Source organism: Saccharopolyspora shandongensis, assembly GCF_900106995.1.
GTDB classification, from domain to species: Bacteria; Actinomycetota; Actinomycetes; order Mycobacteriales; family Pseudonocardiaceae; genus Saccharopolyspora; species Saccharopolyspora shandongensis.
Genome location: NZ_FNOK01000039.1, coordinates 1 through 57,502 on the forward strand (window position 1 = coordinate 1; position 57,502 = coordinate 57,502).

Here is a 57,502-nt window from a genome sequence, read left to right on the forward strand (position 1 = left end):
GCCGACGCCACCCGCATCCCCACTAGTGAGGGCGTGTTCTGGCTGGCGGCCGTCCGCGATGCCTTCTCCAACCGCATCGTGGGCTGGCGCTGCTCCGACCGGTGTGACACCGACCTGGTCCTCGGCGCGCTGGAATACGCCATCTTCTCCCGCGATGTTCGTGACGGCCAGCTGATCCACCACAGCGACCGCGGCTCGACCTACACCGCTATCCGCTTCACCAATCGGTGGGCGGACAACGGGATTCTTCCCTCGATGGGCTCCGTCGGCGACTCCTACGACAACGCCCTGATGGAGAATTTCTTCTCCACGCTGAAGATCGAACTGGTGTATCGGAACTCGTGGCGAACCCGTGACGAAGCGGAGAACGCGATCTTCAACTACATCGACGGCTGGTACAACACCCAGCGCATCCAGAAAGACCTGGGCCGGCTCTCTCCGGACGAGTACGAGACCGCCTGGCACGCCAGCCAGGAAGCCGAGCCAGCGGCAGCTACGATCCCAACGTCCCCAACTGGAGTCAGCTAACCAACCCTCCGAGTTCTCGGGGGAACCTCAGGTGGTGCGGGGGACGGTGATCAGTAGGTTCGGGCCGTCGTGGACGTGGATGTGCTGGTCGTCGATGGTGGCGGTGATGAGTTTGCGGGCGTGGTTGCGGCCGATCTGGATGCGTTGGCGGCCGATCATGACACTGCGGCTGCTGGACGCGATCCGTTCGACCGTGACCGGTCCGGTCGGCGGGGGTGTGGGTGGGGTTCCGCCGGGCTGAGCGCCGCGCAGGTAGGCCACCGCCCTGGTGGTCAACGGGGTGGGCATCGAGCGCAGCAGGGTCCGTTCGGTGGCGTCGAGCACCGTCATGGTGGTGGTCTCGAACCGCAGCACGACCTGTCGGTCGGCCAGCGGGAAGCCGACGCTGACCGCCTTGTTTGCCAGGCCGACGCAGCCGGCCGCGTTCACGGTCCGTTCGACCTCGATGACGGTGCTGGTCGGCTGTTGGGCGGTGGGAGCCTCGTCGACCTGGCGGGCTTTGCCGTTGTGCACCAGGGCGTGCAGGTCGGAGGCGGCCAGTTTCGAGCCCACGGTCTTGATCAGGACACCGGCCAGCAGCACCCGCAGGTGGGTGGTGGAGATCCGCAGGGTGACCGGTGTCCCGGCCCGGTCGGGACCGAGCCAGAGCTGTTGGCCCCGCACCGACATGTTGCCCGAGGCAGGCACGACGGTGTCCATCTCGATGGTGATCGGCGCGGCGGCCGGGGAAGGCCCCATTTCCTTCAAGCGCAACAGGTTCGCCGGCATGGTGGCGATCGCCGGGGCTGGCTCCGTCTCGACGACTGGGTCAGGCGTCTGGCCGTTGATGACGTCGAGTTCGGCGGGCAGCACCAGCGGCAGGACCGCGGCTTGTTGTTCTGGTCCGCTGTCGGTGCTGGTGAACCGGTCGATCGGGGAGGCCATGCTCAGGGCTTGATGCGGGCGGTCGATGTTGTAGTCGGTGACCCAGGTGTCGATCACTGCTTGGGCGTGGATGATCGAGTCGAACGGGTCGTGGTGGTCGAGTAGTTCCCGCCGCAGGCTGCCATGGAATCGTTCGATTTTGCCGGTGGTGGTGGGTGAGCGGACCTGGGTCAGCCGGTGGGTGATGCCGTTTTCCCGGCAGATCCGGTCGAACAGCACCTCTCCTGCGCGTGGCCCGCCGAACTTGCCGGTGAACTGTTTTCCGTTGTCGGTCAACACTTCCCCGGGAACGCCGTAGCGTTTCAGGGCGTGAGCGAACGCGGTGGACACCGCGCGGCCGGTGGCCCGGGCGACCACGTCACAACAGACGATGAACCGGGAGTGGTCGTCGATCCCGGTCACCACCTTGGCTTCGGTGCCATCAGCCAGGAACACGCCGCCGACGATGTCCATCTGCCACAGCTGCATCGGCGTGGACCGCTCCCAGCGCCGGTAGTCGCCGCGTTTGCGTTTCCGGGTGGTGTGTTCCAGCAGGCCCGCCCGGATCAGCACCCGGTAGACCGTGGACCGGGAGGGCACCGGGGTGACCTCCCGGCGCTTCAGCTCGTGCACCAGTCGCCTCGGTCCCCAACCGGGATGAGCGCGTCGCAGCTCGCAGATCAACGCCTCGATCTGCCCGTCGACCTGACGTGGACAGCACCGGGGCCGGTGGGAACGGTCGGCCAGCCCCGCCAGCCCGCCCTCCCGATAGCGCTTCACCCAGGTGTGCACCGACTGCCGCGAGACCCGGTAACGGGTCGCGACCTCCGTAACCGGAATGCCCGCCAGAACTTCCATCACGGCGTGATACCGCTGCTCGACCACACTCAGCTCCACCAGCATCAGGCCCAGGCCCTCCACCCCGAACGGCGACGTCCGGGTGATCAAACCTGTGACCAGCGGTGTCAAGCATCAGGTGGAGCCAGCGTGTCAAGCATCAGTCGAACCACGACAACGACTTAACGCGATGTGTTGCCGAATTTTTCTCTACTAGATTCAAGGGGCGCCGCCAAGGCGGCGCCCGCCGGGGACCCGCGCGGGCTTGCGCCTGCGGCCTGGCGGCCGACCGCGCCCGCGCACCCCGGCGACCACCATTGAACGGACACCCTGAGAGCTTCTTTTGAAAGATCCGATTAGAAATGTGGGCAGAATCTGCTTCGATAAATAACACTAATCTCCGCCTTAGAGACACAGGCGGTGAGTCGCCGCAAGAAGGCAGCTAGAATTTTCCAGACACGCAGGCGGACACAAAAGTTTCCTCGATGAGCTGTGCCCATGCTTCGGTCTTATGCGCATCAGGGCCGCCCCGGTCGCTAGGAGCATCGTTGTTGAGGGCCAAGTTGGCATTTTTGCAGCTCTCGACCGTGATCTCTTTTCCTTGCCCCCGCAGAAGGCTATTTGTCTCGATGCCACGCAAAGAAGTTTCGCGAAGATACTCCATTCGTTCATCGTAGCTAGCCGCACAGGATGTAATCGAGCCAATGCACAAAAATGCAGTCGCGGCAACAAGGATCCTAGGGCTCATTAATTTCTTTCTTTTTCTCGTTAATTCCAGCGTAGGGGCTTCCGCATGCGCCATGACGCTACTCCCCTTCGGAGTGCCGCTTAGAGGGTTGATCCAAGTTCTGTTCGCGATTTTTCTGCTCGACGCGTAGGCGATGAACCTCTTCGGAAAAGAGAACGAGAGCGCGGCCGTCTTCCTTCTCCTTTGCGTATTTTCCGATCCCTAGGCTATAGGCGTGCCACTCTTGCTCTATAGCGTTGGCGGTTTGCTGCGCATAGAAGCTTCGATCTTTGTATTTGAAGTAGGCGGCCACTCCAGATGCTGCACCGACAATGAAATTGATAACAAGAGCTACTGTTCGAAAAGCTTCCAGGGCGAAAGATAGGCTAGTCAACCCGGTGGCGCCAAGGGATCCAACGATGGTTGTTACCTGCATTATGTGGTTTAGTCTGCGATTCTGAGTTGCCTGCTGGCGAAGCTCATCGACGTAGAACATTACCTCTTCTTTGTGGGCCGCGCGCCTCTCCGCGTGATCTACCTTCTTTACATCCGGATGGCTAAATCTTTCTTGTCGAAGCAGGGCGCACTCAAGTTCTAGACTTGCTGGGGGTACGCGCTCATTATTCTTCCATTTGCAGAAACCTGATTCGTTCGGAGTGATCAACACGCCTGGTTTGTAACGAGTCCAAACCCCATACCCGCCGAGCGTTGCGCCAACAATAATTAATAAGAAGCTTAGGCTAAGACGATCACCGGGAGGGAGTACATACCAGGCCACCGCTGCTGCGCCAAGTGGAACGGGGGCAATAATCAAGGCCAGCACGCCAATTCGTGCGCGCCTTTTTGCTCGCCTTAGCAGATCCGAAGCTACGGTGATCTTCTGATCTAGCTTCAGCAGAGCCTCTTCTTTTGGCCTCGTCGGCTCTTCTTTTGGACTCGTCACAAGTTGATCTTATATAACGTAATCGGCATGTTCGTCTGCCTTACGTCGAAATGTCGCCCGAATGGAGCAGTGCCGCCAAGCGGGTGATCCGCAGGTCGATCCGCAGATAATTGCGGAAACTGAGCCAAAATTTTGTCGAACTGACAACCTGAACTAAATGATTTCAAAGATAACCCGTGGGGCTTTAATCTTTGACATCAGTGGAAGGAGAGGGAAGACCAAGGGGCGCCGCCAAGGCGGCGCCCGCCGGGGACCCGCGCGGGCTTGTGCCTGCGGCCTGGCGGCCGACCGCGCCCGCGCACCCCGGCGACCACCATTGAACGGACGCCAGGGGTTAGGCGTCTTTGTTGATCTCAAGCTCTACCGATGCACGGCGGAAACGCAGACGGAACGTCACCGAACGCAGCTTCTCCACCTCACGACACGCTTTCAAGATGCGGACTAGCGCCCAGGGCGCTCCCACAACCAATACGCCGACCGTAAGAGCAATCGCGAGCAACACGTCGCCGAACAAGGCACACCCCAACACCGTTACGCCGGTTCCGCGCTACCGGACGATGCAGGTTGCCGTATTCGGTTAGTTGCAGACACATCGCGTGGCCAGGCTACTTCCCCTTGCGCGGCCCCGGTTGTTAGCGGTCAACCGGGGAAAGGGCTTCGGCGCTACCAAGTCGCAACCACGCTGTCCGGGGCCATGCCTCACGCCGATTCAGCCGCCCCGCCTCACTCGGTACGGGCAGCATAGCCAACGCGCACAGGAGCACTCTGACCGCCTTGCAAACCTCCAGTACTTAACTGGGGCGCTCGCCGCCCCCAGACCCCCGGCAGGTCTCCAGGAAGAGTGGAGCTGCAACGCTGCGGTCCGCTTGGTGCGTGCCCTCTTCTCATCGACCTCCACAAGGGCTATCAGGCAGCGTCAAGGGGCCGACTCCGCCAACCTCGCTCAAGCCGAAATGTGCCCCTTGACGCTGCCTGATCGGGCTCCGCCAGGTCGATGGGAAGAGAGCACAGCCCCTCCCTTGTAGGTGGGGCCACCTACCTCCGACAAGCCCAATCAGACCGCTTGACCAGCAAAGCCACTGCATAACAGTGGTGCAACAAAAGCCCAGTTTCTATGGCGACACAAAATGCGCACGGTCACTGGCCAGCGGAAACGTCGATCCCGGCGATTTCCAGGAACGCCTCGGCAGCCGGGGACAGCGGCCCCGGGCGGTGCACGAATCCGACGCTGCGCCAGGTTTCCGGCGCGGTGGAGCGCAGCACCACGCCTTCGAGTTCCGTTTCGGCGAGGTGGCGGGGGAGGAACGTGGCGCCCGCGCCGTGCGACACCAGGTCCCAGACCGCTTGCCGGTTCGCGCATTCGACCGCGACCGTCTGCACCGCCGGATCCAGGACGTCGTCGACGATGGTGCGGGTGGTGCTGTCGGTGAACTCCAGGACAAGCGGGATGCCCGCGACCGCCTCCAGCGGCACCGGGTCGGGCAGCCGGTCGGCCAGCTCGGGCGGCAGCACCAGCACGATCTCCTGCGTGCACAGCTCTTGGGACCGCAGCGACGAGTTCTGCGGCGGCAGCTTGGTGAGGCCGAGCTCGGCGTTGCCGCGCCGCACCTCGTCCGCGACGCGGGCCGATCCGCCGGGGTCGATGACGTTGAGCAGCACCCCGGGATAGCGCCGCTGGAACTCGCCCGCCAGCTCCGGCAGCGGGTGCGCGGCCAGCGTCGCCAGGGCCGCGATGTCCAGCTGCCCGCTGCCCATCGCGCGCACGTCGTGCACCGCGCTGCGCGCCCGGTCGACGTCCCGCAGGATGCGGCGGGCCGGTTCGACGAACGCCTCACCGTCGGGGCTGAGCACCAGCTGGCGGCCGGTGCGGTGGAACAGCTGCACCCCGAGCTGCCGCTCCAGGCTCCGGATCGCCTGCGACAACGACGGCTGCGCGATGTAGAGGGCCTGGGCCGCCTTGGTGACGCTGCCGTGGTCGATGACCGCCACGAAGTACTCGACCAGCCGCAGATCCATCACCGCACGATAGGCGGTTCCATGGGCGTTTTGCGTGGCGGTGCGGGTGGCACCACAGAAGCCTTCTCGGTCCGGGATCCCGGCTGTGCGGCTGCTATTGGTCGTGGCTATGGGTCCGTGCGGCGCTCGATCTGCGTCAGACCGGACGGTCGGTCTGGACTGCCGGTGGCGGGCAGGCGAAACTGGAGGCCGCTCTTTGCCTAACCGGAGGAGACAGCGTGGGTGACAGCGTCCTGACCGAGATCGCCGATGGCGTCGCCGTGATCACGATCGACCGGCCCGAGGCCCGCAACGCGGTCGACCGCACCGTGGCCGAGGGGCTGGCCGCCGCGATCGACGAGCTCGAAGAGCGGTCGGACGCCGTGATCGGCATCCTCACCGGCGCGGGCGGCACCTTCTGCGCGGGCATGGACCTCAAGGCGTTCACCCGCGGTGAGCGGCCGTCGATCCCCGGTCGCGGCTTCGGCGGGGTCACCGAACGCCCGCCGTCGAAGCCGCTGATCGCCGCCGTCGAGGGCTGGGCCCTGGCCGGCGGCTGCGAGCTGGCGCTCAGCTGCGACCTGATCGTCGCCTCCCGCGAGGCGAAGTTCGGCCTGCCCGAGGTCAAGCGCGGCCTGGTAGCGGCCGCGGGCGGCCTGCTGCGGCTGCCGAAGGCGCTGCCGTACCAGCTGGCCATGCAGGTCGCGCTGACCGGCGACCCGCTGACCGCCGAGGTCGCCCACGCCCACGGCCTGGTCAACGAGCTCACCGAGCCCGGCGGCGCGCTGGACGGGGCGAAGGCGCTGGCCGCCCGGGTGGCCGCCAACGGGCCGCTGGCCGTCCGCGCTACCAAGCAGATCGTGGCCGGGGCGGTCCGCTGGACCGACGCGGAGGCGTTCGCGAACCAGGCCGAGATCAGCGCTCCGGTGTTCAAGTCCGCGGACGCCCAGGAAGGCGCGCTGGCGTTCGCCGAGAAGCGCGCACCGGTCTGGCGAGGTGAGTGAGCGCCTTGTCGCACGATCCCGAAACCGACCTGCGGGAGCGCCGCCGCGCGGTGCGCGAACTCGGCGCCGCGCTGCGCGAGCTGACCGACGCCGCGGTGTCGACGGAGGTGGACACCGAGACGCTGGTCGAGACCGCGGAGCAGATCCGCGCCCTGGTGCCTGCGCTGGCCGCCGCGCGCCGGGAACGCGGCCAACCGGCCACTGTGGACGACGGTCGGCGGCCCCGCCGGATGTACAGCCCGGCCGCCGGGCCGGGCAATCCGATCGCGCCGCCGATGCAGGTGGAGATCGTCGACGGCGTCGCGATCGGCACCTGCGAACTCGGCCTGGCCTACGAGGGGCCGCCCAGCTACGTGCACGGCGGCATCAGCGCGCTGCTGCTGGACCAGATCCTCGGGCACGCGCACGCCGCGAACGGCAAGCCCGGCATGACCGTGAAGCTGGCGCTCCGCTACCGGCGTCCGGTGCCGCTGAAGGCGCCGCTGCGCATCGTCGGCCGCGTGATCCGGCTCGACGGGCGGTGGACAAGCTCGATCGCCACGATCAGCACCGCCGACGATCCCGACACCGTGCTGGTGGAAGCCGAAGGCGCCTTCGTGGTGCCCAACGCCGAGCAGAACAAGCGGCTGTTCGGGGAACTGGAGCGCATCGTGTGACCGTCGCATGAGGTTCGAGGAGAAGCCGCATGTATCCAGGAATCCACGCCGCCGCGAACCCCGACAAGCCGGCGCTGATCATGGCCGGCTCGGGGGAGCGGCTGACCTACGGTGAACTCGACGATCGATCTCTGCGGCTGGCGAACCTGCTGCGCGCCGCCGGGCTGACCAAGGGCGACGTGGTCGCGCTGCTCACCGACAACTCGGTCCACGCCTACGAGGTCTACTGGGCGGCCGTGCGTTCCGGGCTGTACGTGTGCGCGGTCAACAACCACCTGCAATCCGACGAGATCGCATACATCGTCAACGATTCCGGCGCCAGCGCGCTGGTGGTCTCGGCTGCGTTGGGCGAGCTCGCGGAGGACGTCGCGGACCGGGTTCCCGGGGTGCGCGTGCGGATGGCCTACGGCGGCTCGGTGCCCGGCTACGAGGACTACGAGAAGGCCCTTGCCGCCGCGTCCGACGAGGTGCCCGCTGTGCAGCCGCGCGGCGCGGACCTGCTGTACTCGTCCGGAACCACCGGGCGCCCCAAGGGGATCAAGCCGAACCTGCCGGACCGGCAGGTGGACGAGCCCGGCGACACGCTCGTCGAACTCCTGCGCGGCGTCTACGGATTCGACGAGAACGCCGTGTACCTCTCACCCGCGCCGGTGTACCACGCGGCGCCGCTGCGGTACTGCGCGTCGGTGCAGGCGCTCGGCGGAACGGTGGTGATGATGGAGCGCTTCGACGCCGAAGGCGCCCTGCAGGCCATCGAGCGCTACGGCATCACGCACAGCCAGTGGGTGCCGACCATGTTCGTCCGGATGCTCAAGCTCGATCCGGAGGTCCGGCGGCGCTACGACCTCTCCACGCACCGCGTCGCGGTGCACGCCGCCGCGCCGTGCCCGGTCGACGTCAAGCGGCAGATGATCGACTGGTGGGGTCCGATCCTGATCGAGTACTACGCCTCCACCGAGGGCATCGGCATGACGATGATCGATTCCGCGCGGTGGCTGGAAAAACCCGGCTCGGTGGGCGTCGCGGTGCTCGGCGAGGTCCGGATCTGCGACGACGACGGCCGGCTGCTGCCGCCCGGCGAGGTCGGCGGCATCTACTTCCAGCGGGACGAGATCACCTTCGAATACCTGGGAGACCGGGAGAAGACCCGGTCGGTGAAGCACGCCGAGCACGAGAACTGGGCCACCATGGGCGATCTCGGCTACCTCGACGAGGACGGCTACCTGTTCCTCACCGACCGCAAGGCGTTCATGATCATCTCCGGCGGGGTGAACATCTACCCGCAGGAGGTGGAGAACGTGCTCGCGCTGCACCCGGCCATCCTCGACGTCGCGGTGTTCGGGGTGCCCGACGACGAGATGGGCGAGTCGGTCAAGGCGGTGGTGCAGCCGGCTCCGGGCGCCGAGCCAGGGCCGGAGCTGGAGCGGGAGATCCTCGCCTACGCCCGGGAGCGGGTGGCGCACTACAAGGCGCCGCGCAGTGTCGACTTCCTCGACGAGCTCCCGCGGACGCCGACGGGGAAGCTGGTCAAGGGAAAGCTCAAGGCGCGCTACGCGCGTCCGTGACGCAACGACGAAAGGGATTGTCGTGGAACGACGTTGGGGCATCACGATCCCGCTCCAGGGGCTGCCGCTGGCCGACCAGCGGGAGCTGATCGCCGAACTCCCGGACCTGGGCTACACCGACGTGTGGTCGGCGGAGGCCAACGGCGCCGACGCGTTCACCCCGCTGGCGCTGGCCAGCGCGTGGGCGCCGGAGCTGCGGCTGGGCACCGCGATCGTCCCGGTCTACACCCGCGGCCCGGCGACGCTGGCGATGAGCGCGGCAACGCTGGCGGCGGCCGCGCCAGGCCGGTTCGCACTGGGCATCGGCACGTCGTCGAACGTGATCGTGCAGCGCTGGAACGGCATTCCGTTCGAGGAGCCCTACAAGCGGGTGCGCGACACGCTGCGGTTCCTGCGCAAGGCGCTGCGCGGCGAGAAGGTCACCGAGAACTACGACACGTTCCAGGTGCAGGGCTTCACCGCCGGCGTCGTGGCCGATCCGCCACCGCCGCTGCTGGTCGCCGCGTTGCGGCCGGGCATGCTGCGGCTGGCGGGCCGGGAGGCGGACGGGGCGATCATCAACTGGCTGTCCGTCGACGACGTGCGCACCGTGGTCCCGCACGTGCACGAGGGCGGGCCGGACAAGGAGATCGTGGCGCGGATCTTCGTCATGCCCGACACGGACGCGGAAACGGCGCGCGGCGTGGCCCGGCGCCAGATCGCGGCGTACATGAACGTGCCGGTCTACCGGGCGTTCCACGAGTGGCTGGGGCGCGAGGAGCTCAAGCCGATGTGGCAGGCGTGGGAGTCGGGCGACCGGAAGGCGGCGCTGACGGCGATCCCGGACACCGTGGTCGACGACCTGGTGGTCCACGGCCCGGCGGCGCACTGCCGGGAGCGGATCCAGCAGTACATGGCCAACGGAGTCACCACCCCGGCGATCGCCCTGATGACGCAAGGAGATCCTGCCGCGGCCGTCCGGGCTCTCGGCCTGAAGTAGTCGCGATTTCGGGCGGAATCGAAAGGCCCGCTCCCGGCGCGCCAGCGTGCCGGGAGCGGGGCGGTCCGAGGAGTTCGCCAAAGACCATCGAGGCACGAACATTGACGTTTGCCCTGTTCAGGTGTGTACTGAAGGTGCGGTTGAGCGATTGGAAGGATCAGGAAACCGTAGGGGCGATGTCACGACAGCCCCGAGAGGAACGCATGGTCCAACGGCAAGGACGTTCGTAGTCCTGAGCCCCATGGTGAGGGGATCAGTGGAGTTCAGAAGTGCGAAAGACGCTCGTTTGACTCGAGCAGCGTTTCGTTGAGGGTCTCCGCAGGTGCGGGGGCCCTCAATCTGTGCGGGGTCCGTCATGCGGCGCTCGCCCGCGTTCCTCCTGGCATGCGCAGGCAGAAGCAGGCGCCTCCGGCGTCGTTGGGCTCGTACCAGGCGTCACCGCCGATCGCCCTGGTGAGCTCGCAGACGATCCACAGGCCGAGCCCGGTGCCTTCCGGGCGCGCGCCTCGCGGCTGAAGCGTTCGAACAAGCGGGGGACGAACGTGCTCGGAACACCCGGCCCGCGGTCGCAGACCCGAACCTCGACCCACCCGGCCCGCTCGGTGACCCGCACCTCGACCGGTGGGCGTCCGTGGGTGAAGGCGTTCTCCAGGTAGCTGGTGAGCATCTCGGAAAGATCCTGGCGGTCGACGACGACCACCAGTTCGGGGGCGCACGACAGGCTCACCTCCTTCTGGTGGTCCACGGCCCGGCGGCGCACTGCCGGGAGCGGATCCAGCAGTACATGGCCAACGGAGTCACCACCCCGGCGATCGCCCTGATGACGCAGGGCGACCCCGCCGCAGCGATCCGCTCCCTGGTCCTGAAGTAGCTTTTCCGCTGCTCAAGCCCGTGCGTACGTTCGGGATGCGTAGTGTCCCGAACGTACGCACGGGCGTGTTCCGTCCTGCCGTGGCTCGTGGGGAGGACCGAGATGAACGTCGGCGGACATGGGTGACCCCAACTCACGGTCGGAGCCGGAACTCGTAGCCACGACGTGCGATCTTGCCTGGTCAGGAGTACGCAGAGCTCCTTGGGGCGCTAACCGGAGCGCGCTTGCGCGCCCGTGTTCGCCCCTCGATCGGATCGAAGATCGTTGGAGGTTCACGAATGACACGACAGATGAGCGCCGAAATGCAGCAATGCATCGAAACGTGCAACAAGTGCCACGACATGTGCGAGCAGATGCTGTCCCGCTGCATGGAAATCCACAGCGAGCCGGCCATGCAGATGAGCATGATGATGATGTCCTGCGCGGACATGTGTCGCATGTGCGCGGACATGATGATGCGCTGTTCGAGCATGGCGAAAGTCAGTTCGGACATGGTGCAGATGTGCGTGCGGATGTGCGGGATGTGCGCGGACATGTGCGAGATGAGCGCCGAGGCGTGCAGGCGGATGGAAAGTCGGGAGATGTCCGAGTTGGCGGACATGATGACGCGGTGTGCCGGCATGTGCCGTCAGATGACGCCGCAAGCCATGCAGCCCGCGTGATCGAAGCCGGGCCACGTCGGCTGCCACGCGTCCGACCGGGCGGTGGACGTGGCCCGGTGATCGCGCGCCGGGTGCGCATGGCGCAGCGAGAAGCCGACCCGAATCGGATGGCGGAATTGAGCTTGCGCTTTGAGGAAATCGACTGGCGGGAGACGCCGATCGGCGTGATCAGCCTGCGGCGCCGACGGGATCCGCTGCTCGAAGTGGACGTCTACGAGGTCAAGCTCGACGACGAGTACCTGATGTCGAGCCTGTTCACGGTCGCCGAGGTCGAGCTCGCGAGGCTGGGTCTGGCCGGGCTGCCGGACACTGGTCTCGACGTCGTGGTCGGTGGGCTCGGGCTCGGCTACACAGCGCGGGCCGCGCTGGAGGATACGCGTGTGCGCTCGCTGACCGTTGTCGAAGGACTGGGCGAGGTGATCGAGTGGCACCGGCGCCGACTGCTGCCGTTGGGCGAGTCGCTGTCCGGCGACTCGCGAAATCGTTTCGTGCACGGTGATTTCTTCGCCATGGCCCGTGCGGCCGCGGGGTTCGACCCGGATGTGCCCGGTCGGCGGTTCCACGCGATCCTCGTCGATATCGACCACTCGCCCCGTCACGTCCTGGACCCCGGCCACGTCTCGTTCTACACCACCGAAGGGCTGCAGCGACTCGCCCGACACCTTCAACCGGGCGGGGTGTTCGCACTGTGGTCCGATGATCCGCCGGACGAGGATTTCGCCTCAACACTCGCCGCGGTCTTCGCGACCGCCGAAGCTCACGTAGTGGACTTCGACAATCCATATGGGGGCGGGAAATCTGCCAACACCGTCTACGTTGCTCGCCTCAGGCAGGGGAATGCCATGCGCGGCGCGTAATCAGCGGGCGGCGCGACGCATCCAGCGACGCCCCGCCGAGCAGCGCGTCGCCGTCGGCGATGCGTACGTGCCGCCCGGCGTCATCGACCCGCACGTGCTGACGATGCTGTGCGCGCCGCAAGGCTCGCACCGCCGTGGCAGCGCAGCGGACACCGGTGCCGTGAGCTTGCCGCGGGGATCGGGTCGTGGGTCTTCCGGGCAGCGCTGGCCGGAAGACCCACGGGTGTCAGCTCAGGGCGCTGGCGGCCTTGCTCAGGCCTTCGTCGAGGTGGGCCGAGTCGTTGAAGCGGCGGACGATCCAGAGGTCCCCGGTGACCACGATCTGCGAGATCGAGCCGTTGTTCGCGCCCAGGAACGCCATCGGGCGGGAGCCCGCCGCCATGGCCATCACCTGGCCGATGATGCCGCCGTGGGTGAACACCGCGATGCGCTGGTCCGGGTGCGCGGCGGCGAGGCGTTCGACCGCCTCGCGCACCCGGGTGGTCAGGTCCTCGGTGGATTCCGCGCCAGGGATGACGTCCCAGCGCTGCTCGGCGTGCATCTTCTGGATCACCGGGTCGTTCTCCGCGACCTTCTGCCGGAACAGCCCGCCTTCCCAGTCGCCCAGGTGCACTTCGCGCAGGCCGGGCTCGACCCGCGGCGCCAGGCCGAGGCGGGCGGCCAGCGGCGCCGCCGTCTGGGCCGTTCGCCGCAGCGTGGTCACGTAGATCGCGTCGAGGTCCTCATCCGCCAGGCGGCGCGCGACCTGCTCGGCGTGCTCCCGGCCAGCCGGCGCCAGCTCCGGGTCGCCCTGGCCGTCGACCAGCGGGAACGACCGGCCCGGTCGCGCCGGTTCGGACTCGCCGTGCCGGATCAGCAGGACATCGGTGGATCCGGCCGGTGCCGAGAACCGCGACTGCCGGTACTCCACTTCGGACATGCTCACTCGCTTCCTCCGCCGCGCAACAGGAAATCGGCCGGGTCGGGCCGCTTCGTGCGCTTCCAGTACTCCATCAGGGAGAACGGCCAGTTCTGCGCCACCCGGCCGTGCTCGTTCTTGTACCAGCTGTGCACTGTGGACTTGCCCCAGCTCATCAGCAGGTTCGCGCGGTCGACGTCGGCGTTGAACCCGTCGTGCACCTCCGCGCGGCATTCGAGCGCGGCCGAGCCGCGCTCCAGCAGCAGGCGCAGGCAGCCGACGATGTAGTTCACCGCGCACTCGGAGAAGAAGATGATGCTGCCGTTGACCACGATGTTGGTGTTCGGCCCGTAGATCATGAAGAAGTTCGGGAACCCCGGCACCGTGATCCCCAGGTAGGCGCGGGCGTCGCCGCCCCACCGGCGGTGCAGGTCGACGCCGTCGCGGCCGGTGACCCGCATCGGCGTCAGGAAGTTCGACGCCTGGAAGCCGGTGGCCAGGATCAGTACGTCGGCGTCGTGCTGCCGCCCGTCGGTGGTGCGCACGCCCGTCGCGGTCACCTCCTGGATCGGCTCGGTCACCAGGTGCACGTCCTCCTGCCGCAGCGTCGCCGGCCAGGTGCCGTTGTCGCGCAGCATCCGCTTCGCCGCGGGCGGGTACTGCGGGGTGATCTTGCGGACCAGCTCGGGATCGTCGGGCAGGCTCATCTCGAGGTAGGCGACCAGGAGCTGCCGGAGTTCCTCGTTGCGCGCGGACACCGAGCGCGGATCGCCGGCCCAGTCCGGATCGACCGCGACGGCCGGGAGGACACCCTCCGCGGAGCGGCAGAACAGCCAGAACCGGTACCACCTGGCGTAGTGCGGCACGTTGCGCAGCAGCCACCGCAGGCCCGACGGCACCGGGTCGTGGTAGTCCGGGGTGGGCACCAGCCACGGCGGGGTGCGCTGGAAGAGGTGCACCTCGGCGGCCTGCTCGGCGATGATCGGCACGAACTGCACGGCGCTGGCGCCGGTGCCGATCACCGCGACGCGCTTGCCGGTCAGGTCCACGTCGTGGTCCCAGCGGGCGGAGTGGAAGCTGGGCCCGGCGAAGTCGGCCAGGCCGCTGATCTTGGGGTAGCTGGGCCGGTTGAGCTGGCCGACGGCGCTGATCACCGCCTGCGCCCGCAGCCGCCGCGAGCCTCCGGCGTCGCGGACCTCCAGCTCCCAGCAGTGCTCGGCCTCGACGTACTCCGCCGCCACGACCTCGGTGCCGAACCGGATGTGCCGCTTGAGGTCCTGCTCGTCGGCGAAGTCCCGGAAGTAGTCCAGCAGCGCCCGCTGGGTCGAGAAGTGCCCCGGCCAGTCGTGGTTGCCGGTGAAGGAGAAGCTGTAGAGGTGGTTGGTGACGTCGACCCGGCAACCCGGGTAGGTGTTCTCCAGCCAGGTGCCGCCGACGTCGGCGTTCTTCTCGAGGATCTCGAACGGCACCCCGGCCTGCCGCAGCCGGTGCGCGGCGGCCAGCCCGGACATCCCCGCGCCGATGATCACCACGTGCAGCGGCGCGTCGGCGGCGAGCTCGGCCTTCGTCCAGTCGGGCCGGCCCGGGTCGCCGTCGTGGGCCAGTTCCTCCACCAGCAGCGGCAAGTAGTCGTCCAGGGCGCCGCTGGTGGTGAACTCGATGAGCCGGCGAACCTGGCCGTCGGCGAACTTCGGAGCCGTCGGGCAGCCCCGGTCGCGCCAGTCGGCCAGCGTGCGCAGCGCGAGCTCGCGGGCGGCGGCCAGCTGCTCGTCGCCGAGCGCGCCCTGCGGGCTGAACCGGTCGGTCGGATCGGGGCGCAGGTCGTCGCGCAGCAGCGACAGGTCGCCGGTCAGCTGGGCGAGCGCGGGCAGCAGCGCCGGGATCTCGGCCTCGTCGATCGCCGCGCGCAGGAAATCGTCATCGTCGTTGATGGCCATCGTTCTCCTTCCCCGCCGGGGTCGGATCCGGGCGCGCGCCGAGGCGCCCGAGCCTCGACTTTTCCATTGTGCCGCGTGGTTTTCAAGCGCCGATCGATGCTTGGGAGGTGATGCCACCGGATGCTAACTTAACGAACGATACACGGCTGGCGGATCGCGCCGCCGCACGCGAAACGATGGGAACGTGTGAGCACAATGGACGGTGACACGGTTCTGCTGGCCCAGGACGGCCCCGTGCTGACGGTGACGATCGACCGGCCGCGCCGGAAGAACGCGATCGACGGGCCGACCTGGTCGGCGTTGCGGAAGGCGCTCGAACACGCGGCGGCCGAAGACAGCGTGCGAGCCGTGGTGCTCACCGGTGCGGGCGGCGACTTCTGCGCCGGCGCGGACCTCAGCGGCGACCGGGGCTCGCAGCACCCGCTGCACCGGATGCACGGCATCAACGACATCGCGCTGGCGCTGTACGAACTGCCCAAGCCGGTGGTGGCGAAGGTGCGCGGCGTCGCCGTCGGCGCGGGCTGGAACCTGGCGCTGGGCTGCGACCTGGTGGTGTCCACGCCGGATGCGCGGTTCTCGCAGATCTTCGCCAAGCGCGGCCTGTCGCTGGACTTCGGCGGGTCCTGGCTGCTGCCGCGGATCGTCGGGATGCAGCAGGCGAAGCGGCTCGCGCTGCTCGGCGAGATCATCGGCGCGAAGGAAGCCCTGGAACTCGGGCTGGTCACCTGGATCAAGGAGGACCACGAGCTCGACGAGTTCGTCGCCGACATCGCCGGGCGGCTGGCGCAGGGCCCGCCGATCGCGATGGCGCAGAGCAAGGACATGCTGCACGCCGGCTCGCACCAGAGCTTCCGGGAGGCGCTGGAGAACGAGGCCCGCGCCCAGACCATCAACTTCGCCACCGCGGACGGCCCGGCCGCGCGGGAGGCGTTCGTGAACAAGACGGAAGCGGTGTTCACCGGCGAGTGGATGGTGCGATGAGCTACCAGCAGATCGCCTACGAGGTCGCCGACGGCATCGCGACCATCACGCTGAACCGGCCGGACAAGCTCAACGCCTTCACGCACACCATGCGCGCCGAGCTGATCGACGCCTTCGACGCCACCGACGCCGACGACTCGGTGCGCGCGGTGATCGTCACCGGCGCGGGCCGCGGCTTCTGCGCGGGCGCGGACCTCAGCTCCGGCGCGGACACCTTCAACGCCGATGCCGACTCCGAACGCGCGAAGACCCGCCGGGAGGCGGGGGAGATCGGCGGTGTGCCGCGCGACGGCGGCGGCACGGTGGCGCTGCGCATCGCGGCGTCGCGCAAGCCGGTGATCGCGGCGTTCAACGGCCCGGCGGTCGGGGTGGGCGTGACCATGACGCTGCCGATGGACATCCGGCTGGCCGCCGAGTCGGCGAGGTTCGGCCTGGTCTTCGCCCGCCGCGGCATCCTGCCGGAGGCGGCCTCCACGTGGTTCCTGCCGCGCGTCGTCGGCATCTCGCAGGCGATGGAGTGGGTGGCCACCGGCCGGGTTTTCGGCGCCGGGGAGGCGCTGGCGGGTCGCCTGGTCTCCCGCGTGGTCCCCGACGACGAGCTGCTCCCGACGGCGCGGGCGATCGCCCGCGAGATCGCCGACAACACCTCGGGCGTGTCGGTCGCGGTGGCTCGCCAGCTGCTATGGGGCATGCTCAGCGCGGATTCGCCGTGGGAGGCGCACCGCCTGGATTCCAAGGGCATCAACCACCTCGGCGCGGCCGCCGACGCGGCCGAGGGCGTCGCGTCGTTCCTGGCCAAGCGCCCGGCCGAGTTCCCGCTCAAGGTCAGCCAGGACTACCCGGACTTCATCCCGCCCTGGCCCAGGCGCCCCGACGGCATCTGACCCCCCGCCGCAGTTTCAATTGAAACTGCCCCTCCCAGCGGTCCCGGACACCGGACCACAGTTTCAATTGAAACTGTGGTCCGGTCTCCCAGTGCTCAGGCACAGTTTCAATTGAAACTGCGGACCACCGCGACCGGCACGTCGGGGGTCAGGTGGTGGGATCGGCGAAGTTCGGGGCGCGCTTCTCGAGGTTCGACTTGACCGCTTCGACCTGGTTGGGGCTGCCGATCAGGGCCTTGATCGCGGTCTGCTCCGCCTCGAAGCCCTCGGCGAGGGTCACGCGGCCCGCCATGTCGAGGAGTTGTTTGGAGTAGCGGATCGCCTCCGGGCTCTTGGTGGCGATCTCGGCCGCCAGGGTGAGGGCCGCGGCCAGCGGGTCGGCTTCGACGCGGGTGCACAGGCCCAGGGCGGCGGCTTCCTCGCCGCTGATGACGCGGCCGGTGTAGGTCAGCTCCTTGGCGACGTCGCGGCCCACGAGCTCCGGGAGCAGCTGGGTGCCGGTCATGTCCGGCGCGATGCCCCACTTGATCTCCATCACCGACAGCTTCGCGTCCGGCGCCACGAGCCGGATGTCCGCGCCCAGCGTCACCTGCAGGCCGCCGCCGAAGGCGACGCCGTGCACCGCCGCGATCACCGGCACCGGCAGCGTCGCCCACACGTGCGCCGCCTGCTGACCGCGCGCCTTCGCCGGGCCGATCGGCTCGGTGGTGACGGACTTGCGGTCGGGAAGCCGGCCGCTGCCGTCGGCCATCTGCTGGAAGTTGGCGAAGTCCAGGCCGGCGCAGAAGGACCGGCCCTCGCCGGAGAGCACCACCGCCCGCACGCCGTCGTCCTCGCGCAGCCGCAGCCCGGTCGCGACGAGGGCGTCGAACATGGCCTGGTCGAGCGCGTTGAGCTTGTCCGGTCGGTTCAGCCGCACGTCCGCCACGCCGTCGGTGATGGTGCAGCTGACCCGTTGCTCGGCCGTTGTCGTCACGAACCCTCCTGAGAGCACTGGAACCGGTGCGGGCACTACGCCTTGCGCACCAGGGATTTCCGCACGCTATGGGGCGGTCGAGCGGGACGTCAAGAACGCCCTCGTTCGTCCTCTTGTGCTACCTGCCGCGCCGTGTCTAGGGTCACTGAACGAACGTTAAAGTGATGATTTCAGAACGGGCTCGCGGGGCGGATTGCGGCCCTGCGGGATTCTGGCTCGTGCACGTCCGCGGCATCGGGGCCGTCCTCACCGGGCGACGCCGTGCGAACCGGCGGTGGTGCGGGGTGATCCCCCGCCGCATGCGGTCGGCGCCGCATTCCGTTGGGACACGTGAGGAGGACGCATGGATTTCGCTCTCCCGGCCGAGCTGGTCAGTCGTCTCACCGAGCTCGACGCGTTCATCGACTCCGAGATCCGCCCGCTGCAGGAGCAGGACGACAACGAGCGGTTCTTCGACCACCGCCGGGAATTCGCCCGCACCGACTTCGAGGCGGGCGGCACGCCGCGCCGCGACTGGGAGGAACTGCTCGGCGAGATGTTTCGCCGCGCCGACCGGGCGGGCTGGCTGCGCTACGGGCTGCCCGCGGCGGTGGGCGGTTCGGACGGCACCAACTTCGACATGGCCGTGATCCGCGAGCATCTCGCCGCGAAGGGCCTCGGCCTGCACAACGACCTGCAGAACGAGTCGTCGGTGGTGGGCAACTTCCCGGTCGTGCACATGCTGCTGGCGTTCGGAACCCCGGAGCAGCGCGAGGAATTCCTCCAACCCCTGCTGGCGCGCCGCAAGCGGCTCGCGTTCGGCCTCACCGAACCCGACCACGGCAGCGACGCCACCTGGCTGGAGACCACGGCGGTCCGCTCGGGCGGCGACTGGATCATCAACGGCGCCAAGCGGTTCAACTCCGGGATGCACTCCGCGACCCACGACATCGTCTTCGCGCGCACCTCCGGCGAGCCCGGCCAGGCCGCCGGCATCACCGCGTTCATCGTGCCCACCGACGCGCCGGGCTTCTCCGTCGACTTCCACTGGTGGACCTTCAACATGCCCACCGACCACGCCGAGGTGACCCTGCGCGACGTGCGGGTGCCGGATTCGGCGGTGTTCGGCGAGGTCGGCGGCGGGCTCGCGCTGGCGCAGCACTTCGTGCACGAGAACCGGATCAGGCAGGCGGCCTCGGGCATCGGCGCGGCCCAGTACTGCATCGACCGCAGCGTCGAGTACGCCCGGAAGCGCGTCACCTTCGGGCAGCCGCTGGCCAGCCGGCAGGCCGTCCAGTGGCCGCTGGTGGAGCTGCAGACCGACGCCGAGCTGCTGCGCGGGCTGGTGCGCAAGACCGCCTGGGAGCTGGACCGCAGGCCGCACTTCGAGATCAGCGATCGGGTGTCGATGTGCAACTTCCGCGCCAACCGGCTGGTGTGCGAGGCGGCGGACCAGGCGATGCAGGTGCACGGCGGGCTCGGCTACACCCGGCACACCCCGTTCGAGCACATCTACCGCCACCACCGCCGCTACCGGATCACCGAAGGTTCCGAAGAGGTGCAGAAGCGGAAGGTCGCCGGTTACCTGTTCGGCTTCGCCGGGCCGGGGCGGCGCCGGTGAGCGCGGCGGAGCCGCTGGACGGGCTCGCGCGTCGCCTGCCCGCGGTGCTCGGCCGCCCGGTCGAGGTGACCGGGCTGGCGCAGGCCAGCGGCGGGGCGAGCCGCGAGACGTGGTTCGTCGAGCTCGACGGGGGAGCGCGGCGGCTGGTGCTGCGCCGCGACCCGGTCGGCGCGGCGCGCCCGGAGGGCATGGCGCGCGAGGCGGTGGTGCTGGAAGCGGCGCGGGCCGCGGGCGTTCCGGTGCCGCTGCTGGTGGACCACAGCACCGACGCCTCGATCCTCGGCTCGCCGTACGTGCTCACCGAGCACGTCGACGGCGAGTCGATTCCCCGGCGCCTGCTGCGCGAGCCGGAATTCGCCGCAGCGCGCGGGAAGCTGGCCCGCGAACTCGGCCGGGCCGCGGCGCTGATCCACCGCGTTCCCGCGCCGGACCTGCCGTCCGCCGACCCGCTCGACCAGCTCGTGGCGACCTACGAGGAGCTCGGCGAACCGCTGCCCGCGGTGGAGATCGCGTTCCGCTGGCTGCGCGCGAACCGGCCGGCCGGCACCGGAAATACGTTGGTGCACGGCGATTTCCGCAACGGGAACCTGATCGTCGGCCCGGACGGGCTGCGGGCGGTGCTGGACTGGGAGCTGGTGCACCTCGGCGATCCGATGGAGGACCTGGGCTGGCTGTGCGTCAACGCCTGGCGGTTCGGCTCGCCGCTGCCGGTCGGCGGTTTCGGCACCAGGGAAGAACTCTTCGACGGCTACGCGGAGGTCGCCGGGCGGCGGCCGGATCCGGATGCGGTGCGCTGGTGGGAGATCTTCGGCACCGCGCGGTGGGGCGTGATCTGCCGCTCGCAGGCGCAGCGGCACCTCAGCGGCGAGCGGCCGTCGATGGAGCTGGCCGCGATCGGCCGGCGCGTCTGCGAGCAGGAGCACGACCTGCTGGCCGAGCTCGGCGTGCCCCGCCCGGCCGGTCCCGGGCAGGAACGCCGGGCGCCGGTGTCGGATCTGCACGGGCGGCCTTCGGCGGCGGAACTCGTCGCGGCGGTGGCGGACTTCCTGCGCGACGAGGTCGTGCCGGGCAGCACCGGCCGGATGCGGTTCCAGTCCCGGGTCGCCGCGAACACATTGTCCATTGTGGAACACGAGCTGGCGTTGGGGGAGCGGCAGGAACAGCGGCACCGGCGTCGGCTCGCGGACCTGGGGCTCGCCGACCGGGCGGCGCTGGCCGGCGCGATCCGCGACGGCGAACTCGATCCCTGGCAACCGGAAACGGCCGCCGCCGTGTGGGAGCAGGTGCTCGACCGGCTCGCGGTGGCCAATCCGCGGCACCCGAGAGGAATCTCATGACCGAGCTGACGACGATCGCGTCGGGCCTGCAGTTCCCGGAAGGGCCGGTGGCCCTCGCCGACGGCTCCGTGCTGCTGGTGGAGATCAAGCGCGGCACGCTGTCGCGGGTCGCGCCGGACGGCACGGTGTCGGTGGTCGCCGACTGCGGCGGCGGGCCCAACGGGGCGGCGATCGGTCCGGACGGCGCGGTGTACGTCTGCAACAACGGCGGGTTCGAGTGGCACGACATCGGCGGCCGCGACGTTCCCGGCATGCAGCCCGACGACTACATCGGCGGCCGCATCCAGCGGGTCACCATGGACGGCGAGGTCACCGACCTCTACACCGCCGTCGACGGGAACGGCCTGCGCGGCCCCAACGACATGGTCTTCGACGCCCAGGGCGGCTTCTACTTCACTGACCTCGGCAAGCGCCGCCCGCGTGAGACCGACCGCGGCGGGCTTTACTACGCCACCGCCGACGGCAGCCGCATCGAGGAGATCGCCTACCCGCTGGCCGACGCCAACGGGGTCGGGCTGTCACCGGACGGTTCGCGGGTCTACGTGGCGGAAACGTCGACCGGCCGAGTCTGGTACTGGGACGTCGAGGGTCCGGGGAAGCTGGGCCGGGACGGCAAGGGACCGGCGGGCGCCAAGCTGCTGCACGGCTTCGAGGGCTACCAGCTGCTGGACTCGCTCGCGGTGGACTCCGAGGGCAACGTGTGCGTGGCGACGCTGGTGACCGGCGTGATCAGCGTGCTGTCGCCGGACGGCGAGCTCAAGGGCGTGGTCAAGCCGCCGAAGCACGACTTCCACGTCACCAACATCTGCTTCGGCGGCCCGGACCTGCGCACCGCCTACATCACCTCGTCCGGCTGGGGAATCCTCTACGCCACCGAGTGGCACTGCCCAGGACTGAGGCTCAACCACGGGGCTTGATAGATCACAGTGGACACTCGAGGAGGGAACGTGCCGGAGGACCAGCGACGGCGGTTGCTCGCGGAGCTCACCGGTCCGGGCGGTGAGTTCGAGATCGTGCCGCAGGACGTCGGCGGCGTCCCGATGCGGGTGTACGCCAAGGGGCCGACGACGCTGCGCGACGTGGCGCTGTTCAGCCAGGGCTACGGCGCGCGCGACTTCCTCGTCTACGACGGCTACCGGTGCACCTACGCGGAGCACTACCGGCTGGTGGCGGGCTTGGCGCGCAGCCTGCGCGAGGAGTACGGCCTGGTGTCCGGTGACCGCGTGGCGATCGCGATGCGCAATTACCCGGAATGGGTGCCGATCTTCTGGGCGATCCAGGCGGCCGGGCTCGTCGCGGTGCCTCTCAACGCCTGGTGGACCGACGCGGAGCTGCGCTTCGGCCTGACCGACTGCGGCGCGAAGCTGGTGTTCGCCGACTCGCAGCGAACCGCCCTGCTGGACCGCGATATCCCGGTCGTCGAGGTGCGCGGCGGTGATCCGGCGCCGGGCGTGCGGTCGTGGGCGGAGCTGCTGGCATCGCTGCCCGCGGACGCGGACCTGCCGGACGTGGCGATCGGGCCCGACGACGACGCCACGATCCTCTACACCTCCGGCACCACCGGCCGTCCCAAGGGCGCGATCGGCACGCACCGCAACCACTGCACGAACCTGCTGAACACGGTGGTGAACCGGCGCCTCCAGGCGGCGCTGGCCAACGGCGGCGAATTCCCGCCGCTGGGCGAGGGACCGCAGCCCGGCGTGCTGCTGACCTTCCCGATGTTCCACATCGCCGGCCTCACCACGCTGTACTTCGGCACGCTGGCCGGGGCGAAGCTGGCCACCATGTACCGGTGGGACCGGGAGGCCGCGGCGCGGCTGATCAAGACCGAGGGGCTGACCAGCGCGGCGGGCGTGCCGACCGTGATGCGGGACCTGGTCGAGCAGGGCGACGCGGTGGCCGGGCTGGACGGCGTGAACATGGGCGGCGCGCCGATCCCGCCCGACCTCGTGCAGCGCATCGGCGCGTTCGGCACCGGCGTGGCGCCCTCCAACGGCTACGGCCTGACCGAGACGACCTCGGCGGTGGTCAGCAACGCGGGCGCGGACTACCTCGCGCGCTCCAACAGCGTCGGCCGCTGCATGCCGGGCGCGGACCTGCGCGTCGTGGACCCGGCCACCGCCGAGGACGCGGCGCCCGGCGAGATCGGCGAACTGTGGTTCCGCGGGCCGAACATCGTGCGCGGCTACTGGAACAACCCGCAGGCCACCGCGGAATCCTTCACCGACGGCTGGTTCCACACCGGCGACCTCGGCTACGTCGAGGACGACTGGGTGTACGTGGTGGACCGGCTCAAGGACGTGGTGATCCGCGGCGGCGAGAACGTGTACTGCGCGGAGGTCGAAGCGGCGCTCTACGAGCACCCGGAGGTGGCCGACGTCGCGGTCATCGGCCTGCCGCACCCGACGCTCGGCGAGGAGGTCGCGGCTGTGGTGAACCTGCATTCCCCGGTTTCAGAGGAGGAACTCCGGGCACATGTCGCGGCGCGGCTGGCGGCTTTCAAGGTCCCGGCGCACGTCGTGGTGCGCGCGGAGGCGCTGCCGCGGACACCGACCGGCAAGGTCCTCAAACGCCAACTGCGCGAGCAGATCGCCGTGAAGGACTGATTCGAAGCGGCTGTCACTGGAACGCCTAGGTAGTGCGAGGTTGACGTGGAACTGCGTGGCATCGAGCTGGAGAAGACCGAGCGCTGGCTGGCCGAGAACGTGCCGGGACTGCGCCCGCCGGTGACGTTCTCGCTGGTCTCCGGCGGGCGGTCGAACCTGACCTACCGCGTCGTCGACGCCGACGGCGCGGTGCGCGCCCTGCGCCGCCCGCCCACCGGCGGCGTGCTCACGACGGCGCACGACATGAGCCGTGAGTGGCGGTTCATCTCCGCCCTGCACGGCACCGACGTGCCGGTTCCCGATCCGCTCGCGTACTGCGCAGACGCGTCGGTGACCGGAGCCGAGTTCTACGTGATGGGTTTCGTCGACGGCCACGTGCTCGCCGGTCCGGATTCGGCGGCGTCGTTCTCGGCGGAAGCGCGCCGGCGCGCGGGCCTGGCGACTGTCGAGTGCATGGCGGCCTTGCACGGCGTCGACCCGGACTCGGTCGGGCTGGGCGACATCGCGCGTCGCGACGGCTACCTGGAGCGGCAGCTGCGCCGCTGGCAGCGGCAGGTGCACCAGTCCGGTGCGCCGGACCTGCCGCTGCTGGACGCGGTGCACGACGCGTTGCTGGCGAAGGTACCGAGGCAGGAGACCGGCATCGTGCACGGCGACTTCCGGCCGGGCAACCTGTCGTTCTCGCCGGACGGCGAGGTGCTGGCCGTCTTCGACTGGGAGCTGGCCACCCTCGGCGAACCGCTCGCCGACCTCGGCTGGCTGCTGGCGACCTGGGTGGAGCCGGGCGACGAACTGCCTCCCGCGACCGCCCTCGGACCTACGGCCGAACCGGGCTTCCCCACCCGCGCGGAGCTGGTCGACCGCTACGTCGCGCTCGCCGGCCGTGACGTCTCGGACTTGCCGTACTACGTGGCGTTCCAGCGGTGGCGGTCGTGCTGCATCAGCGCCGGCGTGCGCGCCCGCTACCTGGCGGGTGTGATGGGCGACGACGGTTACGTCGCCGAATCCCGCGCGAAGAACGAACTGCGCCAGGCCGAAGCGGCCTGGCAAGCGGTGCAAGAGCTCTCGTGAGCGTTCATGCCGGTTCTCACCGGAACGAACGCTCACGACCGCAGAAGGGGAGGAACTCATGACCCGGGCGATCCGCATCGCCGGCTTCTCCGGCTACCTCGGTGACCGGCGCAGCGCCTTGGCGGAGGCCGTGGCAGGCGACCCGTGCGACGTGCTGATCGGCGACTACCTCGCCGAGTTCACGCTGGCCATGCTGGCGGCCCGGCACCGCAGCGACCCGTCGAAGGGCTTCGTCGAGTACTTCCTCGACCAGCTGCGCCCGCATCTGGCGACGCTGGCCGAACGCGGCACGCGGGTCGTGGTCAACGCCGGCGGCTTCAACCCGGCCGGCCTGGCCGACGCGGTGCGGGCGCAGATCGCCGAGGCGGGCGTGCGGCTGCGCGTCGCGCACGTCGAAGGCGACAACGTGCTGTCCGCATTGGACGATCTGCAGGCCGCTGGGCACCCGTTGCAGAGCCTCGACAGCGGCGCGCCGCTGTCGGACTGGGGAGTCCGGCCGATCGCGGCCAACGCCTACCTGGGCGGCTGGGGCATCGCCGCCGCGCTGCGCGAAGGCGCCGACATCGTGGTCTGCGGCCGCGTCACCGACGCCTCGCTGACCGTCGGCCCGGCCGCCTGGTGGCACGGCTGGCGCAACACCGACTGGGACGAACTCGCGGCGGCCGTGGTGGCCGGGCACATCATCGAGTGCGGCCCGCAGGCGGTCGGCGGCAACTTCTCCGGGTTCACCCAGGTGCCCGGCATGGTCGCGCCGGGATTCCCGGTCGCCGAGATCGCCGCCGACGGCACCGCGATCATCACCAAGCACGCCGGCGACGGCGGAATGGTCACAGTGGACACCGTGACCGCGCAGCTGGTGTACGAGATCCAGGGCCCGCGCTACCTGAACCCGGACGTCACCGCGTACCTGGACACCGTGCGGCTGCGGCAGATCGGCCCGGACCGGGTGGAGCTCTCCGGCACCACCGGCTCGCCGCCGCCGCCCACGACCAAGGTCGCGGTGTTCGCCCCGATCGGCCACCAGCTCGTCTCGACGCTCTACGCCACCGGGCTGGAGATCGACGAGAAAGTCGCGCTGATCCGCGCCCAGGCGGAGGCGCTGCTCGACGGAGCGGAAGCGGAGCTCGACGTGAGCGCACTCGGCACTGCGGCGGAGGATCCGGAACGGCAGTGGGACGCCACGGTCCAGGTGCGCATCATGGCCACCGCCGCGGAACGGGCGCCGCTGGAGCAGCTGGCGGAAGGACTCGGCGGCCTGTTCCTCTCGAGCATCCCCGGCTTCTACACCGACAGCGCCGCCCGCCAGTCCGGGACGCCCAAGCCGCGCATCGACTACTGGCCGTCGCTGCTGGCGATGGACGCCGTGCCACATGAGACGGTGCTCGACGACGGCAGCCGCATCACGATCGCTCCGCCGCCGGCCGCCGAACAACCGGCTCAGCCCGCGCATCCCGAGCCCGAGCCGAGCCCGGCGGGCGAAACGCGCCGCGTCCCGCTCGGCCGGATCGCGCACGCGCGCAGCGGCGACAAGGGCGGCAACAGCAACGTGGGCCTGTGGGTCGACGACCCGAAGGCCTGGCCGTGGCTGCGCGGCCTGCTGAGCACGGAAGAGCTGCGGAGGCTGATGCCGGAGGCGAAGGACCTGGAGATCGTCCGGCACGAGTTCCCCAACCTCCGCGCGGTGCACTTCGTCCTGCGTGGACTGCTGGGCACCGGCGGTTCCAGCAACCTGCGGGTCGACCCGATCGGCAAGGCGGTCGGCGAATTCCTCCGGGCCCGCCACGTAGAAGTCCCGGTGGACCTGCTGGACGGGCGGTGACGGGAGCACCGCGAACGCCCCCGATGGCCTGACAGCCGCAGAGCCTGTCCGCAACCCAGGTGTGGAGTGAACGGCCTGTTCGTCTCGGTAGGTGAGGTGAACAGGCCGTTCGCTCGGTCCATTTGGCGTTGGTGCGCGCGGCTAGGCGGAGCCCTCCGGGGCGAGCGGGTGCGCGAGCTCGTCGGCGGGCAGCCTGCCGAGGACGATCGCCGCCACGGCCGCGATCGCCGGCACCGTTCCGGCGATCAGGAAGGTCGCCTGCGCCCCGATCAGCTCCGCGACCGGGCCCGCCGCCGCCATCGAGACGGGCAGGAACGCGATCGACACGAAGAAGTCGAGGCTGGTGATCCGGCCCAGCAGGTGCGGTGGAACCCGGCGCTGGAGCAGCGTTCCCCACAGGACCATCGGGCTGGAGAACATCGCACCGACGGTGAACGCGGCCGCGACGACGATCCAGAGCTCGCCCGCGAACGCGATGGCCACGAGCGGCAGGCAGCTCACGCCCCACAACCCGATCAGCACCGTCAGGTAGCGGCGGGGCATCCGCAGCGAGCCCATGATCAGCGAGCCGACGGCGCCGCCGATTCCCCACGCGGCCAGCACCAACGCGTGCTGCTCGGCCCCGCCGCCCAGCCGGTCCTTGATGAGGAACGGCAGCACCACCTGCAGCGGGCCCATCACCATCATCACCATGAGCGAGCCGAACAGCAGCGACGCGAGCAGCCACCGCGTGGCCACCATGTAGCGGAATCCCTCGGCGATGTCGGCGACGACGCTGCGCGCATCGCCCCGCCTGCGCACCGGCGTGCGCGGAACCGCCAGGAACGCGCAGAAGGCGGCGAAGGCCGTCGCCGCGGCCACGGCCATCGCCGCGCCGGGGGAGGCGGCGGCGATGATGACGCTGCCGACCGCGGGCCCGGCGGCCTGCTGGATGGTCGGCCGCAGCATTCCCTCGAACCCGTTGACCGCCATGAGTTCGTCTTCGGCCAGCAAGGCGGGCAACCACGCGGAATACGCGGGGAAGTAGAACGCCGTGGCGGTGCCGCCCAGGAACGCGACCACGACGAGGTGCCACAACCGGAGCTGGTCGGTCAGCGCCAGCACGGCCGCGGTGGTCAGGACGAGCGTGTGGGCGCCCTGGACGGCGATCAGGATCGTCTTCTGCGCCACCCGGTCGGCGACCGCGCCGCCGAGCAGCAGCGGCAGCAGCGCACCGAGCGACGCCGCTGCCGCGACGTAGGACAGTTCGCTGGCGCCGCCGCCGATCCGCACCACTTCCCAGACCTGCGCGACCACCCACAGCCCGCTCGTGCACAGCGCGAAGAACAGGGCGGCGGCGAGCCGGCGGTAGGAGGAACGGCGGAAGGGCAACAGCACGCGGGGAAATCCGGACGGGGCGGGCGACGGAGGCGCCAGGGCGTCGTTTTTCGTCATGGCCGCTCACGACTCCAGGAGCCGGCGGATAGGTTCTCGATCACGCGATCGACGCTAGAACCTCGACATTGCTGGAGGTCAACATCGCGCCCCGGAAATCGGTCCGGTGGCGGGCCGAGGGCGATTTCGCGCGAAATCGACGGCGTGATCGACGGCCCAGCGCCCGAAGGTGCCGGACGGCCGCCCGGTCAGGCGCTCCACGTGGTCGGTGATGAGCCCCGACTCCGGCCGGTGCACCGACGCGGCGACTAGCGCCTCCACCAGGTGCTCGGGACGACCGTCCGCGAGCATTCGGGATCGCGCGAGATCCGGGGGAACCGCCTCGAAGCGCAGGCGGCGTCCCAGTGCGGCACCGAGCAAGGCGACCTGGTCGGCACGGCCGAGGATCTCGGGGCCGGTCAGCAAGAACGGGGCGTGCTCCTCGTGGTCGCCGCCGAGCAGCACGGCCGCGGCCGCATCGGCCACGTCGCGCTCGTCCACGACGGCTGTCCGCGCGATGTCCGGGCCGGACACCACGTCGCCCGCCTCCAACTGCGCCGCCCAGCCCCGGGCGTTGGAGGCCAACGTGTCGCTGCGCAATGCCACCCACCGCAGGCCCGAATCGCCGAGCAGGGCTTCCACGTCCGCGTGCACCTGGACGATGGGATCGCTCTGGCGGGCGGCTTCGTCGTCGATGGCCGTCGAAGACACGTACACGACGCGAGGCGCCGCCGCGGCGAGTTCGGCGACCAGATCGTGGGCGTGGGCCACATCGAGCAGCGGCCACATGAGGAGCACGGCGTCCACACCCGCGACCGCGGAGCGGACGACGGCGGGGTCGGTGACGTCGCCGCGCACCGACTCGACTCCCGAAAGCGGGCGACGCGAAAGGCAGCGAACCCGCACACCGCGGGCTAGCAACCGGTCGACGACTTCCCGGCCGAGGTTGCCGGTGGCGCCGGTGACCAGGACCGATGAGGTCCGCTCGCCGACCGCGGGGAGAATGGTTCCAGACATGCCGCGGACACTAGGGGTTCAGGTCGACATGAAGGCAAGGTGCGCGTGGTGAGGACGATCGGAGAAGCGGCCGCGGAGCTCGGCATCGAGGCCCACGTGCTGCGGCACTGGGAACAGGCCGGCGCGCTCACCGTGCCCCGTGACGGCAACGGCTACCGCACCTTCGACGACGCCGCCCTGGAACGGGCGCGCACCGTGCTGAAGCTACGGCGCGTGGGACTCTCATTGCCGGAGGTCACCGCCGCCATGACGCCGAAGAAGTCGGCGGCGCAAGCGGTCGTCCGGGAGAAGATCGCCGCGCTCGAAAGCGAAGTCCGCCGCACGCAGCAGGCCATCACATACCTCCGGCACACCGCGGACTGCCGGCACCGGTACCTGGACGACTGCCAGGACTGCGCGGCTTTCGCCCGCGAGCTCTGAGCCGTCAGGCGCCGACGATGCGCAGCGCGATCGCAACGTAGCGGTCGGCGAGTTCGGCCGGTCCCACATCGCTTTCCGGGTCGTACCACTGCGGGATCGCGTTGCAGGCGGCCTGGATCGCGCGGCGGGCCTCGGCGGGGTGCTCGCAGCGGAATTCCCCGCGCCGCACGCCGTCGTCGATGATGTCCTGGAACAGCCGCGTCGCCGACTCGCGCAGCGCCCCGAGCCGACGCGCGTGCTCATCCTCCAGGTTGCGGATATCCCGCACCGCGATGGTGCTTTCCACCCGCCGCCGCACCCGGTAGTCCACGGTGGCGCGCACGATCGCGCTCAGCCGCTCGGCCGGGTCGTCGCCGCAGTCGCGCAGGGCCGCGTCGCAGGCCTGCACGTAGTCGTTGACGCTGTCCTCCAGCAGCCCGGCGAACAGCTCCTGCTTGCTGGAATGCCAGTAGTACAGCGCAGACAGGCTCAGCCCGGCCCGCTTGGCGATGTCCCGGATGGACGCGCCGTGGTACCCGCGTTCCGCGAAGATCTCGCGCGCCGCGACGGAAAGCGCGTCGCCGCCCTGGCCGCGCGGGATGGCGGAGCCGTTGTGGGCAGAGGATTCGGATGCCGCCGTCACACCATCAGAATACGGGCTGCGGCCCGGCATCGGACATGGTGCGGGGTCGGGCAGTCCGGCTTGCCCCTTCGGGCCGGTGCGCACCCGGGCCGACGCGGTTCTGGTCGTGCACGTGGCCCTGCCATCGCGCCTTTCCCTGCCCGAGGAATTCGCCCTGCTCGCGCACCGCGACAACGGCACGGTGCACGACTCCAGCCAAGTCGTGGCCGGTTGCGCCGAGCCGAACGTGGCGCTCGGCTCGGCGCGGTGCCGATGAGCTCCCAGGGCGGGTGACGGCGGTTCAGGCGGTGAGGTGCTCCCAGAGGCCGGTTTCGCCCGCCGCGAGCGCCGCCCGCCCCAGCTCGGCCGACCAGCGGCGCTCGCTGCCGTATTCGTCGCGCCACGCCCACAACTTCCGCGTGACGTGGTGCAGCGAGTGCTCGCGGGTCACGCCCATCGCCCCGTGCAGTTGGTGCGCGGCACGGGCGATGCTGGTGGCCGTCCGCGCTGCGGTGATCTTCGCGGTCGCCGAGGCGGCGAAGGCACGTTCCGCGGAGTCCTCCTGGTGGATCCGCGCCGCCCGCGCCACCGCGGCTTCGGCGGCGACCAGGTGGGTGCTCATCTCGGCCAGCCCGTTGGCCACCGCCTTGAGCGCGACGAGCGGACGGCCGAACTGCTCCCGCTGCGTCACGTGCTCGCGGGTGCGTGCGTACGCGCCGCGCGCGGCGCCGAGCAGCGCGGCCGCGTTGAGCACAGCGGCGCGGGCGAGCACGGCGTCGTGCGCGGGAGCGTCGGGCAGGGGAGTCGTGGCGCCCGGAACCCGGATCGTGTCGCGCGGTTCACCGGCGAGGTTCTGCCCGTGCTCGACGTCGCTGTTCGGCTCGACCAGGTAGGCGGATTCCCGCTCCGGGCACACCACGACGTGGTCGGCGTGCCTGGCCCACGGGACGTTCTCGAGGCCGGTGGCCGCGACGACCAGCCCCGCCGGGAGCTGCTCGCCGAGAATCCACTGGGCCAAGGAGGTTTCCAGCAGCGGCACGCTCACGCCGCTCGCCGCCGTCGCGGCGATCAGCTCCGCCAGGTCGCCCAGCGTCCCGCCGGCTCCGCCGCGCTCCTCGGGAATGCCGACCTGCGGCCAGCCCAGTTCGACCAGCGTCGGCCACAGCGGGTGCAACGCACCCTCCGGCGCCTCCGGCGACACCCCGGACAGCACGTCCGCGGCGACCTCGGTGATCAGCGAGTTGCTCAACGTCGGGCCTCCTGCTTGGCGAGGATGGACAGCAGCACCTCCGAGGAGCCGCCGCGGATGCTGAAACCGGGCGAGGCGAGGATGGCCTCGCCCAGCGTGCTCTCGGGCGAGACGATCCCGGAATCCATTGCGTGGCGGGCGCATTCGAGCACGTCGCGCTCGAACGCGGTGCCGAGGTACTTCAACGTCGCGGCGGCCCGCACGGGAGCCTCGCCCGCGTCGACCGCTGCGGCGACCTGCGCGCACAACGCTCGCAGCGTCGCCAGCCGGGCCACCAGCTCGCCGACCTCGGCCGCCACGCTCTCGTCGCCGCTGCCCAGCAGCTCCTCCAGCACCGGATACGTGGACAGGACACGCTCCGGCCCGCCGCGCTCGTAGGCGAGCTGCTCGGTGACCTGCCGCCAGGCGTTGCCCTCGACGCCGATCACCCGTTCCTCGGGCACGAAGACGTTCTCGAACACCACCTCGTTGAAGTGGTGCGAACCGGCCATGTCGACGATCGGCGACACCGACACCCCGGGATCGCTCATGTCCAGCACGAACTCGGTCAGCCCGGCGTGCTTCACCTCGGACTTCTCGGTGCGCGCCAGCAGGTAGGCGTGCGTGGCGCGGTGCGCGTGGCTGGTCCAGATCTTCCGGCCGTCGATGCGCCAGCCGCCCGCGACGCGGGTGCCGGTGGTGCGCACCGCGGCGAGGTCCGAGCCGGCGTCGGGTTCGCTCATGCCCAGGCAGAACACGAACTCGCCCGCGGCGATGCCGGGCAGGATCTCCTGCTGCAGCCGGGGCGTTCCGTGCCGCAGGATCGACGGGCCGATCTGCCGGTCGCCGATCCAGTGCGCGGCAACCGGCGCGCCCGCGCGCAGCAGTTCCTCGGTGACCACCAGCCGCGCCAGGTTGGACCGCTCGGCGCCGCCCACCGAACGCGGCCAGGTCATGCCCAGCCAGCCGCGCTCGGCGAGCGCCTTGCTGAAGTCGAGGTCGAAGGACCGCAGCCAGGCGTCCGGCCGCGGCCGGTACCGGCCGTCGGCCCGCCAACTCCGGCACAGGTCCCGCACTTCCCGGCGCAGGTCGGACAGCGCACTCATGCGACGGTTTCCTTTCCGCTGCTCTGCAGCTCCTGCTCGGCGCGGCTCAGCGCCGCGGTCCTGGTCTCCGGCATCAGCAGGTAGGTCAGCAGCGACACCAGACCGCAGGCCGAGACGTAGAGGAAGAAGTAGTTCTCGACGCCCGCGTCGCGGAACGCCAGCGCCACGTACTCCGCGGTGCCGCCGAAGACCGCCTGCGCCAGCGCGTAGGGGATCGCGACGCCGACCGTGCGGATGCCGGTCGGGAACAGCTCGGCCTTCACGCAGGCGTTCACCGACGAGTACCCGGCCACGATCGTCAGCGCCAGCATCGCCAGCGCCAGCGCGACGCCGAAGCTCGGCCAGCGCTGCATCGACGTCATGATGGGGTAGGTGCCCAGCGTGGTGCCGACGCCGAAGAAGATCAGCACCGGGCGGCGGCCGATCTTGTCCGAGATCGCCCCGCCCAGCGGCAGCAGGACCGTGAACACGCACAGCGCGATGAACATGACCCGGGCCGCGTCGGGCTTGCTCAGCCCCACGGAATTGCTCAGGTACTTCGTCAGGTACGTGGTGTAGGTGTAGAACGCCACGCTGCCGCCGAGGGTCAGCGCGAACACCAGGACCGCGGCGCGGCGGTGCTTCCACACCTCGCGCAACGTGCCCCGGCGCATCTGCGCGTCGTGCGACTCCTCTTCGACGTAAGCCGACGTCTCGTGCATCCGGCGCCGCAGGTAGAACACGACGAGCGCGGCGACCGCCCCGATGACGAACGGGATGCGCCAGCCCCACGCGGTGAGCTGCTCCTCGGTCATGACGGCCTGCAGCACCATCAGCACGACGAGCCCGAGCAGCTGCCCGATCGTCACCGACACGTACTGGAAGCTCGAACCCAGGCCGCGCCTGCCCTGCTGCGACACCTCGGTGAGGTAGGCCGCACTGGCCGCGTACTCGCCGCCGACGCTGATGCCCTGCATGATCCGCGCGACCAGCAGCAGCGCCGCGCCGAGGTAGCCGGCCTGCTGGTGGGTCGGGGCGATGGCGATCAGCAACGCGCTGAACGACATCATCGTCACCGACAGCGTCAGGCCGAACTTGCGGCCCCGCCGGTCGGCGATCCGGCCCAGCACCCAGCCGCCCAGCGGGCGGGCCAGGAAGCCCACCGCGAACACCGCGGCGGTGTTCATCAGCTGCGCGGTCGGATTGCCCTTCGGGAAGAACTGCCCGGCGAAGTACAGCGCGAAGTTCGCGTAGACGAACCAGTCGTACCACTCGACGGTGTTGCCGATCGACCCGCTGAGCACCGCGCGGGCGTGGGTGAACCGGCGGGGCTTCGTCGACCCGCTCATCTGCTACCTCCGGGTTCTTCCGGTCACGACGAGGTCGGCGGCGACCGCGCCGGACCCGTGGACCACGAGCGGATTGATCTCCAGTTCGCCCAGCCGGTCGCCGAGTTCCACGGCCGCCTGGGAAATCGACGCGATCGCGGCGGCGGCCGCCGCCACATCGCAGCGCGGACGACCGCGGAAGCCGTCCAGCAGCGGCCAGCCGCGCAGCCGCCGCAACAACGCGGTGGCCTGCTCGGCGTCCACCGGGCCGAGGGCGGAGACGACGTCCCGGTACAGCTCGGTCGTCGTGCCGCCCATGCCGACGGTCAGCACCGGCGGGTAGCCGTCCTCGCCGCCCTGCACGCCGACCAGCAGCTCGACGCCGCCGGGCAGGAGTTCCTGCACCAGCACGCCGTCGATGCGGGCCTCGGGCGCGTTCGCGGCGACGGTTTCGAGCATGTCCGCGGCGGCGTCGCGAACTTGCTCCGCCGGGACGCCGACCACGACGCCGCCGACGTCGCTCTTGTGCGCCAGATCGGGGGATTGGACCTTCAGCACGATCCGGTCGCCGAGTTCCCCGGCGATCGCGCCGGCCTCGGCCGGACCGGCCGCAAGCCGTCCTCGCGGCCGGGCGATCCGCATCGCGTCGAGCAGTTCCGCGCCATCGGCCTCGGTGAGCGCCGGCCGGCCCAGGAAGCCGGCCAGGCCGCGCGGCGCGGCGACGGCGGCGCGCCGCTCGTCGTGGGGCACCAGGTGCCTGATGAGGCGCAGCGCGGCGGTCGTCGTGCTCAGCACGGAAACACCGTTGCGGCGCAACAACGATGCCGCCGCGGCGATCTGGTCGTGGGAGTAGATCCAGGCCACGACGAACGGCTTGGCGGAGCGCTTCGCGGCTCGCAGGATCGACTCGGCCACCGCCACCGCGGGCTCGCCGCCGATGGTCGTCAGCACCACCAGCACGGCGTCCACCTCGGCCGACTCCGCGACGGCCTCGCACACCGCGCCCAGCTGCGCGTGGTCGTTGATGACCTGCGCGGTGACGTCCACAGGGTTGACGACGCTGCCGAACGACGGGACGAGCGGCGCCAAGGCCGCCTGCGTCGAGGCGTCGAGTTCGGGCAGCGCCAGGCCGTTGCCCTCGGCCTGGTCGGCGGCCAGCCCGCCCGCCCCGCCGGAACTGGTGATGACGCCGATGCGGCCCGCCCGCAGGCTCGGGGCGCCGGTCAACGCGACCGAGACGTCGAGCAGTTCGTCGAGGTCGTCGACCTGGATCGCGCCGGATTCCCGGGTGAGCAGGTCGAAAGCGGTTCCGGAGCGAACCAGTGCGCCAGTGTGCGAGGCGATGGCGCGCTCGCCCGCCGAGGAGCGGCCGGAGCGCAGCACGACGATGTGCTTGCCGAGCTCAGCGGCGCGCGCCGCGAGTCGGGTCCACCGCGCGCCGTCGGGCAGTTCTTCCAGGTAGCAGGCCAGCACCCGGACATTCGGGTCGGCCACCAGCAGCTCGGCGGCGTCGGTCGCGGTCAGATCGGCCTGGTTGCCGACGCTGATCCAGGCGGTGAGCCCGATCCCGCGATCCCGCGCCAGCCCGAGGAAGCTGCCACCGAGCGCGCCGCTCTGGCCCACGTAGGCGATGCCGGAATCGCCCGGCTGCTCGCCGTCGGCGGCCGCGGTGAACGTGGCGGTCAGCCCGGTGGGCCGGTAGATCAGGCCCTGGCAGTTCGGGCCGATCACCCGCAGCCCGTGCCGCTTCGCCGCCGCCACCAACTGGTCCTGCAGTTCCCGGCCGTCCGCGCCGATCTCGGCGAACCCGGACGACAGCACCACCACGCAGGACGCGCCCGCTCGGCCCGCTTCCTCGACTACCGGCAGCACGCGCGACGCCGGGACCAGCACCAGCACCAGGTCGACCGGGCCCGGCAGTTCCAGCAGCGACGGGTAGCAGGGCAGCCCGTGGATCTCCCGGTGGTTCGGGTTGATCGGGTAGACGGCGCCGTCGAAGTCCCGCAGGTAGCGGGTGAGCCGTCCGGCCATCGCGGAGCGCTCCGAGGCGCCGACGATCGCCACCGACCGCGGCCGCAGCAGTCCATCCACAGTGGTCACCGGCCCCGGAACTCGGGCTTGCGCTTCTCCTTGAAGGCCTGCATCGCCTCGGCAGAGTCCTCAGTGGACTGAACGACGGCCATGTGCGAGGAGATCAGGTCCAGCGAGGTGCGCAGGTCGGTGCGCGCCGACTGGTACACGGTCCGCTTGATGGCGCGGATGGCCACCGGCGGGCCGTCGGCCAGGCGCCGGGCGAACGCGTAGGTCTCGTCCATCAGTTCGGCGTCGGGCACGCGCCGGCTGGCGATGCCGATGTCCACCGCGGTCCGGGCGTCCACGAAGTCGCCGGTCCACAGCAGCTCCAGCGCTTTCGCGGTGCCCACCAGTCGCGGCAGGTAGTAGCAGCCGCCGTCGCCGGGGACCAGGCCCACGCGGACGTAGCCCTCGGAGAGCCTGGCCGACTCGCCGACGAACCGGATGTCGCACATCAGGGCCATGTCCATGCCGGCGCCGACCGCGACGCCGTTGACCGCCGCGATGACCGGCTTGTCCAGGTCCTCCAGGGCGAGGGCGACCTGGTGGATCCGGTCGGTGAGGACGGTCTTGTGGTCCAGCACGGACTTCTCGCCCGAGGTGAAGGCGTCCAGGTCGACGCCCGAGCAGAACGCGTCGCCGGCGCCGGTGAGCACCAGGACCCGCACCTCGGGGTCGAAGCGAGCGGAGCGGATGGCCGCGGCCCACTCGTCGATCATCTCCATGGTGAAGGCGTTCTTGCGCTTCGGGCGGTTGAGCAGGATCGTCCCGATCCCGTCGCTGACCTGGTATTCGAGATCCGCCATGTCCGTCCCTTCCCCGTCGCCTGCGTCCGGGCCCGAGTTAAGCACTCGACGAGAACAGAGTCCATACAAAATTGTATTCAATTTCTGGAACCGCCTAGCCCGATGAGAAACCGGTTGCGCCCGCCCGCGATGCGCGCAGGAGGCGGGCGCTGGGCGTGATCAGGCGGTGGGCAGGGTGTGCGTCGTTGCGGTCGTGGCGGCGACGTAGTCGCCGAGTCGCGGCTTTTCCGGGCGGCGGGCGACCAGCAGCGCGAGCAGCACGCCCGCTGCGGAGAAGGCCGCGAGCGCGATCGACGCTCGCGACAGGCCGGTCGCGAGGGACTCCGCGGGCGGCTCGCCGCCGGTTGCGCTCCTCATGGCGACCTGCGCGTAGATACCGGCGACGACGGCCGTCATGACCGCGCCACCCACATAGCGCGCCATGTTCGAGATCCCGGACGCCGCACCCACCTGCTCACGTGACACGGACGCGGTGGCGACTGACGACGCCGGGCTGTTGGAAAGGGCCAATCCCACGGCGATGCCGAGCAGCGGGAGGACGAACGCGCCGTAATCCCACGACGGCCGGACCGCGGCGAGGGCCACGAACGCCGCCGTGAGGATCGCGAAACCGGCCACGACGACCGGGCGCGCGCCGAAGTAGTAGGCCAACGGTGCGACCAACGGCGCCACGAGGACTACCACCGCGGCCACCGGCAGCGTCGCCAGACCCGCCTGCAGGCTCGTCATCCCGAGGGTTTGCGGGGCCTGGAAGTACAGGCTCACCAAGAAGCTGAGCGCGGCGATCGCCCCGGCCCCGATCAGGATCGCGCCGGTGGAACCCACCAGCAGGGCGTTGCGCAGCAGGCCCAGATCGACCAGCGGGGCGGCCACCCGGCGCTCTACCACCACGAACCCGACCGCGGCCGACGCGGACAGGACCAGGCACAGCAACGTGGGCGGCGACAGCCATCCCCAGGACGAGCCCTCGGTCATGGCGAACACGAACGGCACGAGCGCGGCGGCGACCAGCCCGGTGCCCGCCAGGTCGATCGTGCGGGCGCGGTTCGGGTCGCGGGATTCCGGCACCGTGCGCAGCGTGAACGGGATGCACACCAGTGCGATCGCCGCGTCGATCCAGAACAATCCCTGCCAGCCCGCGAGCTCGTTGAGCACGCCGCCGACGACCGGCCCCGCCGCTGCCCCGGCCGCAGCGGCAGCGCCCCACAGCGCAACCGCCTTCATCTGCGGGGCACCGGACGAGTTCACCGAGAGCAAGCTCAGCCCGCTGGCCAGGATCGTCGCGCCGGCCGCGCCCTGGATCAGGCGCCCCAGCACGACCAGCACCCCGGTTCCGGCGAGAGCGATGAGCGCGCACGACACCACGAACAGCGCCAAACCGGCCAGGAACATGCGTCGCCGGCCGAAGACGTCGCCCAGTGCGCCGGACGTGACGATCACGGCGGCCCCGATCAGGAGGTAGCCGGTCACCGCCCACTGCAGCACGTTGATCGGGGTTCCCAGGTCCGCGCTGATCGAGGGGATCAGGATGCTCACCGCGGAGGTGTTGGCGTTGACGACGAACGTCGACAGGCACGCGGTGGACAGGACGCCCCATCCCGCGCGCACCCCGAATTCCGCACCACCCACCGGAGCGCTCATATCGCCACGATCGCCCGGAACCGGCATCACCCACAGAACCGAAGGACCCGGAAGGTGCTCACGAGGAGCCCGAGGACTAGGCGAACTCTGGGGCGAACGCCGGATTGCCGAAGGGGAACCCCTGGGGCGAGCCGGGCAGCGAGCGGTGCATCCGCCGGATCGCCGACGGCTGAGTCCACTTCCGGGGCGACCACTTCAGCGGCATGGCATGGTCGCCGGCTCGTCATCGGCCACGGTTCGATCCGGGTGATGCGCATCGGCCTGCCGCAGGAAGCCCCTGAGGATCCGCGACCGCCGAGCCGCGGCTGACCCTGCCTCGACCGCCGTCCGCTGGTCCTAAGTGGACGTATCGGATTCGTCCACGGGGACCGAGGAGTCGTTCCGGAATGGGGGGCGCGTGCGAGGCGTGGCCGTCAGGAACGCAGAACGCTGATCTCGCGCGAAACCGCCGACCTGGCAGGCGTCCGGCGCCTTCGGGATGAGCTTGCCCGGAGCCTCGTGAAACGGCCTCCGACTCACCCCGGCAGCGGGAGGCTGGCGCCGAGGGCGGGGGCGAGCTGGGCCGGGGTGGCGTCGCGGTGCGAGTCCATGATCGCGATCGCTCGCTCGGTCTGCCCGCGGCGCAGCGCGTTGATCAGCTGCCGGTGCTCGCGGACGATCCGGCGGCGCGCCGACTCGTCGTAGATGTACACCGCGCGGTACGCCTCCGTCATCTTCCAGATGCGCTCGATCTCGTCGACGATCAGGTTCAGGCCCGAACTGCGGAAGATGACGAAGTGGAAGTCGTGGTTGAGCTCGATGATCCGCAGGACGTCGACCGCCTCGGCCGCCTCCTCGATGCGCTCGTTGATCTCGGTCAGCTCGATGATCTGCGCCGTGCTCAGGCGCGGCAGCTCGCGCAGCACGACCGCCTCCAGCGCGGCGCGCATCAGATAAGACTGGCGCAGTTCCTCCGCCGAGAGCCGGGCCACCGTGTAGCCGACGTTCGGCTGATGGCGCACCACGCCCTCCGCTTCGAGCGCCTTCAGCGCCTCGCGGACCGGCACGCGGCTGACGCCCAGGCGTTCGGCGAGCGCCTCCTGGCGCAGCGGCTGTCCCGGCAGCAGCTCCTGGCTGCGCATCATCTGCCGGATCAGCTCGACGGCGCGGCCCACCGAAGTCTCCGCCATGCCCTCACCTCACGCTCCGCTGGATCGGTGCACGCGAGAGTAACGCACCGTGGTGATCCGACTTCGGGCGCAACGTATTGACAAACCCGCTGGCCGGGCGCACCGTATCCCCCAACGCGGTGCGCAAATAGCGACAGCGTTGTGCATATCGCAACACTACGGGTTTGGAGGCCGGTTTGGCGAGCTCGGGACTCCTGCAGACCGCGGATCGGGCCATGCAGGTGCTGCTTTCCTTCTCCGACCAGCGGCCGGAGTGGGGTGTCAGCGAGCTCGGGCGCGAGCTCGGGCTCGACAAGTCCGTCGTCCAGCGGTTGCTGGCCACGCTCGCCAGTCGCGGCTTCGTCCTCGCCGACCCCGAAACCCGGCGGTACCGCCTCGGGCCGGCGATTTCGCAGCTCGCCCGGGTCGCCGAGCGCAGCGGCGCGCTGAGCCTGATCGCCAGGCCGGTGCTCGCGAAGCTGGCCCGGGAGACGGGGGAGAGCGCCGTGCTCAACGTCGCGCACGGCGGCTCCTACCGCACCGTGGCCGCGGTGGACGCGCGCGGGCCGTTGAGCTACTCGGCGATCGTCGGGCACGTGATGCCCGGTCACGCTGGGTGTTCGGGGCACGCGTTGTTCGCCGGGCAGCCGGTGGAGGAGGTCCGCGAGCTCTTCGGGCCCGAGCCGCTCACCCGGTTCACCCCGAACACCCCCACCACCTACGCCGAACTGGCCCAGCGGTGGCAGGAGGTCGCCGACACCGGGATGTCGGTGTCCGACGGCGAGTTCGATGCCAACGTCGGCGCCATCGCGGTGCCGCTGCTGCTCGCCGGCGCGACCGTCGCCTCCCTGACGTTGATCGGACCGGCCGAGCGCGTGTCCGGCCGGATCGACGACCTGACCGCCCCGCTGCGCGCCGCGGGCGCCGACCTCTCCAGCCGACTCGCGCCCGGCGACGCCGGGCCGCCCAGCTGACCGACCGCTTTCCGGAAAGGCTGCTCATGACCATCAGCGACCCCGTGGCCGGCGCCGAGCGCGCGCATCCGCGGGCCTTCGAGCCCACCGTGCTGGTGATCACCATCGTGCTCTCCGTGGTCGGGGCGATAATCGGCCTGCACCTGATCACCACCCTCGGGATCTCGGCCAACACCTCCGTCATCGGCGCGCTGATCGCGATGATCATCGGCCGGATCAACGTCGCCGCGCTGCGCAAGATGCGCTCGGTGCACCGCCAGAACCTGGTGCAGAGCGCCGTTTCCGGCTCCACCTTCGCCGCCGCGAACTCGCTGCTGGCGCCCATCGCGGTGCCCTTCGCGTTCGGCCGCGCCGACCTCGTGTGGCCGGTGTTCGCCGGCGTCGCGATCGGGCTGTTCGCGGATTCCTTCGTGCTGTACCGGCTTTTCAACTCGCGGCTGCTGCCCGCGCAGGCCGCCTGGCCACCCGGCATCGCCGCCGCCGACACCATCATCGCCGGGGACAAGGGCGGCCGGCGGGCCGCCGTGCTGGCCGGTGGCGCGGTCCTCGGCTTCATCGGCGCGTTCTTCAAGTTACCGGTCTCGGCGGCAGGCGTGGCCTTCATCGGCAATGTCTGGGCGCTCGGCATGTTCGGCGTCGGGCTGCTGTTCAGCCAGTACAGCCCCACCTGGTTCCACATCAACATCGGCAGCTTCTACATCCCGCACGGCGTGATGATCGGCGCCGGCCTGGTCGCCCTCGGACAGGCCGCCTACCTGATGTTCCGGAAGAAGGACCGGAAGGGCGAGCGCACCACCTCGATCGATCCGAGCGAGGTGCCGCAGGTCGATGAGAAGGCGCTGCGCAAGGGAGTCCTGCAGGGCTACGTGCTGTTCGTGCTCGGTGCCGCCGTCGTCGCCCTGGCCGGCGGGCTGATCTCGGAGCTGTCGGTGCCGGCGCTGATCCTCTGGATCCTGGCCGCCGCGCTGGCCGCGATCATCCACGAGATCATCGTGGGACTCGCCGCGATGCACTCCGGCTGGTTCCCGGCGTTCGCCGTGACGCTCATCTTCCTGGTGCTCGGCCTGATCCTCGGGGTGCCGCCGGTGGCCCTGGCGCTGTTCGTCGGCTACACCTCCGCGACCGGGCCAGCGTTCGCCGACATGGGCTACGACTTCAAGGCGGGTTGGCTGCTGCGCAAGGAACACCGGCCCTACGACGCCTTCGAGCGCGCCGGCCGGTTCCAGCAGTACCTCGCCTCGCTGGTGGGCTTCGCGGTGGCGACCATCGCGGTCGCCGTGTCCTGGCAGGCGTTCTTCGGCGACGGGCTGCTGCCGCCGGTCGCCAAGGTCTACGCCGCCACCATCCAGGCCGGGCTGTCCGATCCGAACGTGCTGATGACGCTGCTGCTGTGGGCGATTCCCGGCGCGCTGATCCAGTTCCTCGGCGGCGCCAACCGGCAGATGGGCGTGCTGCTGGCCACCGGCCTGCTGATCGCCACCCCGCAGGCCTGCTGGCTGGTCTTCGGCGCCCTCGTGGTGCGGATCATCTACCGCTGGCGGCGCGGCGACAAGGCGGACGAGGACCTCAACCTCGTCGGCGCGGGCCTCATCGCGGGCGACGCGCTCTATTCGACCAGCCGGATCTTCGAGTCCAAGTGACCGGGTCCGTTCGGGAAAGTGCAATGAGAGAAGGGGAATTGTCGTGGAGGTTGTGAGCCGAGTCGAATCCCGGCCGGAGTACCTGTCGTGGGAAGCGGCGATCGGCGCCCGCAAGCTCGTCGAGCAGGTCATGCTGGTCAAGCCGGGGGAAGAGGTGGTGCTCACCGGTGACACCTCGACCGACCGGCGCGTCGTGGAGCTGACCGCGCAGGCGGTCGCCGCTGCCGGGGCCACGCCCACCGTGATCTGGTACGAGACGCGGCCGAGCTCGGCGATGGAACCGCCGGCGCCGGTGGCCGGCGCGATCGCCAAGGCCGACGTGTGGATCGAGTTCAGCGTCGCCTACATCATGCACAGCGACGCCTTCCGCGCGGCCATCGCGAACGGCGCCCGCTACACCAACCTGACCGGCATGGACATCCCGATGCTGGTCGACACCGTCGGCAAGCCCGACTTCGAGGGCGTCATGCGGCTGGGCCGCGCGCTGGTCGCGCTGCTGCAGCAGGCCGACGAGGTGCGCATCACCTCCGCCAACGGCACCGACCTGGTCGGCCGCAACCAGGGCCGCCCGATCAACCTGCGCGGCAAGCCCGCCGAGAAGCCGGGCGAGACCGTGATGCTCTCCGGCCAGATCTCCTGGAACCCGATCGAGGAGACCCAGAACGGCACCCTCGTGTTCGACGGCGCGCTGTGGCCGCCGGCCGAGATCGGGCTGCTGCGCTCCCCGGTGCGCTGCAAGGTGGAGAACGGCGTGGTCACCGAGATCACCGGCGACCGCGACGCCGAGGTGTTCCGGAACTGGATGGAGTCCTTCGACGACCCGAACATGTTCCGGCTGGCGCACTGGTCGCTGGGCTTCAACCCGGGCGTGCTGGTGCCCACCGGCCGCATCGTGGAGGACGAGCGGGTGTTCGGCTGCGTGGAGATCGGCATCGGCACCAAGGGCGCGTGGATCGGCGGCGAGCCGTGGGTGGCGGCGGCGCACACCGACGGCAGCGTGCTCGGCCCGTCGATCTACCTCGACGGCGAGGCCATCGAGCTCGACGGCCGCTACGTGCACCCGGAACTGGTGCGGATCTGCCGCGAGATCGGCGCCCCCGGGTACTAAACGGGTGTCCGACTCGTCTTGAGTAGCGGTGCGGGTAGCGGAACCTCAGATGCCTTCTCGACTCCGGGATCCCCGATTTACGTATGACCAATTACGCGGCGTCGGGGCTGTCCTCGCGAGAAGGCATCTGAGAACCCGCGGCGGTGCGAGTTGCGAGGGTGGGCTAAGCGGCTTCGCCGCTTGCGGCAGCTCACGCAGGTGGCGCGCGTCTAGCGTCGCGGCGACCGTGTACCACTGGAAACGGCTTCGCCGCTTGCTCGATGCCACCAGCCGCTGCGTGGACGAGCACCGCTGCAAGAGTGATTTCCAGAGCTATCAGTCCACTGTGGAGGAATCGCGATGTCCGATGTCACGTACCGCCGTCCGGGCCTGGTGGCCCGGGACCGCGTCTTCCGGGTGCCGTTGCGCCACGACGACCCGGGCGCCGGGGAGATCGAGGTCTTCGGCCGGGAGGTGGTGGCCCCGAGCAAGCAGGACCAGGCGCTGCCGTGGCTGATCTACTTCCAGGGCGGACCGGGCGGCAAGGCGGAACGGCCGCTGAGCACCAGCGCGTGGCTGGGCCGCGCCCTCCAGGACTACCGCGTGCTGCTGCTGGACCAGCGCGGCACCGGGCGCAGCACGCCGGCCAACCGCCAGACGCTGGCGGGCCTGTCGACGGCCGAGCAGGCCGAGCACCTGAGCCTGCTGCGCGCCGACTCGATCGTCCGGGACGCCGAGGTGCTGCGCGAGCAGCTGATCGGCGACGAGCCGTGGTCGGTGCTGGGGCAGAGCTTCGGCGGCTTCTGCGCGCTGACGTACCTCTCGCTGGCGCCGGAGGCGCTGCGCCAGGTGATGATCACCGGCGGCATCCCGACGCTGACCGGGCACGCAGACGACGTCTACCGCGCCGCGTACCCGCGCACGCTGCGCAAGAACGACGCCTACTTCGCCCGCTACCCGGAGGACGCCGCCATCGCGCGCCGCGTCGTCGACCACCTCGCCGAGAACGAGGTGATCATGCCGACGGGGGAGCGGCTGACCCCGGAGCGCTTCCAGGCGCTGGGCATCCAGTTCGGCCAGGCGTCGCGGTTCGACGCGCTGCACTACCACCTCGAGGAAGCGTTCGCGGGCGACGTCCTGTCGGACACCTTCCTGCGCGGCGTCGATGCGGCGCTCTCCTTCGGCGAGCGCCCGCTGTACGCGGCGCTGCACGAATCCATCTACTGCCAGGGCACCGCGTCGAAGTGGTCGGCACAGCGGGTGCGCGCGGAGTTCGACGAGTTCGACTGGTCCCGGGGCGGCCGCGTCAACTTCACCGGCGAGATGATCTACCCCTGGATGTTCGAGCAGGACCCGGCGCTGGTGCCGCTGCGGGAGGCCGCCGAGCTGCTGGCCGCCAAGTCCGACTGGCCGCACCTCTACGACCTCGACCGACTGGCCCGCAACGACGTGCCGGTCGCCGCGGCGGTCTACCACGACGACATGTTCGTCGACCGCGATCAGGCGCTGGAATCGGCGCAGCAGGTGCGCAACGCGCGGGTGTGGGTGACCAACGAGTACGAGCACGACGGGGTCAAGGCCTCACCGACCGTGCTTGACCGGTTGCTGGCGATGAACTGCGGCGACGCCTGACGCGTACGGTGGGCCACCACGCCGATGCGTGCCGCAGTCGCGCCCGCTATGGTTCGGTTCTCATGTCCCCCTCGGTGCCGAATTTCGCCGCTGGCGTGCCCTGGCAGCGCGTCTTCGACCAGGCGGCGTCCGCGATGGCGATCCTCGACTTGCAGGGCCGATACCTGCACGTCAACGAGGCCATGTGCCGGATGCTCGGCTACCGGCGGGAGGAGCTGGAGGGCCTGGACTACCGGGCCGTGACGCACCCCGACGACATCGATCCGGAGGGGCCGATGGAGTCCCCGGACCTGCTGGAGAAGCGGTACATCCGCTCCGACGGCAGCGTCATCTGGGCCCTGGTGGCGCGGTCGTTCATCCGGGACAGCCACGGGCGGGCGATCCACTTCTTGTCCCAGATCCAGGACATCACGCGGCGCCGGGAGGCGGAGCTGCTGTGGCAGCGCAGCTTCGCCAACGCCCCGATCGGCATGGCCCTGCTGGACCTCAAGGGCGCGTGGACCGCGGTCAACGACACGCTCTGCACCATGCTCGGCTACACGCGCGAAGAGATGCTCTCGATGTCGTTCACCGACATCACCTACGAGGAAGACGACGAGCAGGGCATGGCGGCGCTGGCCGAACTGGTCGAGGGCCACGTGGACAGCGTCAACGTGGAGAAGCGCTACCGGCACAAGCAGGGCCACCCGATCTGGATCCTGATCCGGGCGACCACCGTGCCGGGCGCCGACGGGACCCCGGCGTACGTGGTCAGCCAGTACGAGGACATCGGCGAGCAGCGCCTGGTGGACGCCCGCCTCGCGCACCTGGCGCTGCACGACCCGCTGACGGGGCTCGCGAATCGCGCGCTGCTGTCCGACCGGCTCGACCACGGGCTGCAGCAGCTGGCACGCGGCGACGGCGTGCTGGCTGTGGTGCTGGCGGACCTGGACCAGCTCAAGCCGGTCAACGACCGCTTCGGGCACGCGCTGGGGGATCAGCTGCTGATCGCCGCCGCGCGGGAGCTGCAGCTGGCGGTGCGCGCCGGCGACACCGTCGCCCGCATGGGCGGCGACGAGTTCGTCGTGGTCAGCCTGCTGCCGGACGAGGACGCCGCGCGGGCGCTGCGGGATCGCGTCGAGCGGCATCTGAACACCGACGTGACGGTGCACGGGGTCCGGATCCGGCTGCGCGCCAGCGTCGGCTACACCGCGACCCCCGACCCCGCGATCGCGCCCGACATGCTGCTGCACGCCGCCGACCGGGACATGTACGCCAGCAAGCGGCGCCGCCGCGAGTCGCACGGCGGGGGCCGCTGACCGGCTCGTCAGGCGTCCAGCCCGGCCAGGGCCGCTTCGATCGCCCGGTGGAACGTCGGGTAGGCGAAGATCATTTCCCGCAGCCGCTGCACCGGCACTTCCGCGTGCACTGCCACCGCGAGTGCCCCGACGATCTCGCCGCCCGCCGGCGCGACCACGGTGGCGCCGACCAGGACGCCCCGGTCGGTGTCCGCGACGAGCTTGATGATGCCCTCGTTGCCGGCCTTGTGGATCCAGCCGCGCGTCGACGCGGGGATCTGGGTGATCGCGGTGCGCACCTGGATCCCGGCGTCCCGGGCCCGGGATTCGGTCAGCCCGACGGTGGCGACCTCGGGGTCGGTGAAGATGACCGAGGGCATCGCGCGGTAGTCGGCGACCTCGGTGCCCTGGCCGAGGATGTCGGCGGCCGCGATCCGCGCCTGGTAGACCGAGGTGTGCGTGAAGGCCCCGTGGCCGGTGATGTCGCCGATGGCCCAGACGCCGTCGGCGGCCCGCATCCGCCCGTCGACCGGGACGGTCCGCGCCTGCTCGTCCAGCCCGACGGCCGCGACGCCCAGCGCGCCCAGGTCGGTGCTCCGCCCGGTGGCGACCAGCAGGCGTTCGCCGGTGAACACCTCGCCGGACTCCAGGTGCACCTGGAACAGGTCGTCGTGCTTGACGCGGTCCACGGCGCAGCCGGTGCGGACCTCGATGCCGCAGGCGTGGAACGCCCCGGCCAGCACCTCGGAGGCCTCCGGCTCGGCCATCGCCAGCAGCCGCGGCCGCGACTCCAGCACCGTCACCGAGGCGCCGAAGCGGGCGAAGACCTGCGCGAACTCCACGCCGACCGGCCCGCCGCCGAGCACCAGCAGCGACTCAGGCACCCGGGTCGCGGGCACGGCGTCGCGGTTGGTCCAGTACGGGCTCCCGGCGAGGCCCTCGATCGGCGGGACCAGCGGATCGGTGCCGGGGTTGAGCACGATGCCGCGGCGGGCCCGGAACACCTGGTCGCCGACGGTGACCTCGCCGGGCGCGCTGATCCGCCCTACGCCGCGCACCAGCCTGCCGCCGGTGTCCTCGAAGCGCCGCACCGCGATCTCGTCGTTCCAGTCGGTGGTCGCCTCGTCGCGGATGCGGTTCGCGACCGGCGTCCAGTCCGGCCGCACGGTGGCCTGCCCGGCGAGCTCGGGCACCCGCCACGCCTCGCCGAGGGCGTCGGCGGCCCGCACCATCATCTTGGTCGGGATGCAGGCGAAGTACGGGCATTCGCCGCCGACCAGCCGCGATTCGACCGCGATGACGTCCAGGCCCGCGTTCGCCAGCCGAGCCGCCGCGTCCTCGCCGCCCGGGCCCATGCCGATGACGACGACGTCGACCTCTTCGGGCACCGCACCCACCCCCGATTCCGCCTCGGTGTAGGTCCTCAGCCCAACACCCCGGCCCGGCCCGCGCACGTCGAGTGTCGTGAGCGGTGACGACCACGATCACTCACGAACGCGCGAAGCGGGCGAGTCGGATCGGTGAAATCGCGTGGCTTCCAGGTGTCAGCGCCAGATCAGGGCCTCGTCGAGGGGCTTGCGGGTCAGGTCGGGCACCTCGCAGTCGGCTGCCGGGTAGCCGATCGGGAACACGATGTACGGGCGCTCGCTGGTGGGCCGGTCGAGGATCTTGGTCAGGAATCCCATCGGGTTCGGCGTGTGCGTCAGGGTCGCCAGGCCCATGGTGTGCAGCGCGTTGATGAACAGCCCGCAGGCGATCCCGACGCTTTCGTTGACGTAGTAGTGCTTCTGCCGCCCGGCGCCGGTCACGCCGTACTTCTGGGCGAACGCGACGACGATCCAGGGCACCACGTCGAGGTAGTCCTTGTTCGCATCGGTCTCCAGCTGCGACAGCGCGCCGTGCCACTGCGGGATGTCCGCGCGTTCGTAGAACGCCTTCTCCTCGGCCTCGGCGGCCAACCGGATCTGGTGCTTGAGGCCCGGGTCCTGCACGGCGACGAACGTCCACGGCTGCTGGTGCGCGCCGCTGGGCGCGGTGTTGGCGCTGCGCACGGCCAGCTCGATCGCCTCGCGCGGCACCGGATCGGGGCTGAAGAACCGCACGCTGCGCCGGGAGTCCAGGTGCTCGAAGAGCTCCTGACCGCGGCGCAAGCCGTCGGCCACCGGTAGTCGTTCCGGGCGGTAGGGCACGAACGGATGGGCGTGCGGGCGGGGCGACGGTGCGGTCATTTCTCCTCCGGTACAAGGGCTTCCCGCAGCGCGCGGTGCACCTCGGCCATCGCATCGCCTGCAATCGGCAGCAGATCGGCGCCCCCGGCGAAACCGTGGAACAGTCCCGGGCAGTGCTGGACGCTGGTGGGCACTCCCGCGGCCTTCAGCCGCTCGGCGTAGCGCTGACCTTCGGTGCACAGCGGGTCGCGGCCCGCGGTGAGGACGTGCGCGGGCGGCAGCCCGGCGAGGTCGGTGGCGCGCAGCGGCGAGACGTGCGGGTGGTCTCGATCGGCGGTGTCGGGCGCGTACTGGTCCCAGAACCACTTCATGTGCTGCGTGGTCAGCAGGCAATCCGGCCCGCTGTCCACATAGGATTCCGTGGTGAAGTCGTGGTCGGTGACCGGGTAGACCAGCATCTGGAAGCTGATGTCGGGGCCGCCGGTCTCGCGGGCCCGCAACGCCGTCACAGCGGCCAGGTTGCCGCCGGCGCTGTCCCCGGCGACGGCGAGGCGCGCCGGGTCACCACCGAGCTCCGCGGCGTGCTCGGCGGCCCATCGCGTCGCGGCGTAGGCGTCGTCGGCGGCCGCCGGGTAGCGGTGTTCCGGTGCGAGCCGGTAGTGCACGGCGATGACGATCGCGCCGACGCCGTTGGCCATCGCGCGGGAGACGCCGTCGTGGCTCTCCAGATCGCCGAGCACCCAGCCGCCGCCGTGGAAGTACACGACCACCGGCAGCGGCTCGCCGTCGACGCGCGGCCAGTAGATGCGCACCGGGATCTCGACGCCGGGCGGCCCGGGGACGAGCCGGTCCTCGACCTTGGCCACGGGCTGGCGGGGCCGCTCCGCGGCGCCTGCGTTCAGCATCGCGCGGGCCTCGTCGGCGTCGGTGACTGCGCCGCCGAGATCGGGGAAGTAGTCCTGCATGAGCGCGACGAACGGTTCGGCGTCCGGATGCAACGGCATTGTCTTCCTCCAGCGCAGGTGGAACGTCGCAGTGATGTAAACCGACGGCGAGGTGCCGAAGGTATCGGCCGTTCCGGCGAACGTGCTCCCGCATCATGGGAAACGTGGCGAAGTGGCACGGATCACACAGCGCTCGGCCGTCGGGGTATGGCCGAGGTCACATGACCTGATTCCGGTTCCGCGGCCGGTTGTCCCGTCCGGGCGCCGGGTACTTCGATACAGGGGTCGCCACCTGCGGTCGAATCTGGAACTCGGTCGTTCCGGTGAAGATCGCGGTGGTCGTGGGGATTGCGTGCGGGCACGTGCGGACCGTGACGGCGAGGGGCCTGGTTGTGATCGGAATAAAAACCGGGGCTGTATCGTTCGCCACAGGATGAGCGTTGCCTGCAGGTGAAGGGGAACGGGTCAATTGAGTACGACGAACGGCCACCGGTCCAACGGAACCCGGAAGCTGAACCGGGTCGTGATCCGGTTCGCGGGTGACTCCGGCGACGGGATGCAGCTGACCGGCGACCGGTTCACCTCGGAGGCTGCGGCCTTCGGGAACGACCTGGCGACGTTGCCGAACTTCCCGGCCGAGATCCGGGCTCCCGCCGGCACCCTGCCCGGCGTCTCCAGCTTCCAGCTGCACTTCGCCGACTACGACATCCTCACCCCCGGCGACCGCCCGGACGTGCTGGTGGCGATGAACCCGGCGGCGCTGAAGGCCAACATCGGCGACTTGCCGCACGGCGGCATCCTCATCGTCAACACCGACGAGTTCAGCAAGCGCAACCTCACGAAGGTCGGCTACGACGCCAACCCGCTGGAGACCGGCGAACTGGAGCGCTACGCGGTGCACCAGGTCGCGATGGCCACCTTGACGCAGGGCGCGCTGGAGGGCACCGGGCTGGGCAAGAAGGACGCCGAGCGCTGCAAGAACATGTTCGCCCTCGGCCTGCTGTCGTGGATGTACCACCGGCCCACCGAGGGCACCGAGCGGTTCCTGCGGGAGAAGTTCGCGAAGAAGCCGCCGATCGCCGAGGCCAACATCCTGGCCTTCCGGGCGGGCTGGAACTACGGCGAGACCACCGAGGCGTTCGCGGTCACCTACGAGGTCGCGCCCGCGAAGCTGCCGGCGGGGACCTACCGGCAGATCACCGGCAACACCGCGCTCGCCTACGGCATCGTCGCCGCCGGGCAGCGCAGCGGCCTGCCGGTGTTCCTCGGCACCTACCCGATCACGCCGGCCTCGGACGTGTTGCACGAACTGGCCAAGCACAAGAACTTCGGCGTCACGACCTTCCAGGCGGAGGACGAGATCGCCGGTGTCGGCGCGGCGCTGGGCGCCTCCTTCGGCGGCGCGCTGGGCGTGACCACCACGTCCGGCCCGGGGCTGGCGCTGAAGTCCGAGACGATCGGCCTGGCCGTGACGCTGGAACTGCCGCTGCTGGTGTGCGACGTCCAGCGCGGCGGGCCGTCCACCGGCCTGCCGACCAAGACCGAGCAGGCGGACCTGTTGCAGGCGCTCTACGGCCGCAACGGCGAATCGCCGGTGCCGGTGATCGCCCCGTGCTCGCCCGCGGACTGCTTCGACGCCGCGCTGGAAGCCGTGCGGATCGCGCTGGCCTACCGGACGCCGGTGCTGCTGCTGTCCGACGGCGCGATCGCCAACGGCTCCGAGCCGTGGCTGCTCCCGCAGGTCGACCAGCTGCCCGACCTGAGCGTCGAGTTCGCCACCGAACCCAACGCCCCGGACGGATCCGGCGAGTTCTGGCCGTACGTGCGCGATCCGGAAACCCTGGCCCGCGACTGGGCGGTGCCGGGCACGCCGGGGCTGGAGCACCGCGTCGGCGGCCTGGAGAAGGCCGACGGCAAGGGCAACATCTCCTACGACCCGGACAACCACGACAAGATGGTCCGGCTGCGCCAGGCCAAGATCGACGGCGTGCGGGTCCCCGACCTCACCGTCGACGACCCCGACGGCGACGCCCGCGTGCTGGTGCTCGGCTGGGGATCGTCGTTCGGGCCGATCGGCGCCGCCTGCCGCCGGGTGCGCGCCCAGGGCATGTCGATCGCGCAGGCCCACCTGCGCCACCTCAACCCGATGCCGGGCAACCTCGGCGACGTGCTGCGCAGCTACGGCAAGGTGATCGTCCCGGAGATGAACCTCGGCCAGCTGGCGATGCTGCTGCGCGCCCGCTACCTGATTGACGTGCAGTCCTACACGAAGGTCGCCGGACTCCCGTTCCGGGCCGAGGAGCTGCAGAACGTGCTCACCGATGTTGTGCAGGGGGTGCCCGCGTGACCACGACCGATCTGGGAATCCCGGTCCTCGGCGGGTTGGCCGGCGTGCCGACCACCGACGAACCGCAGAAGGCCAAGGACTTCAAGTCCGATCAGGAGGTCCGCTGGTGCCCGGGGTGCGGCGACTACGTCGTGCTCAACGCGGTGCAGAGCTTCCTGCCGTCGCTGGGGCTCAAGCGGGAGAACATCGTGTTCATCTCGGGCATCGGGTGCTCGTCCCGGTTCCCGTACTACCTGAACACCTACGGGATGCACTCCATCCACGGCCGCGCCCCGGCGATCGCCACCGGCCTCGCCACCAGCCGGCCGGACCTGTCGGTGTGGGTGGTGACCGGTGACGGCGACGCGCTGTCCATCGGCGGGAACCACCTGATCCACGCCCTGCGCCGCAACGTGAACCTCAAGATCCTGCTGTTCAACAACCGGATCTACGGGCTGACCAAGGGCCAGTACTCGCCGACCAGCGAGGTCGGCAAGGTCACCAAGTCGACCCCGGCGGGCTCGCTGGACCACCCGTTCAACCCGGTGTCGCTGGCCCTGGGCGCGGAGGCGTCGTTCGTGGCGCGGGTGATCGACTCGGATCGCGCGAGCGTGACGGAGGCGCTGAAGGCGGCGGCGGAGCACCGCGGCAGCGCGCTGGTGGAGATCTACCAGAACTGCCCGATCTTCAACGACGGCGCGTTCGACGTGCTGAAGGACAACGACGAGAAGCAGCGCCGGATCGTCCCGCTCAAGCACGGCGAGCCGATCGTGTTCGGCCCGGAGGACGAGCGCTTCGGAGTGGTCCAGGACCGCGACGGCTTCCGCGTCTCGAAGCTGTCCGAAGTGGACGAATCCGAGGTCGTGGTCCACGACGTGAACCGCGAGGACCCGTCCTACGCCTTCGCCCTGTCCCGCCTCGGCGGCCAGGACCTGAACCCGGCGGTGACGGGAATCTTCCGAGCGGTCCAGCGCCCGACCTACGACGACCTGGCCCGAGCCCAGGTAGCGGAAGCCCAGCAGGCGAAGCCTGCGGACCTCCAAAAGCTCCTCACGGGCAACGACACCTGGACGATCTGACCGGCGTCTCGTGAGTGTTTTGGAGCGCTGTAGCAATCTGTCCTGTCTCGGGACCTCGCGGACAGTTTTGTCTCATGACGTCGTGGACAGTTTTGGTGTGAGTCGTTGGTAGCGGACGCTGCGGTCCAGCGTCAGCGTCCGCACGACCGTGTCGCTGATCATGATGCTGACGCGGTCGCCTTGCCAGTGCAGGGTAGCGGTCTGCCGGGCCCATCGGCGGCCGATGACGATCGAGCAGCCGGAGAAAGCGATGACGCCAGTGCTGGTGACCGGACGGTGGGCGACGCCGGCGAGCTGGACCGGCCCGGACGGAGCGGCTTTGGGGGCGGCGTCGTAGCGCTGTTGGGGTGTCTGTCCCTCGATGCCTTGATGCCGACGGTTGTTGTAGATCTCCCGGTATTCCTCCAGAAGATGTTGCAGTTCATCGAGAGTCGCTGGTGTGGAACGCTTGGCAAGCCACTTGCGCAGGGTTTGGTGGCTGCGTTCGTCTTTGCCGCAGGTTTGCGGGTGATACGGCGACGAGGCGATCGTGTGCACCCCGGTCTCGGCCAGGCGGCGTTCCAGGTCGACCATGCCCCCACGGTGCTTACCGGAGAACGCCAGACCGTTGTCGGTGAGCACCTTCACCGGCACCCCGTAGCCGGCGAACGCCTGCTGCAGCGCAGCCCACGTCTCCTCCCCGTTCTCGCTGGAGGCGGCATACGTTCCCACATCCAGCCGGGAGTGATCATCCAGGATCTGCAGAATGCACACCTTCTCACCACTATCGAGGTAGAACTCCAACCCGTCGACCTGCCACAACCCGTTGGCCTCGGCGTACTCGAACCGGCGCCTCGTGCGGGGGCGTTTGCGGGGTTGCGGGGTCACATGCCCCTCGTCGACCAGGATCCGGTGGATCGTGGCCCGGGCAGGCACCCGCACGTCCCCAAACTCCTCCAGCCGCCATCCGATCGAGATGGCCCCGTTGTCCCGCCCTTCGTCAGCCAGCTGCTTGCGGGCGCGCACTACCGCCTCACGCACCTGCGCTGAGGTCGACGTGGGTCGACGATGCGGGGCAGAGGAACGGCGGATGAACCCCGCCGCCCCTTCTTGCCGGAATCGGTTGACGTACTTGTAGAACACCGTGCGCGAGATCTGATGCTCAGCACAGAACCTCGACACGTTGATCTTGTCACCGCCAGCCACCGCAGCCACCGCCGCGACCAGGTCCGGATCCATCGAAAACCCTGTTCCGCCCACCACTGATGATCACAGACAGCAGGCCAGCCAGTGTTCACGAGGTCCTGAGACACAAACTGTTCACGAGGTCCTGAGCGAGGACAGAGCGCTGTAGCAATCCAAAACACTCACGAGGCGGGGACGCTACGGCCGGTCGAAGCCCCCGGCCTTGAGCTTGCCGATGAAGCTCCGCCATAACTCCTGGTCGAACGCGAGAATCGGCTCACGGCCCTGCTGCTTGGAGTCCCGGACTCCGGCCACGGGCGGGGGCCAAAGCGACCTCTACGCAAGCGTTCTCGCCCTGAGATCGCTTTGACTTCCTCCAACCGGTCGTCGAAGCAACTTCGACGCAGGCGTTCGCCTCGTTGCTATAGGTGCTCTTGCGCCAGCGGGCGCTCGTGAAGTCTGGCGCGGCCATCCGTGACTCCTCGTCTCTACTTCCAGTGCTCCCGGAGGTCCGTGATCCGCTGGACCGACGCTTCCGGGCTGAGCGCTCGTTCCGCACGCCTTGGACGTCGTCCGGGCTGGATGTGACTGGAAAGGCTTGTCACGCAAGGGGAACGGGCCCTTCGTGAGCTCCGGGCGAATCAGGAGCACGGCTAGGAGGTGCCCGTGCGTACTTTTTGCTGCTATAGCAGCAAAAAGTACGCACGGGCCTTCGGCTAGGCTACGACGTCGGCCAGGCGGTGGACCTGGTCCGGGTCGGGAGACCAGCAGTAGAGGATCGCCTCGTCGGCTCCGAGGTCTTCGAGGCGTTGCAGCTGGGACTTCAGATCGGCGGTGGTGGTGACCATGGCGTTGGCGAAGCCCGGATTTCCGTAGTACTCCGTCATTTCCGCCCGTGCTTCGTCGGCCACCTCGTCCGGGCCGATCGCCGCGTTCAGCTGGCCGATCAGGCGGGGCCTGCCCGGCCGGTCGTGGGTCTGCCAGGACTTCTCGGCCAGGCGGAAGGTCGTGTCCATGTAGTCCAGCAGGCCCGCCGCCAGGAAACCGTCACCCCAGCGGCCGACCCGGTCGATCGCCGCCGGGACGAAGCCGCCGAACACGACCTCCGGGCGGACCGCCGGGCCGATCGGGCCCGCCTGGTCGCCGTAGGGCTCGCCGGCCCAGAGCCGGTGCATGAGCTGCAGCTGATCGTCGAGGATCCGGCCGCGGCGCTTGATGTCCGTGCCGGCGGCCACGTGGTCGTCCTCGCGGCCGCCGACGCCGATGCCGAGCGTGAAGCGGTTTCCGCTCAGCTGGGCCAGCGTCGCGCTCTGCTTGGCCAGCAGCGGGGTGTGGCGCAGCGGGGCGAGCAGGACCTCGGTCTGGACCCGGATGCGTCGCGTCGCGCCGGCGAGCGTCGCGAGGGTCACCAGGGGTTCGGGGTTGTCGTACACCAGGCGGTCCAGCAGGCCGAGCGTGCTGAACGGGCCGTCATCCGCCCGTCGCGCCCACGTCAGCAGGGCGGTGGGGTCGGCGATGGGCAGGCCTAGGCCGATCTTCATGACTTGCGCCTCCAGAATAAGGGCAGGGTGAACACCTGTGCCGCCCCCTCGTTTCGCGCAAGCGGGTTCCCGTTCTGCGGCGCACTCCTGGGGAACCTGATCAGAGTGCCGTCACTCTATCGCGGCGGTCGCCCGGCGCGCACCCGGGTTTCCGCCAGGTGCGCGAAAGCGCCACCCGGAACTCGGATGGCGCTTCGCACACGGGCCTCAGCCGGCGTAGACCGCGGCGTAGGGCTTCGCGTCGTCCTGGCCGGCGTTCGCCGCACCGACGGCGAGCAGCTTTCCGTCGTCCAGAACGACCCCGCTGAAGGTGACCACCGACCTGCCCTGCGGCGGGACCGGATCCGGCACGTTCTGCCAGTTCTGGCCGTCATACCGCAGCACGTACGGGCTGTCCGAGTCATACCCGACGGCCCAGAGCACGCCTTCGCCGGCGACGACATCGTCGATCTCACCCAGTTCATCCGGCACTTGCCCGGGCGACCACTGCTTGCCGTCCCAGTGCAGCGCGACCGGACGCCGGGCGACGGTGCCCTGGTCCCGGAAGCCGACCGCCCACACGTCGTCGGGCGCCAGCACGAGCGCGTCCTCCAGGCTCACGCTCCAGTCCGGCACGTCGACCTGCGGCAGTTCCTGCCACTGCTTGCCGTCCCAATGCAGGATCAGCCCGGCCACCTTGCCCTTGCCGTCGACCGTGATGTGCTTGCTGCCCACCGCCCACAGGTCGTTCGGTGCACTGCCGTCGATCGTGGACACCTTCCACCAGTCCCCGAGATCGAGCTGCAGTGGAACCTCGTTCCACGCCTTGCCATCCCAGTGCTGGATCGAGCCCCGCCGCCAGGCTTCGTTCGCCTCGGTCGCCGATCCGGCGGCCCACACGTCAGCGGCGCCGAACACCTTCGTCCCGTGGTACTGGGTGTAGGTGTTCGGTGGGGACGTGAGCGGCACCTCCTGCCACTGCTTGCCGTCCCAGTGCATCGACCTGCCGTCGCCGACCGACCACACGTCGTCACGATTCACCACGGCGGCGGTGTTCACCCGGCCGATGTTGGGGGCCGGCACCTGCTCCCACCCCTGCTGACCGCGGCGGAAGGCCTGCGTGCGGAACTCCTGCCCGTCGAAGTCGATGCCGAAGGACCACGTGACGCCATCACCGCCGGCGGCGGTGTGCAGGGACGACTGGTACTGCTGCGGCGGAATTGGCTCCTCCGCCCAGGTCCCCGCGGCCGAGGCGGACTGCCCGAGCAGCAGCGCGGTGGCGCCCACCGCCCCGGCGATTGCCAGATGCTTCACCCAATGCCTCCTTGGAGAAAAGGTTCACGCCAGTTACCCGCCGGTGCGGAGAAGGGTTTACACCTCGGCGGAAGTTGCGCCGAATGCTCCAGTCCCGGTCGGCATTTGTTGCAAGGGCGGTGATCTCCGAGACGCACCAGGGCTGTGGCTCGGCGCAAGGAGGTGTGCGGATCGGGGTCGCATTACCCACTGGCAGTTGATTGACCGATCAAAGACTTCGAATTACGTTGCCTGGCAGATGATCAACCGAGCGCGACCACCGGAGGTCGGCGATGTGTCAGGAATGCTGTCGTCCTTCCCCGCAGCCTCGGATTTCCCGGGCGCAGTTCCTGAAGCTGGTCGGGCTGGCCACCGCGGGCGCGGCGTTCACCGCCGGTTGCGCGAGCGGTGACACCGGAGCCGGGCAGTCGGGCGGGCGGAAGCTGATCGACAACGTGCGGGGCTTCACGCTGACCGCCGACGGGCCGCGCGAGTTCGGCAGCCTGCTGGTCGAGGCGGACGGCCGCGTCGGCGGGCTGGACGTCGGCAGCGCCGGTGGCGCGGAGCGCATCGACGGGCGGGGCCGGGTGCTGATCCCCGGGCTGCACGATGCGCACGGGCACTTCGGGCAGCTCGGCGCCAACGTCTCGCAGCTCAACCTCGCCGGGACGAAATCCCTGCAGGAGGCGATGCAGGCGCTCAAGACCTTCGCCGCGCAGCACCCGGAGCGCCAGTGGATCCTCGGGCGCGGCTGGAACGACGTGATCTGGGGGCTCGGGCGGCTGCCCTCGGCCGCCGACCTGGACGCGGTGGTGCCCGACCGGCCGGTGTGGCTGGTCCGGGTCGACGGCCACGCCGGGGTGGCGAACTCGGCCGCACTCCGGCAGGCCGGCATCACCCGCGACACCCCGACGCCCTCGGGCGGCGACATCGTGCGTGGCGCGGACGGCGCGCCGACCGGTGCCTTCGTCGACGCGGCGCAGGACCTCGTCGAGCAGCACC

The 57,502-nt window shown here is 70.0% G+C and carries 50 protein-coding genes and 2 pseudogenes (1 of these 52 cut by a window edge); 26 read left to right on the top strand and 26 right to left on the bottom strand.

The genetic code is table 11. The features are described from left to right. The coding region (locus BLW84_RS31140) for an IS3 family transposase (RefSeq protein ID WP_143061165.1) at positions 1-528 on the top strand (528 nt) is incomplete at its 5' end. Between the two features lie 522 nt (positions 529-1,050). On the opposite strand, the pseudogene BLW84_RS31145 reads toward BLW84_RS31140, so the two are convergent. The 4 genes and pseudogenes from BLW84_RS31145 to BLW84_RS31160 all read right to left on the bottom strand — a co-directional run. Then, positions 1,051-2,322, bottom strand: a pseudogene (locus tag BLW84_RS31145) (IS481 family transposase); the annotation flags it as partial. Between the two features lie 388 nt (positions 2,323-2,710). Next, positions 2,711-3,070: a hypothetical protein gene (locus BLW84_RS46610; protein WP_143061166.1), complete on the bottom strand. Its 360-nt coding sequence runs from the start codon at positions 3,068-3,070 to the stop codon at positions 2,711-2,713. A 4-nt stretch (positions 3,071-3,074) separates the two neighbouring features. Next, positions 3,075-3,938, bottom strand: a complete 864-nt coding sequence (locus BLW84_RS49410) for an SLATT domain-containing protein (protein ID WP_245761517.1) — start codon at positions 3,936-3,938, stop codon at positions 3,075-3,077. A gap of 1,137 nt (positions 3,939-5,075) precedes the next feature. Next, positions 5,076-5,954, bottom strand: a complete 879-nt coding sequence (locus BLW84_RS31160) for a LysR family transcriptional regulator (RefSeq protein ID WP_093272577.1) — start codon at positions 5,952-5,954, stop codon at positions 5,076-5,078. A 218-nt stretch (positions 5,955-6,172) separates the two neighbouring features. Here BLW84_RS31160 and BLW84_RS31165 point away from each other — a divergent pair, with 218 nt between their 5' ends. The 4 genes from BLW84_RS31165 to BLW84_RS31180 are packed head-to-tail and all read left to right on the top strand — an operon-like array spanning position 6,173 to position 10,137. After that, entirely contained in the window at positions 6,173-6,937 is a 765-nt protein-coding gene (locus BLW84_RS31165; protein WP_093272579.1) for a crotonase/enoyl-CoA hydratase family protein, read from the top strand. After that, positions 6,934-7,593 (top strand): PaaI family thioesterase, encoded by a 660-nt coding sequence (locus tag BLW84_RS31170; protein ID WP_093272581.1) that lies wholly within the window; start codon positions 6,934-6,936, stop codon positions 7,591-7,593. The genes BLW84_RS31165 and BLW84_RS31170 overlap by 4 nt, the downstream gene beginning before the upstream one ends. 29 nt (positions 7,594-7,622) lie before the next feature. Continuing rightward, positions 7,623-9,158 carry an acyl-CoA synthetase gene (locus BLW84_RS31175; RefSeq protein WP_093272583.1) on the top strand — a complete coding sequence of 512 codons (1,536 nt, stop codon included), beginning with the start codon at positions 7,623-7,625 and terminating at the stop codon, positions 9,156-9,158. 22 nt (positions 9,159-9,180) lie between these two features. Then, on the top strand, positions 9,181-10,137 hold the full coding sequence (locus BLW84_RS31180) for an LLM class F420-dependent oxidoreductase (protein ID WP_093272586.1): 957 nt from the start codon (positions 9,181-9,183) through the stop codon (positions 10,135-10,137). A gap of 353 nt (positions 10,138-10,490) precedes the next feature. On the opposite strand, the pseudogene BLW84_RS50450 reads toward BLW84_RS31180, so the two are convergent. After that, positions 10,491-10,804 (bottom strand): annotated as a pseudogene (locus BLW84_RS50450) (sensor histidine kinase). On the opposite strand from BLW84_RS50450, the gene BLW84_RS47850 reads away from it, so the two are divergent. The 3 genes from BLW84_RS47850 to BLW84_RS31195 all read left to right on the top strand — a co-directional run bounded on the left by BLW84_RS47850 (position 10,769) and on the right by BLW84_RS31195 (position 12,527). Continuing rightward, positions 10,769-11,008: a hypothetical protein gene (locus BLW84_RS47850; RefSeq protein ID WP_177226785.1), complete on the top strand. Its 240-nt coding sequence runs from the start codon at positions 10,769-10,771 to the stop codon at positions 11,006-11,008. The pseudogene BLW84_RS50450 and the gene BLW84_RS47850 sit on opposite strands and share 36 nt — an antisense overlap. A 353-nt stretch (positions 11,009-11,361) precedes the next feature. Further along, entirely contained in the window at positions 11,362-11,670 is a 309-nt protein-coding gene (locus BLW84_RS50660) for a four-helix bundle copper-binding protein (protein WP_478398682.1), read from the top strand. 122 nt (positions 11,671-11,792) lie between these two features. Further along, a complete protein-coding gene (locus BLW84_RS31195) occupies positions 11,793-12,527 on the top strand; it encodes a polyamine aminopropyltransferase (protein WP_218157548.1) in 735 nt (244 codons plus the stop codon). 226 nt (positions 12,528-12,753) lie between these two features. Here the strand turns inward: BLW84_RS31195 and BLW84_RS31200 are convergent, their stop codons facing one another. Both BLW84_RS31200 and BLW84_RS31205 read right to left on the bottom strand, forming a co-directional pair. Then, on the bottom strand, positions 12,754-13,446 hold the full coding sequence (locus tag BLW84_RS31200; RefSeq protein ID WP_093272593.1) for a histidine phosphatase family protein: 693 nt from the start codon (positions 13,444-13,446) through the stop codon (positions 12,754-12,756). Between the two features lie 2 nt (positions 13,447-13,448). Then, a complete protein-coding gene (locus tag BLW84_RS31205) occupies positions 13,449-15,362 on the bottom strand; it encodes a flavin-containing monooxygenase (RefSeq protein WP_093272596.1) in 1,914 nt (637 codons plus the stop codon). Between the two features lie 195 nt (positions 15,363-15,557). On the opposite strand from BLW84_RS31205, the gene BLW84_RS31210 reads away from it, so the two are divergent. Both BLW84_RS31210 and BLW84_RS31215 read left to right on the top strand, forming a co-directional pair. Continuing rightward, positions 15,558-16,343, top strand: coding sequence for an enoyl-CoA hydratase/isomerase family protein (locus BLW84_RS31210; protein WP_093272598.1), 786 nt, complete (start codon positions 15,558-15,560; stop codon positions 16,341-16,343). Next, on the top strand, positions 16,340-17,227 hold the full coding sequence (locus tag BLW84_RS31215; RefSeq protein WP_093272601.1) for a crotonase/enoyl-CoA hydratase family protein: 888 nt from the start codon (positions 16,340-16,342) through the stop codon (positions 17,225-17,227). Before BLW84_RS31210 ends, BLW84_RS31215 begins: the two co-directional genes overlap by 4 nt. Positions 17,228-17,375: 148 nt before the next feature. Here BLW84_RS31215 and BLW84_RS31220 read toward each other — a convergent pair whose 3' ends face one another. Further along, complete coding sequence (locus tag BLW84_RS31220) at positions 17,376-18,203, bottom strand: crotonase/enoyl-CoA hydratase family protein (RefSeq protein WP_093272604.1); 828 nt, start codon at positions 18,201-18,203, stop codon at positions 17,376-17,378. A 343-nt stretch (positions 18,204-18,546) separates the two neighbouring features. Here BLW84_RS31220 and BLW84_RS31225 point away from each other — a divergent pair, with 343 nt between their 5' ends. The 6 genes from BLW84_RS31225 to BLW84_RS31250 are packed head-to-tail and all read left to right on the top strand — an operon-like array spanning position 18,547 to position 26,636. After that, complete coding sequence (locus tag BLW84_RS31225) at positions 18,547-19,803, top strand: acyl-CoA dehydrogenase family protein (RefSeq protein ID WP_093272606.1); 1,257 nt, start codon at positions 18,547-18,549, stop codon at positions 19,801-19,803. After that, the gene (locus BLW84_RS31230; RefSeq protein WP_093272609.1) at positions 19,800-21,140 is read left to right on the top strand and encodes a phosphotransferase family protein; all 1,341 of its coding nucleotides are present in this window, start codon (positions 19,800-19,802) and stop codon (positions 21,138-21,140) included. Before BLW84_RS31225 ends, BLW84_RS31230 begins: the two co-directional genes overlap by 4 nt. Further along, entirely contained in the window at positions 21,137-22,057 is a 921-nt protein-coding gene (locus BLW84_RS31235) for an SMP-30/gluconolactonase/LRE family protein (protein WP_177226788.1), read from the top strand. The genes BLW84_RS31230 and BLW84_RS31235 overlap by 4 nt, the downstream gene beginning before the upstream one ends. A 30-nt stretch (positions 22,058-22,087) precedes the next feature. Then, positions 22,088-23,746, top strand: a complete 1,659-nt coding sequence (locus BLW84_RS31240; RefSeq protein WP_218157549.1) for a class I adenylate-forming enzyme family protein — start codon at positions 22,088-22,090, stop codon at positions 23,744-23,746. Between the two features lie 45 nt (positions 23,747-23,791). Beyond that, positions 23,792-24,817, top strand: coding sequence for a phosphotransferase family protein (locus BLW84_RS31245; protein WP_093272611.1), 1,026 nt, complete (start codon positions 23,792-23,794; stop codon positions 24,815-24,817). A 58-nt stretch (positions 24,818-24,875) separates the two neighbouring features. After that, complete coding sequence (locus tag BLW84_RS31250; RefSeq protein ID WP_093272614.1) at positions 24,876-26,636, top strand: acyclic terpene utilization AtuA family protein; 1,761 nt, start codon at positions 24,876-24,878, stop codon at positions 26,634-26,636. 141 nt (positions 26,637-26,777) lie between these two features. On the opposite strand, the gene BLW84_RS31255 is transcribed toward BLW84_RS31250, so the two are convergent. Both BLW84_RS31255 and BLW84_RS31260 read right to left on the bottom strand, forming a co-directional pair. Beyond that, complete coding sequence (locus BLW84_RS31255; protein ID WP_093272616.1) at positions 26,778-28,070, bottom strand: MFS transporter; 1,293 nt, start codon at positions 28,068-28,070, stop codon at positions 26,778-26,780. Between the two features lie 78 nt (positions 28,071-28,148). Further along, positions 28,149-29,066, bottom strand: a complete 918-nt coding sequence (locus tag BLW84_RS31260; RefSeq protein WP_093272619.1) for an SDR family oxidoreductase — start codon at positions 29,064-29,066, stop codon at positions 28,149-28,151. A gap of 48 nt (positions 29,067-29,114) precedes the next feature. On the opposite strand from BLW84_RS31260, the gene BLW84_RS31265 reads away from it, so the two are divergent. After that, entirely contained in the window at positions 29,115-29,486 is a 372-nt protein-coding gene (locus BLW84_RS31265) for a MerR family transcriptional regulator (protein WP_218157550.1), read from the top strand. Between the two features lie 4 nt (positions 29,487-29,490). Here the strand turns inward: BLW84_RS31265 and BLW84_RS31270 are convergent, their stop codons facing one another. Further along, positions 29,491-30,108 carry a TetR/AcrR family transcriptional regulator gene (locus tag BLW84_RS31270; RefSeq protein ID WP_093272621.1) on the bottom strand — a complete coding sequence of 206 codons (618 nt, stop codon included), beginning with the start codon at positions 30,106-30,108 and terminating at the stop codon, positions 29,491-29,493. A gap of 76 nt (positions 30,109-30,184) precedes the next feature. Here BLW84_RS31270 and BLW84_RS31275 point away from each other — a divergent pair, with 76 nt between their 5' ends. Beyond that, positions 30,185-30,364: a hypothetical protein gene (locus tag BLW84_RS31275; RefSeq protein ID WP_093272624.1), complete on the top strand. Its 180-nt coding sequence runs from the start codon at positions 30,185-30,187 to the stop codon at positions 30,362-30,364. Positions 30,365-30,388: 24 nt separating this feature from the next. Here BLW84_RS31275 and BLW84_RS48535 read toward each other — a convergent pair whose 3' ends face one another. From BLW84_RS48535 to BLW84_RS31305, 7 genes are all read right to left on the bottom strand, one after another. Continuing rightward, complete coding sequence (locus BLW84_RS48535; protein WP_218157551.1) at positions 30,389-31,336, bottom strand: acyl-CoA dehydrogenase family protein; 948 nt, start codon at positions 31,334-31,336, stop codon at positions 30,389-30,391. Continuing rightward, positions 31,333-32,421 (bottom strand): acyl-CoA dehydrogenase family protein, encoded by a 1,089-nt coding sequence (locus BLW84_RS48540; protein WP_218157552.1) that lies wholly within the window; start codon positions 32,419-32,421, stop codon positions 31,333-31,335. Before BLW84_RS48540 ends, BLW84_RS48535 begins: the two co-directional genes overlap by 4 nt. Then, positions 32,418-33,749, bottom strand: a complete 1,332-nt coding sequence (locus BLW84_RS31285; RefSeq protein ID WP_093272626.1) for an MFS transporter — start codon at positions 33,747-33,749, stop codon at positions 32,418-32,420. Before BLW84_RS31285 ends, BLW84_RS48540 begins: the two co-directional genes overlap by 4 nt. 3 nt (positions 33,750-33,752) lie before the next feature. After that, entirely contained in the window at positions 33,753-35,828 is a 2,076-nt protein-coding gene (locus BLW84_RS31290; protein WP_093272629.1) for an acetate--CoA ligase family protein, read from the bottom strand. Then, the gene (locus BLW84_RS31295; RefSeq protein WP_093272631.1) at positions 35,825-36,607 is read right to left on the bottom strand and encodes an enoyl-CoA hydratase/isomerase family protein; all 783 of its coding nucleotides are present in this window, start codon (positions 36,605-36,607) and stop codon (positions 35,825-35,827) included. Before BLW84_RS31295 ends, BLW84_RS31290 begins: the two co-directional genes overlap by 4 nt. A 159-nt stretch (positions 36,608-36,766) precedes the next feature. Continuing rightward, positions 36,767-38,248 (bottom strand): MFS transporter, encoded by a 1,482-nt coding sequence (locus BLW84_RS31300; RefSeq protein WP_093272633.1) that lies wholly within the window; start codon positions 38,246-38,248, stop codon positions 36,767-36,769. Between the two features lie 515 nt (positions 38,249-38,763). Further along, on the bottom strand, positions 38,764-39,417 hold the full coding sequence (locus BLW84_RS31305) for a GntR family transcriptional regulator (RefSeq protein ID WP_093272636.1): 654 nt from the start codon (positions 39,415-39,417) through the stop codon (positions 38,764-38,766). 176 nt (positions 39,418-39,593) lie between these two features. Here BLW84_RS31305 and BLW84_RS31310 point away from each other — a divergent pair, with 176 nt between their 5' ends. From BLW84_RS31310 to BLW84_RS31330, 5 genes are all read left to right on the top strand, one after another. Next, positions 39,594-40,370, top strand: coding sequence for an IclR family transcriptional regulator (locus BLW84_RS31310; RefSeq protein ID WP_342743193.1), 777 nt, complete (start codon positions 39,594-39,596; stop codon positions 40,368-40,370). A 26-nt stretch (positions 40,371-40,396) separates the two neighbouring features. Continuing rightward, positions 40,397-42,010, top strand: coding sequence for an OPT/YSL family transporter (locus tag BLW84_RS31315; protein WP_093272638.1), 1,614 nt, complete (start codon positions 40,397-40,399; stop codon positions 42,008-42,010). A 52-nt stretch (positions 42,011-42,062) separates the two neighbouring features. Further along, positions 42,063-43,118 (top strand): 2,5-dihydroxypyridine 5,6-dioxygenase NicX family protein, encoded by a 1,056-nt coding sequence (locus BLW84_RS31320; RefSeq protein WP_245761518.1) that lies wholly within the window; start codon positions 42,063-42,065, stop codon positions 43,116-43,118. 339 nt (positions 43,119-43,457) lie between these two features. Further along, complete coding sequence (locus BLW84_RS31325; RefSeq protein ID WP_093272643.1) at positions 43,458-44,729, top strand: alpha/beta fold hydrolase; 1,272 nt, start codon at positions 43,458-43,460, stop codon at positions 44,727-44,729. Between the two features lie 62 nt (positions 44,730-44,791). Next, positions 44,792-46,027, top strand: coding sequence for a sensor domain-containing diguanylate cyclase (locus BLW84_RS31330; RefSeq protein WP_093272645.1), 1,236 nt, complete (start codon positions 44,792-44,794; stop codon positions 46,025-46,027). 8 nt (positions 46,028-46,035) lie between these two features. Here BLW84_RS31330 and BLW84_RS31335 read toward each other — a convergent pair whose 3' ends face one another. The 3 genes from BLW84_RS31335 to BLW84_RS31345 all read right to left on the bottom strand — a co-directional run bounded on the left by BLW84_RS31335 (position 46,036) and on the right by BLW84_RS31345 (position 49,178). Beyond that, positions 46,036-47,403, bottom strand: a complete 1,368-nt coding sequence (locus BLW84_RS31335) for a dihydrolipoyl dehydrogenase family protein (protein ID WP_093272648.1) — start codon at positions 47,401-47,403, stop codon at positions 46,036-46,038. 147 nt (positions 47,404-47,550) lie between these two features. Next, positions 47,551-48,234 (bottom strand): nitroreductase family protein, encoded by a 684-nt coding sequence (locus BLW84_RS31340; protein ID WP_093272651.1) that lies wholly within the window; start codon positions 48,232-48,234, stop codon positions 47,551-47,553. Beyond that, on the bottom strand, positions 48,231-49,178 hold the full coding sequence (locus tag BLW84_RS31345) for an alpha/beta hydrolase (RefSeq protein ID WP_093272653.1): 948 nt from the start codon (positions 49,176-49,178) through the stop codon (positions 48,231-48,233). The genes BLW84_RS31340 and BLW84_RS31345 overlap by 4 nt, the downstream gene beginning before the upstream one ends. A 409-nt stretch (positions 49,179-49,587) precedes the next feature. Between BLW84_RS31345 and BLW84_RS31350 the strand changes: the two genes are divergently transcribed. Continuing rightward, positions 49,588-51,465, top strand: coding sequence for a 2-oxoacid:acceptor oxidoreductase subunit alpha (locus tag BLW84_RS31350; protein WP_093272656.1), 1,878 nt, complete (start codon positions 49,588-49,590; stop codon positions 51,463-51,465). Beyond that, positions 51,462-52,523, top strand: a complete 1,062-nt coding sequence (locus BLW84_RS31355; RefSeq protein ID WP_093272658.1) for a 2-oxoacid:ferredoxin oxidoreductase subunit beta — start codon at positions 51,462-51,464, stop codon at positions 52,521-52,523. Before BLW84_RS31350 ends, BLW84_RS31355 begins: the two co-directional genes overlap by 4 nt. Positions 52,524-52,595: 72 nt before the next feature. Here the strand turns inward: BLW84_RS31355 and BLW84_RS31360 are convergent, their stop codons facing one another. From BLW84_RS31360 to BLW84_RS31380, 5 genes are all read right to left on the bottom strand, one after another. After that, on the bottom strand, positions 52,596-53,741 hold the full coding sequence (locus BLW84_RS31360; RefSeq protein ID WP_093272661.1) for an IS481 family transposase: 1,146 nt from the start codon (positions 53,739-53,741) through the stop codon (positions 52,596-52,598). A 144-nt stretch (positions 53,742-53,885) separates the two neighbouring features. Beyond that, a complete protein-coding gene (locus BLW84_RS50000) occupies positions 53,886-54,002 on the bottom strand; it encodes a DUF397 domain-containing protein (RefSeq protein WP_093272663.1) in 117 nt (38 codons plus the stop codon). Then, positions 53,965-54,159: a DUF397 domain-containing protein gene (locus tag BLW84_RS31370; protein WP_093272666.1), complete on the bottom strand. Its 195-nt coding sequence runs from the start codon at positions 54,157-54,159 to the stop codon at positions 53,965-53,967. The genes BLW84_RS50000 and BLW84_RS31370 overlap by 38 nt, the downstream gene beginning before the upstream one ends. 244 nt (positions 54,160-54,403) lie before the next feature. Next, positions 54,404-55,228 (bottom strand): LLM class flavin-dependent oxidoreductase, encoded by an 825-nt coding sequence (locus tag BLW84_RS31375; RefSeq protein WP_093272668.1) that lies wholly within the window; start codon positions 55,226-55,228, stop codon positions 54,404-54,406. A gap of 207 nt (positions 55,229-55,435) precedes the next feature. Beyond that, positions 55,436-56,521: a hypothetical protein gene (locus tag BLW84_RS31380; protein WP_093272670.1), complete on the bottom strand. Its 1,086-nt coding sequence runs from the start codon at positions 56,519-56,521 to the stop codon at positions 55,436-55,438. 272 nt (positions 56,522-56,793) lie between these two features. Between BLW84_RS31380 and BLW84_RS31385 the strand changes: the two genes are divergently transcribed. Next, a protein-coding gene (locus tag BLW84_RS31385) for an amidohydrolase (protein ID WP_093272673.1) crosses the window boundary here: on the top strand, positions 56,794-57,502 show its start. It continues 1,016 nt past the right edge of the window; the window shows 709 of its 1,725 coding nt (coding positions 1-709); it begins with the start codon at positions 56,794-56,796; its stop codon lies off the right edge, out of view.

Bases quoted from the DNA above. Each gene is read 5' to 3' on its own strand.
- BLW84_RS46610 (WP_143061166.1), bottom strand. From the start codon at position 3,070: ATGGCGCATGCGGAAGCCCCTACGCTGGAATTAACGAGAAAAAGAAAG.
- BLW84_RS31160 (WP_093272577.1), bottom strand. From the start codon at position 5,954: ATGGATCTGCGGCTGGTCGAGTACTTCGTGGCGGTCATCGACCACGGC.
- BLW84_RS31175 (WP_093272583.1), top strand. From the start codon at position 7,623: ATGTATCCAGGAATCCACGCCGCCGCGAACCCCGACAAGCCGGCGCTG.
- BLW84_RS50660 (WP_478398682.1), top strand. From the start codon at position 11,362: ATGCTGTCCCGCTGCATGGAAATCCACAGCGAGCCGGCCATGCAGATG.
- BLW84_RS31200 (WP_093272593.1), bottom strand. From the start codon at position 13,446: ATGTCCGAAGTGGAGTACCGGCAGTCGCGGTTCTCGGCACCGGCCGGA.
- BLW84_RS31205 (WP_093272596.1), bottom strand. From the start codon at position 15,362: ATGGCCATCAACGACGATGACGATTTCCTGCGCGCGGCGATCGACGAG.
- BLW84_RS31210 (WP_093272598.1), top strand. From the start codon at position 15,558: ATGGACGGTGACACGGTTCTGCTGGCCCAGGACGGCCCCGTGCTGACG.
- BLW84_RS31215 (WP_093272601.1), top strand. From the start codon at position 16,340: ATGAGCTACCAGCAGATCGCCTACGAGGTCGCCGACGGCATCGCGACC.
- BLW84_RS31225 (WP_093272606.1), top strand. From the start codon at position 18,547: ATGGATTTCGCTCTCCCGGCCGAGCTGGTCAGTCGTCTCACCGAGCTC.
- BLW84_RS31235 (WP_177226788.1), top strand. From the start codon at position 21,137: ATGACCGAGCTGACGACGATCGCGTCGGGCCTGCAGTTCCCGGAAGGG.
- BLW84_RS31250 (WP_093272614.1), top strand. From the start codon at position 24,876: ATGACCCGGGCGATCCGCATCGCCGGCTTCTCCGGCTACCTCGGTGAC.
- BLW84_RS31255 (WP_093272616.1), bottom strand. From the start codon at position 28,070: ATGACGAAAAACGACGCCCTGGCGCCTCCGTCGCCCGCCCCGTCCGGA.
- BLW84_RS31260 (WP_093272619.1), bottom strand. From the start codon at position 29,066: ATGTCTGGAACCATTCTCCCCGCGGTCGGCGAGCGGACCTCATCGGTC.
- BLW84_RS48540 (WP_218157552.1), bottom strand. From the start codon at position 32,421: ATGAGTGCGCTGTCCGACCTGCGCCGGGAAGTGCGGGACCTGTGCCGG.
- BLW84_RS31285 (WP_093272626.1), bottom strand. From the start codon at position 33,749: ATGAGCGGGTCGACGAAGCCCCGCCGGTTCACCCACGCCCGCGCGGTG.
- BLW84_RS31295 (WP_093272631.1), bottom strand. From the start codon at position 36,607: ATGGCGGATCTCGAATACCAGGTCAGCGACGGGATCGGGACGATCCTG.
- BLW84_RS31300 (WP_093272633.1), bottom strand. From the start codon at position 38,248: ATGAGCGCTCCGGTGGGTGGTGCGGAATTCGGGGTGCGCGCGGGATGG.
- BLW84_RS31305 (WP_093272636.1), bottom strand. From the start codon at position 39,417: ATGGCGGAGACTTCGGTGGGCCGCGCCGTCGAGCTGATCCGGCAGATG.
- BLW84_RS31315 (WP_093272638.1), top strand. From the start codon at position 40,397: ATGACCATCAGCGACCCCGTGGCCGGCGCCGAGCGCGCGCATCCGCGG.
- BLW84_RS31325 (WP_093272643.1), top strand. From the start codon at position 43,458: ATGTCCGATGTCACGTACCGCCGTCCGGGCCTGGTGGCCCGGGACCGC.
- BLW84_RS31330 (WP_093272645.1), top strand. From the start codon at position 44,792: ATGTCCCCCTCGGTGCCGAATTTCGCCGCTGGCGTGCCCTGGCAGCGC.
- BLW84_RS31340 (WP_093272651.1), bottom strand. From the start codon at position 48,234: ATGACCGCACCGTCGCCCCGCCCGCACGCCCATCCGTTCGTGCCCTAC.
- BLW84_RS31345 (WP_093272653.1), bottom strand. From the start codon at position 49,178: ATGCCGTTGCATCCGGACGCCGAACCGTTCGTCGCGCTCATGCAGGAC.
- BLW84_RS31360 (WP_093272661.1), bottom strand. From the start codon at position 53,741: ATGGATCCGGACCTGGTCGCGGCGGTGGCTGCGGTGGCTGGCGGTGAC.
- BLW84_RS31370 (WP_093272666.1), bottom strand. From the start codon at position 54,159: ATGGCCGCGCCAGACTTCACGAGCGCCCGCTGGCGCAAGAGCACCTAT.
- BLW84_RS31375 (WP_093272668.1), bottom strand. From the start codon at position 55,228: ATGAAGATCGGCCTAGGCCTGCCCATCGCCGACCCCACCGCCCTGCTG.